Annotated in this window: 40 protein-coding genes and 1 tRNA gene (2 of these 41 cut by a window edge); 18 read left to right on the top strand and 23 right to left on the bottom strand. The window is 52.1% G+C overall.

Translation table 11 applies throughout. From position 1 onward, the window contains the following. Positions 1-765 carry the 3' portion of a cache domain-containing protein gene (locus D777_RS15815; RefSeq protein WP_150112661.1) on the top strand. 324 nt of this gene lie to the left of the window's left edge, so only the last 765 of its 1089 coding nucleotides appear in the window; the start codon falls outside the window, past its left edge; it ends in the stop codon at positions 763-765. Between the two features lies 1 nt (position 766). On the opposite strand, the gene D777_RS15810 is transcribed toward D777_RS15815, so the two are convergent. Both D777_RS15810 and D777_RS15805 read right to left on the bottom strand, forming a co-directional pair. Then, positions 767-1495, bottom strand: a complete 729-nt coding sequence (locus D777_RS15810; RefSeq protein WP_036134115.1) for an LrgB family protein — start codon at positions 1493-1495, stop codon at positions 767-769. Beyond that, entirely contained in the window at positions 1488-1847 is a 360-nt protein-coding gene (locus tag D777_RS15805) for a CidA/LrgA family protein (protein WP_036134113.1), read from the bottom strand. Before D777_RS15805 ends, D777_RS15810 begins: the two co-directional genes overlap by 8 nt. Positions 1848-1918: 71 nt before the next feature. On the opposite strand from D777_RS15805, the gene D777_RS15800 reads away from it, so the two are divergent. The 7 genes from D777_RS15800 (at position 1919) to D777_RS15770 (ending at position 10834) form a co-directional block, all read left to right on the top strand. Next, complete coding sequence (locus D777_RS15800) at positions 1919-2464, top strand: YaeQ family protein (protein ID WP_036134111.1); 546 nt, start codon at positions 1919-1921, stop codon at positions 2462-2464. 194 nt (positions 2465-2658) lie between these two features. Further along, positions 2659-2735: transfer RNA gene (locus D777_RS15795), tRNA-Arg, on the top strand. A gap of 445 nt (positions 2736-3180) precedes the next feature. Continuing rightward, on the top strand, positions 3181-5763 hold the full coding sequence (locus tag D777_RS15790) for a DNA phosphorothioation-associated putative methyltransferase (RefSeq protein WP_051669151.1): 2583 nt from the start codon (positions 3181-3183) through the stop codon (positions 5761-5763). 89 nt (positions 5764-5852) lie between these two features. Further along, positions 5853-6932: a DNA sulfur modification protein DndB gene (gene dndB / locus D777_RS15785; protein ID WP_036134109.1), complete on the top strand. Its 1080-nt coding sequence runs from the start codon at positions 5853-5855 to the stop codon at positions 6930-6932. Beyond that, positions 6929-8449, top strand: a complete 1521-nt coding sequence (gene dndC, locus D777_RS15780; protein ID WP_036134106.1) for a DNA phosphorothioation system sulfurtransferase DndC — start codon at positions 6929-6931, stop codon at positions 8447-8449. The genes dndB and dndC overlap by 4 nt, the downstream gene beginning before the upstream one ends. Continuing rightward, positions 8449-10443 carry a DNA sulfur modification protein DndD gene (gene dndD / locus D777_RS15775; RefSeq protein WP_036134104.1) on the top strand — a complete coding sequence of 665 codons (1995 nt, stop codon included), beginning with the start codon at positions 8449-8451 and terminating at the stop codon, positions 10441-10443. Before dndC ends, dndD begins: the two co-directional genes overlap by 1 nt. 1 nt (position 10444) lies before the next feature. Beyond that, the gene (locus tag D777_RS15770; RefSeq protein WP_036134102.1) at positions 10445-10834 is read left to right on the top strand and encodes a DndE family protein; all 390 of its coding nucleotides are present in this window, start codon (positions 10445-10447) and stop codon (positions 10832-10834) included. 94 nt (positions 10835-10928) lie between these two features. Here the strand turns inward: D777_RS15770 and D777_RS15765 are convergent, their stop codons facing one another. The 5 genes from D777_RS15765 to D777_RS15745 all read right to left on the bottom strand — a co-directional run bounded on the left by D777_RS15765 (position 10929) and on the right by D777_RS15745 (position 21259). Further along, complete coding sequence (locus D777_RS15765; protein ID WP_036134100.1) at positions 10929-12719, bottom strand: DUF262 domain-containing protein; 1791 nt, start codon at positions 12717-12719, stop codon at positions 10929-10931. Between the two features lies 1 nt (position 12720). Then, entirely contained in the window at positions 12721-17844 is a 5124-nt protein-coding gene (gene dptH / locus D777_RS15760) for a DNA phosphorothioation-dependent restriction protein DptH (protein ID WP_036134098.1), read from the bottom strand. Next, complete coding sequence (dptG, locus tag D777_RS15755) at positions 17825-19159, bottom strand: DNA phosphorothioation-dependent restriction protein DptG (protein ID WP_036134096.1); 1335 nt, start codon at positions 19157-19159, stop codon at positions 17825-17827. Before dptG ends, dptH begins: the two co-directional genes overlap by 20 nt. Then, positions 19156-20751 (bottom strand): DNA phosphorothioation-dependent restriction protein DptF, encoded by a 1596-nt coding sequence (gene dptF, locus D777_RS15750; protein WP_036134094.1) that lies wholly within the window; start codon positions 20749-20751, stop codon positions 19156-19158. The genes dptG and dptF overlap by 4 nt, the downstream gene beginning before the upstream one ends. A 271-nt stretch (positions 20752-21022) precedes the next feature. Beyond that, entirely contained in the window at positions 21023-21259 is a 237-nt protein-coding gene (locus D777_RS15745) for a helix-turn-helix domain-containing protein (protein WP_022993304.1), read from the bottom strand. Between the two features lie 150 nt (positions 21260-21409). Here D777_RS15745 and D777_RS15740 point away from each other — a divergent pair, with 150 nt between their 5' ends. Genes D777_RS15740 through D777_RS15725 form a run of 4 tightly spaced genes read left to right on the top strand, consistent with a single transcriptional unit; the run spans position 21410 to position 23973 of the window. Further along, positions 21410-21649, top strand: coding sequence for a hypothetical protein (locus D777_RS15740; protein WP_022993305.1), 240 nt, complete (start codon positions 21410-21412; stop codon positions 21647-21649). Beyond that, entirely contained in the window at positions 21642-22841 is a 1200-nt protein-coding gene (locus tag D777_RS15735) for an Arm DNA-binding domain-containing protein (protein WP_036134089.1), read from the top strand. The genes D777_RS15740 and D777_RS15735 overlap by 8 nt, the downstream gene beginning before the upstream one ends. Next, positions 22838-23107, top strand: coding sequence for a hypothetical protein (locus D777_RS15730; RefSeq protein WP_051669149.1), 270 nt, complete (start codon positions 22838-22840; stop codon positions 23105-23107). Before D777_RS15735 ends, D777_RS15730 begins: the two co-directional genes overlap by 4 nt. Next, positions 23104-23973, top strand: a complete 870-nt coding sequence (locus tag D777_RS15725) for a hypothetical protein (protein ID WP_036134087.1) — start codon at positions 23104-23106, stop codon at positions 23971-23973. Before D777_RS15730 ends, D777_RS15725 begins: the two co-directional genes overlap by 4 nt. Here D777_RS15725 and D777_RS15720 read toward each other — a convergent pair. From D777_RS15720 to D777_RS15710, 3 genes are read right to left on the bottom strand one after another with little or no spacing between them, the layout of a single operon-like run. Then, entirely contained in the window at positions 23970-27245 is a 3276-nt protein-coding gene (locus tag D777_RS15720; RefSeq protein ID WP_036134085.1) for a site-specific integrase, read from the bottom strand. The two genes, D777_RS15725 and D777_RS15720, sit on opposite strands and share 4 nt — an antisense overlap. Next, positions 27218-29587: a site-specific integrase gene (locus D777_RS15715; RefSeq protein ID WP_036134083.1), complete on the bottom strand. Its 2370-nt coding sequence runs from the start codon at positions 29585-29587 to the stop codon at positions 27218-27220. Before D777_RS15715 ends, D777_RS15720 begins: the two co-directional genes overlap by 28 nt. A gap of 43 nt (positions 29588-29630) precedes the next feature. Continuing rightward, complete coding sequence (locus tag D777_RS15710; protein WP_150112660.1) at positions 29631-30131, bottom strand: 2-(3-amino-3-carboxypropyl)histidine synthase; 501 nt, start codon at positions 30129-30131, stop codon at positions 29631-29633. 197 nt (positions 30132-30328) lie between these two features. Here D777_RS15710 and D777_RS15705 point away from each other — a divergent pair, with 197 nt between their 5' ends. Further along, the gene (locus D777_RS15705) at positions 30329-30544 is read left to right on the top strand and encodes an MbcA/ParS/Xre antitoxin family protein (protein WP_036134079.1); all 216 of its coding nucleotides are present in this window, start codon (positions 30329-30331) and stop codon (positions 30542-30544) included. Between the two features lie 627 nt (positions 30545-31171). Here the strand turns inward: D777_RS15705 and D777_RS15700 are convergent. Continuing rightward, positions 31172-32575, bottom strand: a complete 1404-nt coding sequence (locus D777_RS15700; RefSeq protein ID WP_036134077.1) for a hypothetical protein — start codon at positions 32573-32575, stop codon at positions 31172-31174. After that, on the bottom strand, positions 32575-37626 hold the full coding sequence (locus D777_RS15695; RefSeq protein ID WP_051669148.1) for an AAA domain-containing protein: 5052 nt from the start codon (positions 37624-37626) through the stop codon (positions 32575-32577). Before D777_RS15695 ends, D777_RS15700 begins: the two co-directional genes overlap by 1 nt. Positions 37627-38137: 511 nt before the next feature. Between D777_RS15695 and D777_RS18340 the strand changes: the two genes are divergently transcribed. Next, a complete protein-coding gene (locus tag D777_RS18340) occupies positions 38138-38524 on the top strand; it encodes a hypothetical protein (RefSeq protein ID WP_160171441.1) in 387 nt (128 codons plus the stop codon). Between the two features lie 1011 nt (positions 38525-39535). On the opposite strand, the gene D777_RS15685 is transcribed toward D777_RS18340, so the two are convergent. The 11 genes from D777_RS15685 to D777_RS15635 form a co-directional block, all read right to left on the bottom strand. Further along, entirely contained in the window at positions 39536-40354 is an 819-nt protein-coding gene (locus tag D777_RS15685) for an ABC transporter ATP-binding protein (protein ID WP_051669147.1), read from the bottom strand. Between the two features lie 14 nt (positions 40355-40368). Further along, entirely contained in the window at positions 40369-41445 is a 1077-nt protein-coding gene (locus D777_RS15680; protein ID WP_036134074.1) for a FecCD family ABC transporter permease, read from the bottom strand. A 1-nt stretch (position 41446) separates the two neighbouring features. Continuing rightward, positions 41447-42448: an iron ABC transporter permease gene (locus D777_RS15675; RefSeq protein ID WP_051669146.1), complete on the bottom strand. Its 1002-nt coding sequence runs from the start codon at positions 42446-42448 to the stop codon at positions 41447-41449. Positions 42449-42450: 2 nt separating this feature from the next. Beyond that, positions 42451-43377, bottom strand: coding sequence for an ABC transporter substrate-binding protein (locus D777_RS15670; protein WP_227501800.1), 927 nt, complete (start codon positions 43375-43377; stop codon positions 42451-42453). Next, the gene (locus tag D777_RS15665) at positions 43377-45488 is read right to left on the bottom strand and encodes a TonB-dependent receptor family protein (protein WP_036134072.1); all 2112 of its coding nucleotides are present in this window, start codon (positions 45486-45488) and stop codon (positions 43377-43379) included. Before D777_RS15665 ends, D777_RS15670 begins: the two co-directional genes overlap by 1 nt. A 100-nt stretch (positions 45489-45588) precedes the next feature. Next, positions 45589-46785, bottom strand: a complete 1197-nt coding sequence (locus D777_RS15660; RefSeq protein ID WP_036134071.1) for a type III PLP-dependent enzyme — start codon at positions 46783-46785, stop codon at positions 45589-45591. After that, on the bottom strand, positions 46778-48628 hold the full coding sequence (locus D777_RS15655; protein WP_051669145.1) for an IucA/IucC family protein: 1851 nt from the start codon (positions 48626-48628) through the stop codon (positions 46778-46780). Before D777_RS15655 ends, D777_RS15660 begins: the two co-directional genes overlap by 8 nt. Positions 48629-48660: 32 nt before the next feature. Continuing rightward, positions 48661-49815, bottom strand: coding sequence for an MFS transporter (locus D777_RS15650; RefSeq protein WP_036134069.1), 1155 nt, complete (start codon positions 49813-49815; stop codon positions 48661-48663). After that, on the bottom strand, positions 49812-51608 hold the full coding sequence (locus tag D777_RS15645) for an IucA/IucC family protein (RefSeq protein ID WP_051669166.1): 1797 nt from the start codon (positions 51606-51608) through the stop codon (positions 49812-49814). The genes D777_RS15650 and D777_RS15645 overlap by 4 nt, the downstream gene beginning before the upstream one ends. Further along, the gene (locus D777_RS15640; RefSeq protein WP_036134067.1) at positions 51608-52819 is read right to left on the bottom strand and encodes an ATP-grasp domain-containing protein; all 1212 of its coding nucleotides are present in this window, start codon (positions 52817-52819) and stop codon (positions 51608-51610) included. Before D777_RS15640 ends, D777_RS15645 begins: the two co-directional genes overlap by 1 nt. A gap of 13 nt (positions 52820-52832) precedes the next feature. Beyond that, positions 52833-53648 carry an HpcH/HpaI aldolase family protein gene (locus D777_RS15635; RefSeq protein ID WP_051669144.1) on the bottom strand — a complete coding sequence of 272 codons (816 nt, stop codon included), beginning with the start codon at positions 53646-53648 and terminating at the stop codon, positions 52833-52835. Between the two features lie 230 nt (positions 53649-53878). On the opposite strand from D777_RS15635, the gene mqo reads away from it, so the two are divergent. The 4 genes in view from mqo to D777_RS15615 are tightly spaced (at most 2 nt apart) and all read left to right on the top strand, a layout consistent with a single transcriptional unit that may run on beyond the window. After that, positions 53879-55396 carry a malate dehydrogenase (quinone) gene (gene mqo, locus D777_RS15630; RefSeq protein WP_036134065.1) on the top strand — a complete coding sequence of 506 codons (1518 nt, stop codon included), beginning with the start codon at positions 53879-53881 and terminating at the stop codon, positions 55394-55396. Next, positions 55393-56562: a Re/Si-specific NAD(P)(+) transhydrogenase subunit alpha gene (locus tag D777_RS15625; RefSeq protein WP_036134063.1), complete on the top strand. Its 1170-nt coding sequence runs from the start codon at positions 55393-55395 to the stop codon at positions 56560-56562. Before mqo ends, D777_RS15625 begins: the two co-directional genes overlap by 4 nt. Further along, positions 56562-56849 carry an NAD(P) transhydrogenase subunit alpha gene (locus D777_RS15620; RefSeq protein ID WP_036134061.1) on the top strand — a complete coding sequence of 96 codons (288 nt, stop codon included), beginning with the start codon at positions 56562-56564 and terminating at the stop codon, positions 56847-56849. Before D777_RS15625 ends, D777_RS15620 begins: the two co-directional genes overlap by 1 nt. Positions 56850-56851: 2 nt before the next feature. Further along, positions 56852-57671 carry the 5' portion of an NAD(P)(+) transhydrogenase (Re/Si-specific) subunit beta gene (locus tag D777_RS15615; RefSeq protein ID WP_036134059.1) on the top strand. 578 nt of this gene lie beyond the right edge of the window, so only the first 820 of its 1398 coding nucleotides appear in the window; it begins with the start codon at positions 56852-56854; the stop codon falls past the right edge of the window.

The raw sequence follows: 57671 nt of genomic DNA, 5'->3' as shown, positions 1-57671 counted from the left end.
GTCGAGCTCAATCCCGCGTATGACCAGGTGCGACTGCTGCGGACAGATGGCCAGGAGATACTGAGGGCTGACCGAGCGAATGAGGGTGCCAGGCTGGTGCCCGCATCGGAACTTCAGAACAAGCTTCTTCGGTATTACGTCACCGCAGCCGCCCGAACCCCAACCGGACAGGTGTACTTCTCACCACTGGACCTTAATATCGAACACGGTGAAATCGAACGCCCACTTAAGCCTGTGATCCGGGTGGCCGTTAAAGTACTCACGGATACACCGGATTCGGACCTGATACTCGTGATCAACTACAGCGCCAACGCACTGTTGAGCCAGATCCGGGGTTTATTCGCTGCCGGCCCGAGCCAGAAATCGATGCTGGTCAGCCAGGATGGCTACTGGATCGTAGCGCCTGACCCGAAGTGGGAATGGGGAGCCCAGCTCGGTAACGAGGCTCATCGCCTGCAAAACTACGATCCGGATCTGTGGCGGACCATGCTCAACGCCCGCTCTGGAAAAATGGAGTCCCCTGAGAAGATCTACACCTTCCGACAAGTCTTTCCCTTCCACCAGGTTCCGGAACTTGGCGGGGAAAACGGAGGCGCTAGTCAGACATACTGGTACATCATTAGCGAAATTGACCAGTCAGCGTGGCATGGCAAATCCTTTGTGGAAGGCCGGGCCGGGCAGCTCACTGTTCTCGTTCTGATAGCGCTTTCTGCGGTCGTCTCCCTTGCCTTCACGCTTTTAATCGCGGAACGTCGTGAGGACTGACCTAGCGGGCGAAGGACAGCAACAACGGCAACAGCAACGCGGTGAATATCCCGGTCAGCCCCATCCCAAGGGATGAGAAGGCCCCGGCCGTGGGGCTGATTTCAAAGGCGCGGGCGGTACCCACTGCATGGCCATTCAGGCCCAGCGCAAAACCGATGATCCGCTCATCTTTCACGCGCAACCACCTGGTGCCCCATTCAACAAACAATGAGGCCAGAACACCGGTTATCAGCAAGGCACCCAGCGTCAGTGGCACCGATCCGCCTAACTGCTCTGCAATCCCCATGGCGATGGGCGCGGTGACGGACTTGGGGGCGAGAGATGCCATCACCATAGGCGATGCGCCCATTGACCAGGCAATTACCAATGCGTAGCCCGCGGCAAGCGTAGCAGCGATAGGCAGCGTCACCAGAATCGGTTTCCAGAGCGCACGGATATGATGCATTTGCTGGTATAGCGGCACACCCAGCGCCACGGTTGCGGGCCCCAGAAGAACGGTCAGCCAGCGTGCGCCCTGCTGGTATTTTTCGAAACCAATGCCACTGGCGGCAACCACTGCTGTCAGCAGAACGGCTGCGATAAGCACCGGGGGCATCCAGAGCGGCCTGCGGATTTTCCCGAAGATCCACTGAGCCGCCAGAAAGGCCGCGAGAGTCATCGCGATGGAAAGCATTGGTCCGGCTGTCCATACAGCCATCAGCTCACCAATGCTGCCGGATCCATCAATCATCGCCCCCTCCCTCAACACCCGCCACTTTTTTCATGACCCACAAGGTGGTGAGCACACTGAGCATCGTGCCCACAGACAAGGCCACAAGCACGGTAAGCCAGTGGTCAGAGAACCGGTCAGCAATGAAAAACACGCCAACCACACCGGGGGAAATCAGCATAACCAAAACGGCGATGAGGCCCTGACTGGCCGCAGCGAGTTCATCACTGACCCGCCCCCGAACCATCAAGGTGAAGGTCACCATGATCATCCCCAGCACGCCCCCGCTGATTGGCAACCCCGCCAGAACCCGAACGGCCTCGCCCAGCAGGAAAAAAATCACCAGCGTCAAAAAACCACGCAACAACACCATGCCGTAATGTCCCGCCACTTCTATTTTGCACTACACTTAGGCACCCGGATCCAAACAAGGACATGCCCTGAATGGCACTGAAAGCCACCATATTCAAAGCCACCCTCCATATCGCTGATATGGACAGGCACTATTATGCAGATCACCACCTGACCGTGGCTCGCCATCCCTCGGAAACCGATGAACGAATGATGATCCGACTGCTTGCATTCGCATTGAACGCCAGCGATGACCTGGAATTCACCAAGGGTTTGAGTACGGACGACGAACCGGAACTCTGGCAGAAAACCCTGACCGATGACATCGAACAATGGATAGACCTGGGCCTGCCGGACGAGGACCGACTGCGAAAGGCCTGCAACCGCTCGCAACATGTCATCCTTTACACCTACGGCGGCCGGGCCGTGCCAGTGTGGTGGGAAAAACACCATAACAAGCTGGAGCGATTTAGCAACCTTACTATTGTCGACCTGGCTGCGGAAGAGACCGACACCCTGGCAGGTCTCGCCGAGCGCTCAATGGACATTCAGATCAGCGTACAGGATGGCGACGTCACCCTCAGTACGGATCAGAATCTGGTCACCGTTTCCCCCAAGCAACTGCTGCCCAAAGCATAATGTCTATCAACACCGGAGGGGCTGGACAGACGCCCCCTGCACACGTAAGATTGCGCACTCGAAATTGACGCGATGCGCGAACAGTTTCATCCGCCCGTAGCTCAGCTGGATAGAGCGCTGCCCTCCGGAGGCAAGGGTCAGAGAAAAAATCCGGAACCGAAGGCAACGGTCAAACATGCCAAACTTGTTGAAATCCGCCCGTAGCTCAGCTGGATAGAGCGTCGCCCTCCGGAGGCGAAGGTCTCAGGTTCGAATCCTGACGGGCGGGCCATTTAATTGGCAAATCAATGAGTTACCGGGAAGTCAACTTCCTAATCGATATCACCCCCACTTTAGTATTCCTTAACTCTCCGCTTTGATCGCTGACCTTTGCACGGCCAGACTAAAAGCACGTATTTCCCTCTATTTTTTCGCCTGTGCCCAAATGGTGCCCTCGCAGTGCCCCGCTATTCTGCACGGCTGAATCACCACTCGCTATCAAGACCATTGCACCGATTACCCCCTGCGAACCCGGTGACACAGCCTCCCCGAGCAGAAGCCGCAACCATCGCAAGAACCGATTCTCGCTGGCTTAGACAATGAAGCGCTAATCTCAAAATGCATTACCCAGACCAATACCAGCTATTCTTCCGACCGACTTGGCTCCAGATTCGCCACCCTCTGGTGTACGCTAGTCCATTAATAGAACAGGTGTCGGCACATTCGGTTCAGTCCCCGTGGAAAAATCAAACAGGTTTATTGGCAAGAAGATCGCTGATTACAGGTATCTACATACCTCCGCGCTTTCTGAACTTGACGAAGAAAGCCGCAACGCTGTGCGCAAAGCCGAGGCCAGGATTACTCCAGGAGCCCACTACAACGTCATTAAGCTCCGAGAAAGTGCTCCCGAAATATCTTTCCTGAACTATCCATCTTTTTTTGAGGAAGCTTTCCCGATTCTCGAACAATCATGGAAGGTTAATCTCGATACAGGGCAGTGCCGATACAGAGTTTATTCAGAGTCGAATAATCCCCCCATCCTTCACCGCAAAGAACTTCTGCTGCCATCCTCTCACCCAGATTCTCAACGGTTTTTGGAGCTGACCAAAGAGGCTGAGAGTATCGGTTTATTCGACGATACGACCAGAATAGGGTTCCTACAGGACTGGAATCGTCTCTTGAAGCTAAAGGGTTATGAGGTTTCCGAGCACGCCCTCGTACCTCTAGCCAATGAAACTACAGAGAACCTGTCAGCCATCGAAAGCGGGTCAGAAATTCACCGACATTTAACTGCCCTCACTCGAACGCAACTATCGGCACCTATGCAAAGCCTTGCGCGATATGGCTACCTTGATCAGACGAGGTCAGTCTTTGACTACGGGTGCGGCAAGGGCAACGATGTTCAGCTCCTAAAAGATAGCAATATAAACGTAGCTGGATGGGATCCTTATTATTCTCCCAGTGCAGAAAAGAAAACAGCAGACATCGTCAACCTAGGGTTCGTCATCAATGTTATTGAAGTGCCTGAGGAACGCCACCTCGTCCTGACCAGCGCCTATGAACTTGCGTCAGAAATCTTAGTCGTATCTGCGATGCTGGAAAACGCAAATGCTCGGGGTGGACTCCCTTTCATGGATGGTGTGCGCACCTCGCGAAACACTTTCCAAAAGTATTTTTCACAAGGCGAACTGGCAACTTACATTGAATCAGTGCTCAGAACAGAGCCTGTTCCGATAGCTCCGGGAATTTTTTACGCTTTCAAAACGGATGCAGCGAAGACTGACTTCCTGGCTAGAAAAAGCGTTAAACGAAGCCACCCTCGACTACTTCGAGCGAAAAGACCGCTCAACAGCCAGAAACCTGAGCGCCGGACACCGCCTAGTCTACGGAAGTATGAAAACAACAAGGATATTTTCGAAAAGTTGTGGAGCACTTGGCTAGATTTTGGCAGAAAACCCAAGCCAAGCGAGATCGAAAACCTCAATGACATTCGGAGATTTCTGGGCTCCTACCCAGCCGCATTGAGAATTCTTGAGACCGTCAAGAATGAGGAGGGAGCGTTAGCATTAGCGAGGGCTGAACAGGCTCGCAAGGACGATCTGATTGTTCAGTTTGCCGAACTACGATTCTTCCGGAGCGCTCCCCCACGCCCTATGCCTGACAAGCTCAAGGAAGATGTCAGACATTTTTTTGGGACCCTAGCGAATGCCCAAACAATCGGAGAAGATCATCTCGTTCAAGTATTAGATAAGAGTGCGATCCTGTCTGCTTGTATCGAAGCCGCTGAACAGGGCTTGGGGTGGCTGCATGACGATCACTCACTGCAACTACACACTGAGTTAATACCAAGATTGCCCCCAGTCCTCCGAATTTACATCACATGTGCATCTAGCCTATTCGGAGACCCAAGTTCTGCCGATCTAGTCAAAATCCACATCCGTTCCGGGAAGCTTTCCCTCATGAGTTACGACGACTTCTTCGGAAAGGCCATTCCGAAAATGCTCGTTCGCACCAAGATTAATTTGAGAAATCAGCGGATCGATGTTTACCAATACGGTGATGAGTTTGCCCCTCCCAACCTCTACCTGAAGAGCAGGTATATGCATGAGGATCAAGAAAACTATGCCGAACAATTGCGTTTTGATGAAGCGCTTGAACAACTGGGAGTTGGCGATTTTAGCGGCTTCGGCCCTCCTGACAGAGATTTTCAGAACGCGCTGCGCGACAAGAGATGGGCAATAGAAGGACACAGCCTGACAAGGAGTACCGAAATTCCGAACCTCGATCATCCCTGCGGCCAATACTTCAAATATCGCGACCTAATTGAATGCGGCGAAACGCAGAAGTCGCTTAAAATCGAGAATCACCCGCTCCAACCAGAGAGTTACACCGCCCTCCTCGACCTAGCCAATATTCTTATCGATCCTATCGTGGACTATTTCGGCATGATCAAGCTCACTTATGGCTTTTGCTCGTCAGAACTGAGCAAAAATATACGGCGTAGGATCGCTCCGAAACTAGATCAGCACGCATCCCATGAACTGAACAGGTTAGGCAACCCCATCTGCATGCGCGGGGGCGCCGCAGTAGACTTTATCGTCGAAGATGAGGACATGTTCGAGGTCAGTCAATGGATCGCGGAAAACCTCGAATTCGATAGGATGTATTTCTATGGCCAAGACCGGCCAATTCACGTAAGTTTCAGCGAGACACCGGCCAAGCAGGTAACGGTGATGAAGCGAAGCTCTGCTAACGAACGACTAATCCCAAGATCTTACTCTCTCAACGATTTCATTAACTTAGATAACTCTCCAATCTGAAACCTCGCCCTGGCCACGTTGACCCGGAAGTTTATTTTAGGTAAATTAACTTCCGCTCCAACTTTTAACTTCCATTCCCGGAGACCCTCATGGCCGAGTTCTCCCACACCTTCCCGGCAGCGAGAGGCGTTCAGTCCGGACGGCCTTGCTACGTGGCCATGTGCCCGTTACGACTAATACCAAAAATTTTCATCTTCGATGGGCAGGAGGTTCCTCCAGAACTGAGAGCTCAACGAGTATTGAATCGAACCCGAATACCAGACATTGTCAGCTATTTGGTCGACAATCCAACGGACTATACGCTTTCGGGAATCACAGCGTCTGTAGATGGTCAGGTCTCGTTTGAACCCAGTACCGACACAGGTATCGCTCAAAACCTGGGGCTACTGTCGATCCCCATGGATGCAAAAATCCTGATCAACGACGGCCAACACCGCCGTGAAGCCATCGTTCAGGCAATCGAACAAAATCCAGAACTCGGTTACGACAACGTCCCTGTGTTGTTCTTTATTGACGAAGGTCTGAAGCGCAGCCAGCAAATGTTCGCGGATCTCAACAAGCACGCTGTCCGGCCAAGCGACTCTATCAGCACGCTCTATGACCACCGAGATCACTTATCCGAACTCGCCCGAGTTGTTGCTCGTGAGGTGAAGGTATTCTCCCGGCTGACGGAAATGGAGAGATCCAGCATATCCAACCGAAGCAGCAAACTTTTTACGTTGTCGGCTATCAAGAACGCCTCAAAGGCTCTGCTGATGAAAGGGAAGAGTGACCTAGTTAGCGAGGACGAGCAGCAGTTGGCAATTGAATACTGGAATGAAGTAGCGGCTAACATGAGAGACTGGCAACTCGCTCTGGAAAAGAAAGTAGCGACCTGCGAGCTCCGTGAGCAATACGTTCATGCCCATGGCGTCATGCTGCAGGCCATGGGCCAAATAGGCGCCGACCTTTTGTTCAAGCCAAAATCTCAGTGGAGCCGGATACTGCAAGGTCTTCAAGACATTGATTGGGCACGAGCTAACAATGAGTGGGAAGGTCGAGCAATGCACCACGGTCGCATTAGCAAGGCTCGCAGTAGCGTCGTCCTCACGGGCAACTACATCAAACAGCAATTAAGTGTTCCTCTCACCCCTTCCGAGCAGGAATACGAGGAGTCGCTTAAGCCATGACTGCGCAGGAACAGTTCGTTTTCCCGGATCATCTGTCCATGATTCAGGAGTTTTCTCTTGGCAATCGCCCTCTAGTGGACCTAGTGCGCGAAATTCAGAACATATATTGCTCTGACGACCGGCCCTGGATTATTGGCTTCAGTGGAGGAAAAGACTCTACTTGCGTTCTTTCCTTGATCTACATGGCACTACTGCAGCTTCCTGCCGAAAAGCGAACCAAACATGTTTATGTGGTCTCGTCTGACACCTTGGTTGAGACCCCTGTCGTGGTCGACATGATCAAGAGAGTAATAAAGCTGATTAATGAGGCAGCGCCGAAAGAGGGCCTACCTATCAGTGCATACAGTGTTGTGCCAAAGACAGATCAAACCTTTTGGGTGAATTTGCTCGGTCGTGGTTATCCTGCGCCAAATCAGACGTTCCGCTGGTGTACAGAGCGAATGAAAATAGACCCTGTGAGTGAGTTTATTCTCGATAAGGTCGCCAAATTTGGTGAGGCCGTTGTAGTGTTGGGCTCTCGCAGCCAAGAGAGTGCGTCTCGCGCCCAGGTTATCGCGAAACATAAAATCGATGGTTCTGCCCTTAGCCGCCACAGCTCTCTTCCAAACGCCTACACGTATATGCCCATCGAAAGCTGGTCCGCAGACGAAGTGTGGATGTACCTAATGAGTGCCCCATGCCCATGGGGAGGATCAAACCAAGAGTTGCTCGAATTGTACAAAGGGTCGAACCAAGGCGAGTGCCCGCTGGTAATCGATAAAAGTACGCCCTCGTGTGGGAACAGCCGTTTCGGGTGCTGGACGTGCACCGTTGTGACTGACGATAAAGCGCTGCATGGCCTTATCGAGTCGGGTGCCAATTGGATGAAGCCTTTGTTGGCGTTCAGAAACAAACTATACATGTCCCGCCAACCAGAAAACTCTGAGGAGTATCGCAACTTCCGGCGAAGAACAGGAAGGGTCTCTTACAACTCGGGCGACATCAGTGATGACAGTGTGCGAGAAGTACGCCATATTCCGGGCCCCTATTGGCTGTCCAAGCGCCAAGAATTCCTCCGTGAATTGCTCACTATTGAGAAGGGGATTAACGAGAGTGGTGAGTCTATCGAACTGATTACTCGCCCCGAGTTACACATGATAAGAAGAGAATGGCTACGCGACCCAAATGAACCGGACTGGGAAGACTCCCTGCCGCGGATTTATCGCGAGGTCTATGGAGAGGACCTTGACTGGGTAGAGGACGATGCTGGCGCATTTACACGAGCAGATTCCGAAACACTTGAGAGGCTCGCAGAAAAATACGGTGTTCCATCAGCGCTTGTTCGCAAGATGCTGGAAGCAGAACTTCAAGTATCGGGTCTAGGCAATCGAAGGGGCATACTGAACAGCCTGGAGAGTATCCTCCAAAGAGATTGGGAGGATCTCGACGCAATCAATGAGCGCAACCATTCCTTTCGTAAGCGTGGCAAATCGTACGTTGAGGAAGTGAAAGACGAATTTTCAGAGTTTTTGAACTAATGCTGATTAAAGAGCTTACGCTTACCGACTTTCGAGTCTACGAAGGGAAAAACTCCTTCAACCTTACGCCCGAAAAGCGTGCGGGCAAAACATGCCCCATCATTCTTTTTGGCGGTTTAAATGGCGCGGGTAAAACAAGCATCCTTTTGGGCGTAAGGTTGGCGCTCTACGGACGTTTGTGTCTGGGCAGTGCAGTTTCCCAAAAGCGCTATGATGAGTTTCTGCTCGACGCCATCCATCACTCAAGAGAGACTGGTCGCTCTGCCAACTCTTCGTCTGTTGAGCTCAAATTCACTTACGCAAAGCTCGGAACGGAAAGCCAGTACCACGTTAAGCGTGAATGGGAACGAAAGGGCAAAGGCGTTAAGGAAACACTCACTGTCTTGGAGAATGATACGCCTATTAAAGGTCTGAGCTACGAGCAAGCTCAGAATTTTCTGAATGAACTGATACCTGCAGGTGTATCCGACTTATTCTTTTTTGATGGTGAGAAAATCGCCCAACTAGCTGATGATTCCGGAGGAATAGCCCTCGAACAGTCTATCAAGAAATTACTCGGGCTCGACGTCGTGGAACGGCTCTCCGGCGATCTCACTGTTCTTAATCGGAACCTGGCTAAACGATCGTCAGCTCAGGAAATGCAGTCACAAATCGATGCTGAACAGTCCAAACTGACGCACTGTCGGAAGCAAGCTGAGATCGTCCGTCAAGAGATCTCAACCATCCTCGCTCAGCGCGCTGAGTTACAAGACCGCGCGAACAGACTCCAAAAAGACATCGATGATCGGGGGGGGCATTTCTCCACATCTCGGGCTCAGCTAGAAGCCAGGTTGAGTCAGCTCCAAAGCGAGCGAGATAACTTAATATCCGACATCAATGGCCTTATATCCGACGCCGCACCCATTGCCTTGGCAGAGGACTTTTGCCGAAGAACTAAAGAGCAGATTGAGCAAGACCTCCAGCTTCAGGGGCTTTTGCAGGAACACAGAATCCACAACGAATACCGAACACACCTGGAAGACGCTCTCGATTCAAAGCTGGCACCCGATTCTTTGGCTATCGTGCTCGCTGAGATGGATAAACTGGGCAACTCCCATCAAGACCTCGAATCCCAGACTTTGGTTCACGACTTAACGCCCTCTCAAGCAGGGAAAATATACTCAGCATTCGAGGACGCCAGTAAACAACGGCAGGACGTGATTAAGTTGTTTGATGCTCTGGAGTGCATCGAAGCGGAACTCGATGAAATTGGCGCATCTCTGGCCCGCGCTCCGGACGATTCTTTGATTGCCTCTGATTTCGAAAACTTGCAGCAGCTACAGCAAAAACTTGGCAGGTTAGATGCTGAAATCGAGTCAGCGCGGGCGAAAGGAAGAGACGCAGCTAATGAAGCCGTCGAAATAGCCCGCCGGCTTGACCGACTGTACGAAACTGCTGCGAAGCTGAGCGACCAAAAGAGAGTTATCGACTACGTCAACAACGCCAATGGCTTGCTCGCGGACTATGTCGATCAGACAGCGACCGCCAAGGTTCGAGACCTTGAAGTCCAGTTCACCGAGTGCTTTGCCAAACTTGCTCGGAAAGAGGACATGGATCTACAAATTCGGATCAACCCAAAGACCTTCCACGTAGAACTATTGACCGGTAACGGGCGGACGATAGCGAAAGACGAGCTTTCAGCTGGTGAAAAACAGATATTTGCAATTGCTGTTCTTGAGGCGCTTGCAAAAACCTCCGGACGTCAGCTGCCTATGATCGTCGATACTCCATTAGGGAGGCTAGACTCCGAGCACAGAACCAAGCTGATAGAAGGCTATTTCCCTATCGCAAGCCACCAGATGATTGTGCTCTCAACAGACACTGAGGTGGATGAATCATTCTATGCTGATCTCGCACCCGACATATCCCGGGCCTATAAGCTCGAATATAATTCAAAAGCCGGAGCGACTCGCATCCGTGAAGGTTATTTTTGGCACCAAAAGGAGGCGAGCTGAAATGTTTCCCACCCGCATTCAGTTGAGTAAAAAGACCTGGGACAGGCTGCAGTTCTTGCAAACAAAAACACGCCTCACTCCTAATGTGCTTGCACGCACAGCTATTTCACTTGCGCTGCGCGATACGCATACTGCGACGATCAATCAGAGCAAACCCGAGCAAATTCACGTAATCAATCGAGACGTACTATTCGGCGATCAAGAAGGAGCATTCGAAGCTTTAATTCGACAGTTTTGTTTCGAAAAAAACGTTAATGCTGACCCTCAAACCATTATTCGCTCGTTGATAGATAGCGGGCTACACAAAATGGGGCATATCAAATCCCCTATAGATCTGAGCACATTCTTTTACAAATCAAAATCTACTACCTACTCTCAAAAAAGAGAATAGCTCTTCGAGCTTTAGCTATTCCGTCTTTAAGCGGCTTTAACTAAGTAAAACCGCCAACACCTGAGTATGCTCGCAATCTAGTTGCATTAAAAAATCAACAAAAATAGAAGCATCGTTTAATCAGCAACTCTAGAAGATCCCGCCTCTCCTTCATAGCGTCTAGATTCCAGGCTTCATTCTTAGAGACCATTTTTGTGATATTCAACCTAGACTCTGAATACATTTTTCTTTTACTAACATACGGGTCATCTCCTAACTTCGAGTTATCAACATCAAAGAGCAAGGTAAGGTTCCAAATGCTGTGCTTTAAATCTTCCATCTCTTCCACAGGTGAGACGACGGATTTTGGTAATATATGCTCTAAGGAGTAGGCCTCAATTTCTGCTGGAAGATTTTTGTCTAAATTTCCTGCCAATCCAAGAACCCCGCCTTTAAAGCCCATCTGCTTCCATGACCATGCCTCTTCACATGTCATTAAAAGAAACTTCAGCGCTCTCCGGTCATTATCCTTCTCATAATCAAGACTATTTACGTATCCCAAGAATTCTTGATCGGAAACATGATTGCTGATAATTCTAGAAAGCCTATCTGCCAGCTTCAGAGGCTGGAAGTTATTTGGACTTTTATTTATTTCTTGAATTGTATCTGTATAACATTTTGTAATCGGAGAGACAGATTTCTTTAATGCTAACTTATATGCAAAGAAAAACTTTTCAATCAGGTAAACGACATGAAAAAATTTCTTTTCACTGAGAGACGATGCCGCCATAAGCAGAGGAAGCGAGTGCGTATGCTTGAATTTTACAATGAGGTTATATAATTTATTCTTTTGGTATGCGGTGCACTTAGGTTCTTTATATGGCCATACACCTTCTGAAAGGTCATTATACCGAGCAACATCCTGCCCTAATCTGTAAACCTCTTTTGATATTTCTTCCTTTGTCTTTCCGGAAAAATAATCGTTCTGATATGTATCAAAAAGATTGGATCTTTTCGGTCTTTTCGAGGTGCGACTTGCATATATTGAAATCAAACGGTCATCAGTGGCTTTTTGACCACCAATGGTAATCTCGTCCCACAACTTCTCCAGTTCTAGAAGCTCCTTCTCGTTAGCGTCCTGTTCGTCAACTAAACCAAGGGATGAAGCACGAAGCAAGTCTCCTGCAGTCAAGGATCGGCCACGGTCATTCATGACTTGGAATAGCCTGTAAGCGTCGCTAACGTCTGACATCCGAATAACTAGAACTTTACAACCAACCCTTATCACATTATATAGTTTGTCTATATTCACCAAAGAGTGGTTAGCATTATTTGAATCAGTAAATTTTCTCAGCCATTTATCTATTGTTCGGACTGCCTTCTCCATCAGCTTATGTGAATTAAAATCACTTTTAGACGCGTCAAAATCTCCCTTATGGATGATTTTTTTAAAAAACACCTCATCCCTTCTTGACAAGGTCAGCCTATCAAACTCCTCCCCTTCAGCTTCAGCCAAATATACTATGAATTTTTTGCGGTATGAACTAATTGTTGCAGACAACTTGGCCTCATCTTTTATACCCTTCAGATCTTCCAGTAGAGCAATCATTCGAGAGACGATTAGAACAAGAGTGGTCAGACGCTGTTGACCGTCAACCAACTGGTATATTGCTTTTGTATCAAGTTTAGACTGATTTGGAACCTTTACACACACAATCCCGCCCAAGAAATGATCTGGAAGATCGCGATCTTTTTCATGGGCATTATATAGTAGCTCAATATCTTGGCAGAGCTGACTTACATTCTCACCATCCCAAGAGTAGGATCTCTGAAACTTTGGAACTTTGTAAAGGTTAACCTCTGAAAAGACCGCGCCCAGCTCCAAGTAATCCGGCTTCACTTCCATTTTAATTACACCCCAACTCAATAAGTTTCCAAAAAGCTAGATCATCGATCTTTCTTACAGTCTTTTTTCCATCCACGTATAAACTTTTATGCTTAGACAGCGTCTTAACACTATTAACAATTGCATCTTCCTCTAACTTTGAGTAAGCATTGAAAATAGATCGAACATCGCCATACTTTATGCTCGGTACCTGATGAATAATCCAAGAAAGAACCATTTTAGAGTAGTCATTTTCACCTGTCTTAAAATGAGTCAACTCTTGCGTAGACAAGATAATACCAACACCAAATTCACGACCTTCTTTCATTATTTTCTTTAAACTTGGGAAATCTTGAGACATGAAATTATCCGCCTCATCGACCAGGATCATTTTAGAGATCTGTCGAAAATTCCCTTCGATTTTCGAGCTACCCTGCTGGTGCATCTGTGTATAAAAAAGATCTAACGTTAGTGCGACGACGAGGTTCTGAATAGTACGATCGTAGCCGGAAAGGTTGATTACTGTGACACCACCTATTAGGTCATAGAGTGATTGAGTTTTATTCGTGTCTGGTTCAAAGATTTCATAGGCGGTTAATACTTCGAGCGCTGCGTATAAGGAGTCATGGTCAATCTTCTCCTGCTCCTGAAACGCTGCCCAGACATCTTCCAACGTTGGAGCAGGCCTACTCCAAGTGCTTTCATCATTCGAATAAATACCAGCAGCTTCATAGGCATCCCGAATAACAGTTCGTAATTTGCTTTGCTGCTTTACGCCAAGGTTATAAGACTTTGTCATTGACGAAATGAACTGGCCTGCAACATGCACTGGTAGCTTTTTCTTGTTTCCAAACAAGGCAAACGGATTGAAAGGCAAGCAGTCGAGTTCGAAAACTTTGGCATTAGTCGCTTGTACAAAATCGTCCTTAACGTAGTCAGCCTTGTAATCAAAGATCAGTATCCCTATTGGGGCTCCGTCGACGTTATGACGTTGTTTGCGAACAATCTGAGTAATTAACGACTTAGTGAACTGGGTCTTCCCTGTACCCATCGTGCCAATAATTCCTGTGTTCGTATTGAAGAGCTTTTCGGTATTCGTAGGCTCCCAATAAATCACCTCACCGCTTTGCACGTCTTTGCCAAACTCCACCCTGAGTGGCCCGTCAGGTGTCGCCGGTTTAGAATTGCCCACGATCAGTTCGGAAGGATCATCAGCCGCGGCGAGGAAGGCACCACTATCATGTTTTGAAACCGGGTATGTCGCCGTTTCCGGCTGATTGGAGCCAGGCTCCGTTGCTGCATCCTCTTTCGCATCTACAACCTCTTGCTCAGTGAAAGGCTGCAGAAAATACTTCTTGGGCACGTGAAGTAGTGAGGAATTATCAATTTTTTCTTTAAGTTCTTGGTAGGGGGTCCTTACGAGCTCATCGAGCAACCCCATCGGTATTTCAGCCTGAAGAACCTCTTCAGCTACCTCATACTTCTCTTCAAAACAGGACTCACTGTTGATGTGAGCTACTACCATCGCACCAGGATAATTCGGGAGCTGACCGATTCCATACTCGCCCTTTAGCCACTCTTCGCGATGGTTTAGGAAGTCCTTGAAATGGCGGTCCTCGAACACTCGATATAGCTGATACTTCTCGATTTGCAGAAGCACCTGACGAATGAATAGTCCGCGATAGAGGCGGGACGCAAGCGTGTCCGGCCCCAGGAGGTCCTCTTCCATATATCGCTTCAACTCAAGCGCCTGCTCCCTCGCCTTGGAGAAATCAGGGCGCCCCCCAGCTTTTACCTCCACAGGTAGGAGATAGAGTCGGCCCTCCTTGAAACCTGCGAACAAGATATCATCAGAGATTGCACCTTTTTTGATCTTGCGATTGTGGCGCGAGAAATCACTATCGGTCATCGCAAGGCCAATATTGCCAGCAACTCTGATCATTTCAGCGACTGAGATAGGAATCCAGGTGATATCTGACTGGGCCAAAAGGGTACTAACGATTTTATAGGCACCGATAATGCCTTCTTTCGCAATCTTTTCTTTCGAGTGGTCGGTAATCAGTCTGAGCAGCCATTCACCATTAAACGCATTGAACTCTCGAATCAATTCGTTGCCAGCATTGCCCAAGACGCTCTTATAAAGGTCAACTTGCTTGGTTACGGTGATCGCGTCATAACCCGACGAGCTTGTGTATTGGTCGGAGTAGTGGATGAGAATCACGCCTTCGGTGGCTTCAAAGAATTTCAGCGTGACCTTTGGATCTATGATGGTCGTCCAGACTGAACTATCGTATGAGCGCTCCAGCAAGGACATAAACTCCTGACTCACTGCGAGGCTCGTGGCCGAATGATCATGATAGACATCGTTCTTGGACTGAGAGGGGCGCCAAAGCGTTCCTATTAACTTAGCCAGCTTCAAGTGCGGTGAAGAGCCGTAATCGACACCTTTCAGGCCAAACGCCGTGAAGTATCGGTCGCCCTCGCTCCTCGAAGACTCACCTGACAACAGTCCAGCGCAGGCAACACCCGAAACGTGCTCATCAATGTTGTTGTCCACAGCTTCCACTTTCTGATCATTCTTGAAGAATGTCAGGTGAGCATAAGCTTGCTGTTCCACGTGGTTGTGCTGAAACTTGCTGAACGTTAGCCTAGTCCGCAGTAGATCGATTACCGCGTCGGCATTGCGACGTGCAGCTCCCTTATCGAGCCCGTACCGTTCTTTGATTTCGTCATACATCCCCATCTCAGCGAAAACATCAAACTCAGTCTCGACTAACTTCTCGTCGTAGAGATTGACGTGTATGTGACGGCCGCCGAGCAAGTTCGCCTGATAGTAGGACACCAGCCCTCTGAATAACTCTGAGTTTTCTGCGTTGTTGACAGAGTTTATTAACAGAGGGGCGTCATCGACCTGGCGGAATAGCTGCTCAAATGTAGACGTGAACTCCTCGATTTTGTGCTTTACAAGATTTATCACAAAATCAAAGCTTGTATCCTGATGTGGCACTATCTCCAACCAGAGGGGGTTCTCTGGCACAGCCTGTGTATAACTGTAACGATTGTCTCTGTCGAAAAGGTGAGGGAGTAATCCCCGTGCGTTTAATCGGCCTTTCGTAACCTCTGGTAATTCGCGAAAGCTACGCGCTTCACCATCTTCAACGATTTCTTCAACTAAACTCAGATAGTAGGCCATGACCAGCGGATGGAACGGAGTAAAAAATCGACGCTCCTCCACTGTTGCCAGCCCAATGCGAATCACCAGCCGTTCAGAGCTATCGAGCGGCTTCCCCTTCTTAATTTTTTCCAAGTACTCAACGGAAGCCAGAACATACTCTTTACCTAGGGCAACAAGTTCAGGCCCCCAGCTAGCCAGCGAGGGCAACGTCTTACGCTCTTGAAAGTAAGAAACAAGGGCGGCATAGGCTTGATATATTCTGTCGTCGGCGAGCGAAAGGTTTGAAAGTGGAATTCCTTTGCGTCGATCATTGTCCCATTCGATGCACTCTTCATTAACGAAGGCAGACTCTGCCTGGAGCAAGGCTTTTCGGAAGAACACTGGCTCCGATTCTTGGCTATCGAAGACGACGGTCTCTTTCCCTGGCCGATACACACCATTGAAGTTATCGTCTTTAAAAAGCCTGGCAAACCGACTTGGATCAAAAATCACTGGTAGCCGCAGTGCTTCTTTGCTCGGTTCTCCTTCAACGAGTACAAAGAGAGATCGGTCCCCATTCGTCAGGGTGAAATTAACTTCGTCAGACTCATCGTAGAGCTGCTCGAAATCGATCTTTCCCACTGAATTTACGTCAATTGTTTCACCGCTGTCGGATAACACGGTCTCAGGGGTGACGTCAGGATTAACGTCAAGGCAATGTTGGTCTGCCTGGAGTACGAGTGCTCTTCTCCTTCTATCGATGAGAAAGCGATTCTCAAAGGCCGAAAGATAAAAGACCCCCTGTTGCACTACTAGACAATGAAAGCTGTATTTTTCGTTCGAAGAATCTCGATTGAGTCTCAGACTAAAAAACTCTGGTTCACCACTACATGGTCCGGAGATAGTGAAGGTCGACTTGTCACCTCTAAAAGAGAAATCAATGTCAATGACGTCAGACATAGCTCTTGGCGTAACCAAAAGCTCCTTTTTTTCTAATCGCTGACCAACGAACTTGATCTTGAAGCTGAACAGGTCCTGACCACTCGGAACCTCAATAATCAGATGCTTATCTCGCCTACCCGCCGAGGTGTCTTTCTTATCTCTTACGTCGATTTGGCAGCCATTAACCTCGATTCCTTCATAATCGAGAGTCAGCTTTTTCTGAAGCTCCTCTTCGTCTCGAAACTCTTGGTAGTTGAGCTCGGTCCAGGGAACTTCGGCTCCTTCTCCAAAATGTTCTTGTATAAATTTTGATCCAAACTTTGTCAGCTTGTCTTCCAAGTCATTCGGGAAATGCTCAACGGCAAACTCAATCTCTTCCCTCAGCTGGCGATTCGACTCCAGTCGGCGCGCTACCTGCTTCTCGTTCGAATTGCTTAACACCTGCGGGTCGTTGAACAGCCCTAGCTCTTGGAATCGCAGGTCTCCGTCTAGCAATGCATCATGGAGGTGTCGAAATCCGAATACACTGGAGCCTTCTTCCGTGATTATCCGGGCTTGGTGCTCTAAGAGACACCGGGAAGCAACTTGATTCTGAAGCCCACCAGATATCATGAGATCCAGCTCTTTTTGTGTTTGATTAGGCGACCAAACAGCGTCGCCCTGGGCCAGGTCGAACGCACTATTAATCAAAGTATCAAGAAGGCTGTTATGTACGATTAGCAAAGCGCACCCCTCGAAAGGGGACATCTCAGCTGCCACAGTATCCCGAAGATTTGATATGTAGTTTTCCGTGTAGCAACCATTCTGAATATCAGGCTGCTCCAAATGCCCGGTCACCAACAAACGCACATCACTAATCTGGAGATATGAAAGTTCGTGCTCGCCATAACGTAGTCGACCATCACACTGTTCTAACAACTCCGAAACAAGACGTATTGTGTTGTCTGGGTCTGGTGATTTGAACTGATACCGGGCGCCCGCTTCTATCCGGGACTGAAGCCAACCACGTAGATTACTTACCAAGAAGGCTTCAAAGTGTTTTTCGGACATAAACCGCATCTCCGCTATCGCTCATTCGCTCGACGTTACCAATTCGCTCCAAAAACCTGATGATCGCTTGCTCTGACTGTCTGTCGAACCAGACCCCACGTTTTCTAAACTCCTGAAGCAGCTCTTGGAACTGAATCTGCTTTCTACTGCCGATAGCCAGGTTTGTGAGAAGGAGTAGATAATCTTGAGAAATTGTCAGCACTCTTCCTGAGCGCCCCCTCACCTGGACAAAGTGTGGAGCAATTTCATTCTCAAATGCGTTCACAAATTTATTGTTTACAGCGTGTTGGTTCGTACCTTTTTTCCCAAAAATTTCCTTGGCAGTTCTACTGAGTATCTCAATCAGTTCTTTCGTTGATTGAGGATATTCTTCAAGAGGTGGAAATTTTCTTTTTTCTCGATACTTTTCGCAGAACCTTATCAGCGAGCTATTAATGCTATTACGCTGTAACGTATCCATCTCGTTTATATCTAAAAAAATCTTCCAAAGAGGAAACTTTATCGCTTTCCTATTCTTCGGTTGATTCAGATATTCAAGCATAGAAAGAACCGGGAATAGATCGAAAGCTTTCGTCCTCAGGTGACGAAAAGCTTCTCTAACCTTATTCCGCTCTAAGCTAGCCTTCTCGGTATCAAGAATGAAAAAAAGTGGTTTACTAGCAGGCTGCTCCGTCCAACCATTGATGTTCAATGCCAACTGGGAGCTATATAAAAAGGTATAAAGGCTAAAAAATGCTCTAAGGTTGTCTAAGAAATATCCGGGGTGCTCCAAAAGAAAGCCAAGATCCTGGGAAAAGAGCTCTGACATAAATGGCAAATAAGGCCTCTCAACGGGATCCTCTTTACAATAAGTCAATTGCTGTTGGAACGCTTCAACAAGCTCTTGCTCTAAGAAATTCACTTCACTGCTGAGTTTTGGAAATCTTCGATTCGAGTCACGAATGAAGCCGATAAAAACTTGCGCAACATGTTTATTAGTAGATGCCTCAGCCTGAGCGGCTTTGGCAATTAGAAATTCCGGAGAAACTTTAAACAAACCTACCGCTTCATTATCGAAATACATTTTTTCAATAAGAGGGAAAATTTCTTGGTCCGTCAGCTTATACTGTAAGCGACTATAAACTGAGGACTTAAAACTCTCTAACGTTGAGCCTTTCTCAAGCCGCTTTTGAAAAGCCACCGTCAAAATGCTTCCAGCTATTGCTTCGAAATCAAGGCCAGACGACTGAGACCGAAATGGCAGAAAATGGTTAACGAAGTTTTTGTTCTGAATTTCTTGTTCATCCAGCGCAAACAAGTTATCGGAAATACTCACTCGACACCTCCGACAACGATCTCACTGTCTTCAACTTCATTCGTAAGATAAACGTGTTGTCTACCATCCGAAAGCATCAGCTTGTTTGAACGAATGACGACTTTTATTACGTCGTCGACGATCTCCTCCAAAATCACAATCGTATTCTTGTCGTGCTTGTTCGGCCTGTACCCATCGTTTATTTTAGAAACCAATTCAAGAAAACTAAGGTTTACATTAAACGTTTGAAGTGGTTCATCACCAACCTTAAGGCAAACCGGAAACTCGTGGATATTTGCCATCTCTTCATTTTCAATTCTTTTGAGGTCAGGCTTAATATCGGCTACTGCCGAAATAAAGACGCCGTTTCTGGAGCACAAAAATAAATGCTGTTTTGCAGTTAATGACGGATCCAACCTGTTTCCGAATCGAACCAATGCATATACAAGCTCATCCTTATAGAAACTTCTCAGCTTTTGACGCTCCTCAGCGCTTCCATCATAGCTTTTATGTAAACGCCAAATTTCAATATATCTGTCGTAAAGTGGTTGTTCAAAATCCTTTTTGAAACGTTGATGAAAGTTATTCCCAATGGCGATATCCTGAAACAGATAGAAAAATCGCAACCAACCAGCCGACTCAATGTCGACTATGCCAAGGGTTTCCTGCACTGAATTCTGGAACTCATCGAAAGCCTCTTCTCTGATACCTAGAGGATGCTGAATGAGGAACTGATCAATATTCCGAGACCTAATCGTGCATGGGTCAAAATGGCTGATAACATCACTCAAGTCATTGTGACCAGCCACAAATAGATTGTTGAAAAGCAAGCTGGGGCCGCAAATCAAATGGTGAACGAAATCGAGCAGAGCACGCGCAGAAAGAAATTGATCAAATTTCAATCTAGCAGAGAGAAGCAAATGGACTATCCGATCACGCACCTGCTCGTGTTTGAGCAACTCATAGTTCAGAGTCAGTGTGCTGGGATTCGTTCGCACCGCATCCAGATATGCCAGATGTAGCGGATTACTTTCAGTGGAGGCAACTACGCGCGAAAACAGTTCACTGATAAAGCTCGATCCGGTCTTTCCGTCCTCAATACTGAATTTCGGATACTGTTCAAAGTTCAGGAACTTGTATGAGACTGAAATTTCGTCCCCAGTTTGGAGGTAGGATTCAATGGCACTCCTGATGTTTTCGTGGCGGGGATGTCCTTGGGATGCAAAGTTAAATAGCATCCCGACATTTATTCCAATGACCAGCGGCTTGTCCGACTCACGGTGCTCGTCAAAGAGCTGATCTAACGCCTCAATTGCATCTTGGTCGGGTTTAAACGCATGAGTAGCATCTAGGTGAAACCTGATTCTGTCCGAGTAGGTCTCGTAATAGCGCTTTAGAATTTCAGACTTTCCGTCACCGGAAGAGCCACACAAGAAGATGACACTTTCTGATGAAAGGTTCGAATTCAGAAGATCTCTGAAGTCTTTCTCAATACTCGTTTCGACGTAGAGGTAGTCTTTTAGCTCGTCTTGCTCTTTTTGTCCCGCCCCCAGCGTTGTAACCGCTTGAGCTGACGACCGAGCCAGAGTGTCAAGCAACCGTTTGAACTGCACGCTATGTCCTTAACCGTCCGGTGGTACCGCGAGTGATTATAATTTTTAGAAAAACGACCAAAGGTCATTGAGGCTACCATAGCGAGATTTCACGAGGGAAGCTAGAACCTCACCCCCTGGAGGGGAGGTATAGAAAGGTGGGAAAAGTTAATAAACTCAACAATTAAACGTTTGTTCCGATGTACCCGCAGCTTTGGCTGGCGTCGAACATCCGGCTCTTGGTGACTCTTGCACCAATGGTGAAATTTACAAGGTTTCCTTCCGATGGTTCTCAATCACCATCTTCTGGCTCTTCAACATGCTGTGCCACTTCCTGCAGCTCCACTCCAAAATAGATGCAAAGCTTGTCCAGGATTTCTGTCGTCGTGTTGTAGCCACGCTGGTTAGCTATTTTGGACAGGGTCGTCCTATGGATCCCAGTCTCTTTCGAAACCTCATCCAGTGTAACCCTACGATTTTCTTGAAATCCTTTCTCGGCGATCAGCTCTTTTAGGCGGAATCTAATCATTGGGGCATCCTCGGCTAAGACTTTGATTCTACCGAATGAGCAGCCCACTTTCATCCAACGTTGAACAAAATCTACAAAAGATGCTTGACAGCGCCGACCTTTCGCATATTATGTAGCGTATACGCATCATAAAGCGCAAAGGAGCTACATATGAAAAGTACAGAATACCTTACAACCGAAGAGCTTGCGGAACGCATTCGTTACGACGCTCGGACCATCCGGGAGCGTCTGAAAGATGCGGTCTTGCTTGAGGGTGTGCACTACATCAGGCCGTTCGGCGGCCGGAAGATTTTGTATCTGTGGGAGCCGATTGAGAGGGACATGTTCGAACACTCTGGCCACCACTCCCTTGCAATTCCTATGGCTAACGGAGGGCGCATGAATGGGTAGCGTTCGAGTGCGTGAATCCACGCAAAAGTTGTTTTTCGATTTCAAGTACCGCGGAAAGCGTTGCCGAGAGCAGACCGCCCTCGACAACACACCTGCTAACCGGAAGAGGCTTCAAGCGATTCTGAAACGCATCGAAGCGGAAATCACTTTGGGAACTTTCGAGTACCACAAGTATTTCCCCGACAGCCCCAGGGCGCAGGAAATTACCCGGCAAGCTGAGTTGCAGCGCGCTCGGGCAGCTCATGACACGCCGCTGTTCAGTGAGTTTTCACAAACATGGCTGGATGAAATGATGATTCAGTGGCGCCGTTCCTACATCGCAACGATTGAGGGAACGCTGGAGAACTATCTGATTCCGGAATTTGGAGAGTCGGAGGTTGGCCACATCACCAGGCAGGAAATTCTTTCGTTCCGGGCGTCCCTCGCCAAAGTTCAGACCCGGAGCAAAAAGCCACTTTCCGCCAGCCGTATCAACCGCATCATGACGCCATTGCGCATGATTCTGGGAGAGGCAGCCAACCGGTATGAGTTTACCTCACCCTATCAGGGGATCAAATCACTGAAGGTGCCCCGCTCGGATGTGGAACCGTTCTCTCTGGAAGAAGTTCGGCTGATTCTGGATACAGTTCGAGAAGATTTCAGGAATTACTACACCGTTCGCTTCTTTACCGGTCTCCGGACCGGCGAGATCGATGGCTTGCCCTGGGATTGTATCGATTTCAAGCGCCGGCAGATTCTGGTTCGCCAGGCCCTAGTGAAGGGTGAAATCGAACAGACGAAAACCGATGGCAGCTACCGTCACGTTGAGATGTCTCAACTGGTCGTCGACGCGCTTGAGGATCAGAAAAAGGCTACTGGCGGAAATGAATTCGTCTTTTGTACCAGAGCAGGTGGGCCGCTTAACCATAACAACGTCACGAAAAGGGTTTGGTACCCGCTGCTCCGCCATCTTGAGTTGCGTAAACGCCGGCCTTATCAGACCCGCCACACCGCAGCGACCCTATGGCTAGCCGCCGGTGAGAACCCAGAATGGATCGCAAGGCAAATGGGCCATACCACAACGGAAATGCTTTTCCGCGTGTATAGCCGCTACGTGCCAAACCTGACCCGCCGCGATGGCAGTGCGTTCGAGCGCCTGCTCATCAACGAATTCAACGCCAAAACTGATCCCAAGAAGGAAGCTGACTCATGAACTATTCTCAACCGTTTTCTATCAGCCGAAAGTCTTTCGCGACACGCCTGGCCAGTGCATTGGCCTTTTCCATGCAAATTCCTGACGGAACTCACCTCGTCGCCGTGCTGGGAGCAGGCGACGAAAGCTCCAATCTCGCAGCTCTCACCCACTGGGTGGAGAACGAGCTTTGGTTGATGGACGACGAGGCCCTTCAGGACCCGCTGCCGCAGCTGCTCAACAACCTGGAACGTCTTCTGCTTTCTGCACAGGAGGACTTCGCATGAGCATTGTCGTCAACACCACCTGGAAGACCGAGCCGGAAATCTTCATGGGGACCATTACCCACCTGACGGAAATCCCGAACGGGGAGGGCCTGCCGGTGTTGGAACTGACCATTGAAAATTCTTTCGAGCAGTATCAGGTCGTGATGTTCCAACCTCACCGGGATCTTCAGCTCACAAAAATCCCAGACTGCGCTGTTCAGCTCGTGCTCTGGGAGGGTGAGCGGGGGCATGCCGTGTCGCGCTCAGACACCGTCATTCTGCTGGACACGCCTGACACGCTGCTGCATCTGCCTGAGTCGAAACTGGTCTGCCCAGATCTGGTGGTCGATATTGAACTGTTCATCGACGCGTGCCCAGTACAATCATTGGCCGACTTTGTTCGACGGGTGCTAGGTCGACCATCAGTTGGGTTATGCTTTTTGAATGGCGTAATGCAAGAGGACGGACTCCAACAGCCGGGCTGTTTGGCCCGGCATAGCCTAGAAGTGGCTGCACGATCATTCGATGCCTGCCGCGGGTACCCTGATGAAGAACGATGGGTCGCCGCTGTCGCGGGACTTCTGCACGGGGTCGGGCGGATTGAGTTATCTGACTCTAAACCTGTCGATTACCTAAAGGTCGCTTTGAAGGGGCTGGGCTTGTTGGCGGAAGACCTAAAACGACTAGCGCAAGAACTTCCTGAGGCGGCGCGAACCATTCAGTTTATTATCGCCTCGATGTACCGCATCGGAAGCCCTACACAGCCAGACCCAAAGGCTATGGTTGTGCAGTCATCTCACCTGCTTGCCGCGCAACTCCAGTCAGAACTGATGCACACAGCGTCAACGCACCTGGCTAGCGCCTCTACACGTCTCACCTCATCTTAAAAAGGACTATATTCAGTGCCATGGATGGCCCTCTCCTTCTCCATTTCATCATCAACATACACTCGTCCACCGAACCCAATCAGCGCGACGAATACCACAAATCGAAGGGCGGACATGTAATGCTGACGCGGCCGTTCACCAAAACCTTTACGCGGCGGATCAACTATTATATGAGCGACACCCATTACATTTGTGGGACCCGCAGGCTCATCCCAACGCGCTCGAACGAGTGTTTTGGGCATAGAGAGCTCTTTACTCCAGTAATTCTTCAATTGATGTTCATCAGGCCCGGTTTCAGGCGCCCTCACATCCACCCAAGCGTGTGGGAGAAAACCTATGACGTCTAAGAATTGGAGATATAGTACCTGTCCCGGCGTATCACGGAATTTTAACTGGGTATGACTTTTCTGTGCAGCCTGTACAACGTTTTCCACAAGGGTTCGGAACCGATCAGCGTCTATTTGAGCAAGTTTTACTAGGCGTTGATACATCTTATCGACTGTTGGATGTGATGCCTCCAACTTGGGTGGAGCCGGGCACGTCCGGAGGATAGGATAGTTCACTCCGCCCACTCCATTTTTGTGAGCAACGCTGTCAACATCAGGTCTCTCACTCGGAGAAAATGCGTTGCGCTGACCGGGGTGCTCTTCTTTGAAATTCCGCGCATGTTGATCCATCAACCACTCGCCTCGGCTATGGCAGCGAGTCAAACAGGGCTCAGACAGACCAAACAAGTCTGCGGTCCCATCAATTGCCTTTTCCAATGTTGCGCCGTTCTTTGTGAGCTGAGAGACATGATCGAGTGCACGGTAAACCAAAAAAGCCGATGCTGGCATCTGAGAGCTCTCGGACACAGCTCCAGCAACTGAGCCTGACATCTCAAAACTGGTAAACGACTTGTCTACGGCTACCTCTCCGCCTTTTTTAAAGCGGCCCAATACAGCGGCCAGTTGGGCTGGCGTAGACTCCTTGTTCTTACTTAGCCCCCGCCGGTTACGAAACTGCTGCAAATTGTCTGCAGTGAAACCCAGCAGCTCAGCCTGGCACAGATTTGACAAGGTGCCCATCGGTACCGACCAGCGCATTAAACCCACTGCGTAGTCTAATAGGTGGGTGTAGGTTCGAATCGTTTGCCCGGGGGAAGCATGGCCCATCATAAAGGTCAGGTATTGGAGCTTTTCGAACGCAGGTAAATACCGATCTTCGCCACACAAAACCGCATACCAGTCCTCTCCCCAGTGAGGCATGATGACAGCTCCATCATCACTGCAGGCCCATTCAACCGGAAAAAGCTCACCGGGATACGATTCCATCAATCGAAGAGCATTAAACGTCGAACAGGAATGCCGCAGGTGATGGAAGCGCAGAATCGGAGTACCCGAGGCGGATCGCATGGCATCCTGAATTGGGTTAATCAAGATTCCAGCGGGCATCAAAGAGTCCGGCTGGTGCAACTCGCAAAAAAATAATTGGTTTCGTTTTATCGATGTTTGTTCCAAAACTCGTCGACGATACCAACGCCTGACCAAGTCCAGTTCGGAATCGGTTAGTAGGGCCCACAACGGCAATACTCGATTAGCGTTGACGGTCTTGGTGGAGCCAAACCTATTCCCCCTAACAATTAAAGTCGGAAATGATAAGGCCGGCTCATACAACCCCTGCAAATCCCGTAGAAGTAGCCGCCGTATTTCCCCTCGTCGTACGCCACACCGATAGCCCAGTATCAACGCAACTTGCCTTGCTTCAGACAGCCTTCGATCTGGCTCATCGTCGAGCATAGACAGTGTCCGCCCGTATTCCGCGGGCGTTAATATCTCTGCATCCACCTGACCGTTACTGCTCACGCCCTCAATATAGGTATCTGGCAAACCGTGTTGAGTGACCAAGTAATGGTGAAATCGTCTGAGTACCCCAGAACGGTATGCTCGCTGTTGAATCGATGAGCTGGCTGTCAGGAGCTCTGCGTAAAGCCCCTCCCAGTCATCCTCATCCAGATCATTCAGATCCTCCTCATCAATTAACTCAGCGATAAGTGGCTCAGCAAACTCGGAGAGGTACCGCCGTATGGAACTGGCTGTTAAAGACAGCCTGGAGAAGGCACACCATCTAGCAACGATTCTGACAATTGGTGACAAAGTGGATGACTCAGCAATAAGCTTGAGTGCCTGATAACTCGCACTTTTTACGGATGCGCTCTTTTTATCTTCATCTAGCGCCAAGGCCCGAAGTATTGACGCGATGGCGTCTTTGGCGTTTCCTCGTGTCGGTCCATAAAGGGGACAAGATGGCTTATTTACAGCCAGCTCCGGGGGAGATTTTGGCGTATCGCAACGCCCCCTCGGAGGAACCAGACCAGTAATCAATCTAACCCACGAGCTAGCCCCCATAGAGACGGAGACACCTGGTGCGTTTTGTTCAAAACCAGCACATCCCATGATATCCAGTGATGCCACGGTCGAGGCTGCATCCATCAGACCACGGACAAAGTTTCTGTCCGCAGAGACTACGCTCTTCGTAGAGGTAATTCGTGAAACAAACCCTGCTAAAAGCGACGGCGCATTGGCAGGAAACGCTTTTAAACCGTGCTCGCGATTAAACCGATGCAAGAGCAACAGCGTGACAGGATCAGGAAACCAACGGGAGCCTTCCGAGCTGTCGGCACTCTCCACCCAATAAAGTTGCCTGCCGCCTCGGTACCTCTTGGCTGTTTGAAGACCACCAGTGATGGCGCCGCAGGTGGTCTTGAGAGCTTTCTGGGAGTGCAGACCTCCAAACCAAATCATGGAATACACAAGTCGGCCAGCGTCGTGCTTTAAGCGCAGAGTACCTTTCAAACCCTCACTTCGAAGGTTGATCCAGAAGTCGGCTTCAATTACCTCGTAAACCGATTTATGCGCAAAACTGCGCGGGGTCATCGGCGGCGTATCCATCCGCACAACTATCATTAGGTCTCGGTTCGGGATTTCGATGCCATGTTCCCCAGCGATCTCATCGAGGCGCCTCACAAGATGATTGTGACGGATACGTAGCGCGTGCCCCGTCACTCCGGCACAGGCTGTCTCGAAAATAAAAGTGACCACCCCCTCAGAGACCGGGCTAGAAACGTCTCCAGTGACTAGCCTTGAAAACGCTTCGTCGAGAATGCGGTCCACGGCGTTTCGCTCAGACTTTGCAATTTGTTGGCGCTTTTCCTCGCGCAGCTCATCACCGTGAAGGTTTTTGTTTCTGGCCCCAGTGTCTCCCATTAGCCCAGCCCCCTCACCGGCGTCCAACCAAGCTCCACTTGGATTTCCTCCAGCACCGGCACCAGAATCTCTTTGTACTCAACCGGAGATAAAGTCGAAAACCGTCCCATCGGCTCTCTCCCAGCCACCCAGTGCCCCATCAAGGTATCAACCAATAGTGCCGGGACTCTCCTGTGTAAAAGCTCACTACGCAGGAGGTGCCGCCCGACGTTTAACGGCAAACTCGAAAATGACGACAGGTGCTCATCGATCTGATCAGGCGTCACGGCAATCGGCTTGGCCATTCGCCTATTCGGTGTTGAAAGAAAAAAGAGGGTATGGTCAGGAGCCGGCTCACCTAGATACGTCTCGACCATCCGCATCACATGGCGCCGATGGCTCAGATAATAGTCCCAGTGACTAAAGAAATTTTCGGTCAAAGGCACAATGCGCGAGTGGCTCCAATGGTCGCTCTCCTTGTCCGCGATCACCGCATACCTGCGATTGAGATCTACATCTGTAATCCGAGATAGGGGCGCCTGAACGCTTCGGTACCCAGTGCACAAGAAAAGTAGAAGGACTGTGTATAACGTATATGCATTATGAATATCGGGAAGTGTCGATTTCCCAATTGGCTGGCGCAAAGTTTCCTGGAAATGCGTTTTCAAATCCGTCGCCAGCTGCCTCAGCACGTGGGGCTTAGGACAATAAGGGGAACCGATACGCCGATCAGACTGCACCAATGCTACCGGATGCAACGTGTTACGAGATTCGGGTACTAGCTGTGAGATAGCCTGCAAGTAACTTTCTTGCAGAGCTGATTCATAGGCACAGTAGTAGTGGATTCCAGCATGTCTGCTGATGTCATCGTGGTCACCGGCAATGAGAATTGACGCAACCATGTCACCGGCACCGTCAGACAAACGGTGGAACAACGCTCGTTGAACTCGCCTGAGGGTCAGCCTGACGTCGCTTTCTTTTTTGATCCGATCAAAAAAGTCTGCCGCTCGTTCCGCAACACGCTCTTTTTCGTGGTTCTTGAAAAGCGCTCCACGCCAGTCACGAGGATCAGAGCCAACGTGACGTTCCAGCAAGTTCCAAAGAGGTCCTACAATGGGCATCTGCACCGACGGCACGGTCTGAACCAATTGGTGCCGCAGTTCTGCTTCAAGCTGCGTCTTCCGTAATGGTTGCGGGGCTGCACTTTGCCAAACGGCAGACTCGTAGCAAATGTATATTCGCCCGTTTTCTCCACGTTCCGGCATATCATCCAACCGGGATTTCAGTTGCGTCTCTAGAACCAAATCTAGCTCTCGCCCTGTTAAAAGAACCAAAAGGAGTGCCAATGCAGCTGAGAGATCGGCATCCACGGGCTCAATAACCGCTTTCCAGTATACGTAGAGTTCGTACTCCGTCGGCCGCTCCCAACGGTTTGTCAGCGTTTGATTAGAACGTCGAAGTTGATCGGATTTTACGCGGTCTCTAGCAACCCCATTTTTCCCCACCCAAGGCTTGCGATGCTTTGAGGATCCTTGGCTTGTTACAACTATGGGCCGGTGAACAAGGTCGTCTGATGGGAGCGCATTTCGCTCTGCTGTTTGGAATAGTTTGTCCTGGTCAACACTGATCCTAGTAGGGAAAGAGAGCGCCTCAATCAACGCAGCGGAATCGATCTCATCATTCTCTTCGGTATCAAGCTGAACTCGCTCCATCTCAAAGTCGCTGCCGGCGCGATTCTCGTACTCACCTGTACCTGCTGAGACTCCGATTTCAGCTCGTGCTCTTCGCTCAATGAGAGATTCTTTTTGCAACGACAGTCCTAGTAGTCGACGGATAGGCGACAAATGCGCGGCTCGCACGTCACCACATTCCCGAAGACGCTGTTCCAACTGATCAAGCGTGGTATAGCAATTTTCCGGCTCCGTGGTATCAATGCCCTCAAGTCCATCCATCCAAAGATGAGCCCGCCGGAACTCCAGAAAGACTTTTTGCAGGTTCGAGAGCGGAACTTTCCCATCAGGCGCTTCGGGAACACCAACCCAGATAGCGATAAACGCATGAGCCAGAATCGACGCTAGCTCGCTGCTTAAAGAGGCCTGGTCGCCTATTTTCAGCAATGCGGCATAGACAGGATACGGAGTGATTTTTGCCCGTTCCTCAGAGGTCGGATGCCAAAATTCGTCAACGTAGAAACCATCGATAATATCCCGACAAAGCTCAATAATTTCCGGCAATACCCTGCGCAGCTCATCCATATTAAGATGATTCTTTTTCTCAAGAATCGACAACATTCGATCCGCAATTGGCAAAAAAATCGTAGCGACAGTCTGGATTTGGGCGCGTGTTTCAGGCGGCTGAATAAGCCGCTCAAGTGCAGCGTTCGGGGTCATAATGTATTCCCTATACTATGGACAAAGATCAGATCCTCCTGGCTCAAATCTCTCTTCGATTCACGCCAGAGATAACAGCCAACCTGCTCTTCGTAGGAAAAAGCGAACTGGTAGTGCCATGCTTACCCATGAGGGAAAACAGAGCGGAGACGGCTTTAGAATGACCTCCTGTTTGCATTGCCATCAGGCAGAGGTTCAACAGCTCTCTCTCGATCACTTCGGTAAGAAAGATATCGATTGGAATTGCAGGAGCTTCCACGAGGACGGGAATCCGAGTTTTTGGACTCAAACAGGAAAGTAAGGCGGCAGAGCGAAGATTGCCGGTTACGACATAGACTCTTTTTTCACTCTTTTTCTGTGCCTGAACCACAATCGGGTGGCGATAGAGATAGTCAAGAATGGCCGCCTCAGGTAACTCATCCAAAGCGTTCGTTCGGAATGGCAGTGCTGCGAACTGCTCAAGAAAGTGTTTTCCCCGCAGTACTGAGGATTCCTGAAGCTTATCGAGCGATATCTTTTTCAGGGTGTACGTGTGGTCAGTCATGCTGCTCTCCTCAAAAGTGATGAGAGTCATTCTGGCGACCTGTAGGCGATCATTTTCTTGGCTAATTTCCGTAAAAATGTAATTTGACTCAGATTACAAACATGTAATTTAAGCCTGGAGATGCCTTGCATCGATCGAAAAGTGTGGAATGCTGGGATGGTGTTTCTGACAAACTGAGCTAACGGAGTGCCGGACCAATGACCGAAACAAAAACTACAGAAGAACTGCGTGAGCTCGCCATAGAAGAGGCTATAGCCCTATTTGAAGGCGATGAACTTGCTGCCATGAAATGGATGAGAACGGCTCAGAGAGGGCTTGGCAACCGACCTCCTCAGGGACTCATGAGCACACCGAAAGGTATAGAAAAGGTCCGAACGTTAATCGGCCGGCTGGAGCATGGAGTCATTACGTAGGAGTGATCGCAGGCACCCCTGCGATACCACCTGAACGACTACCACCCAACAAGAGTTCCCCAATAGCTTTTCCGTCAGGCGAAGCCCGCATGTTGCGGCAGAATTTCTCCTGGAGAGCGTTATAAGAGGATGATGGGGAAACATCGTCGCCAAAATTCCTGCATCCCGAAGCCCTGGGTCTCGATACAGTGATTCCGCGAAATCGCAATCACCAAAAGGAGACCCATATGTCAAAGTCAAAATCCGCTCAACGCTCCACCCAAGACGCCAATCATCATGCAAATTAGCTGAACCCAAACTATGGCACCAATGGAACAAATCCTGCGAATGGCCATGTGCATGGCAACCGGAGCAAGCAAATAAGCCAACGTAAAAAGTGATTCGCAACAGCCCACACTCCCTGTGGGGACAATCTTTAAAAGAGATCCTATGTCAGAGAATCCATGCTTTCCGACCCAGGGCGAACTCGTTCAGTTCACGTTCAATTACTTCGAGCTGATGTAACGAACCCCGACAACCCATTTGTGAAGCTCAAGCGCAACCAGACCTATAAACTATAGCCTTTAGAATACGGCAAACATAGCTTACTGAGCACCCGATTCATTAATTGGAAAAGTGAAAGCCTCGTTATCTATTCTCTTCTTGGCTATACTGTCTTACCAACGGGCCGTAATTTCTTTTTTCCATATGCGTGTCATAGCGTTGCAGGTATGACTCGAATTCTTGATGGATACGATCTATATCTGATTCATCTGTCGTGATGAACCCAAAAGGGATAGATACTGACTCACCTGGATTTTGTAAGTAAAAGCAGAGCATAGAAACTACTCCTGGCACTGAAATAACTTCTACTGATCCACCCAGAAAACCTTCAGAAACCTTTATGGCCTTGTCCTTCATAGGGCCGAGTGCTTTTTTCCATAACAATTCCTGATGCTTATCCTTGCTACCCGCAACGGGTACATAAAGTTGGGTTCGAAAACCTTTGGTGGAGTTAATTAATTCCGCAACTCGGCTAAAGGATTGATTGCTCATTAGCCAGAAACGATCAGAAGGCGCCAACCAGGTACACGAGACAGTAGATTTACTATCTTTGAGGAACTTGTTAAGGATAGTTGATAGCTTGTTCCAGTTAGCGCTATATGTAGGTGAGCCTAAAAAGTATGATCGACCAGATGAAGGGTCAATTCTTTTGATCGCCAATACGGCTAGTGCAGTAAGGTCAACGCCATCCGGTGTAAAACAACCTAGTAATTCGTTTTCCTCTAGCGAATCTAACGCAGAAATAATATCCTGAACATTTGAGGCACTAAATGAATTAAGGAGCACTTCGTTAAAATTCTTTTGAATTTCATCGATTTCGAAAAAACGGCTATCTGAATGCCGTTCGATTGAGTTACGCTCAGTATCCAGTGAAAATGTGATAGAAAACTTGACATTATAGTCCTTGTTTTTTCTGACATCGGACAACTTGTAGAGCTCTACTTTTCGAATATCATTAACGCCTTCAAAGTTTATCGATTCTTCCTCAAAAATATCAATGTAGTTTCGCAGGAATGCCGATTTAGCATAGCTGACACTATTGCTGAGCTTTTCCGTTTCTGGAGAAAGACGTATGGCATTGAGAGGAGTGCTTATCTTGTCATCGGATCGAATTAGACCAAATGACAATAGATCAAATTTGAAGGTACTGGTGCCTTCGAACAATTTAGTGATTTTCGGGCGACTGTCAGAAGGCCCATCAAAATAATTATGAGCCTCAGATGTCAGCTGAATATTGCCTTCGTTGTCCAAAGAGATTTCGTTCAGGCTGACCAATTGTGACACAGCTATGCTAATCTCTTTTTCAGTGAGACCAAGAAACTTCGCCAACTGGGTAGATGACATATTCCCCACTTTCAACAGGCGCAAGATAAACTCGCGGATGAAGGATAGGTCACTTCTCCCCACCAGCGTGTATTCAAACCGAAAGGCCTGAATAGGTAGTGCAATATCTATCGTCATCAGCGGAATCAAAGTGTGATTTGCCATTATCGCTTCCTTCCCTTTTTCACCATCTGTTTCGCTGGCACGATGCGATACTCATCGTTTTGATGATTTTGGATATACGAGGTGACTTGTCCAAGTGGCAAGGAGGCGTTTTCACGGTTCCACATTTGCATGGAGCCAACAATCAACAAACGATCCATAGCGCGGGACATGGCAACATTGATCCGGTTAGGTTCTTTCAAAAACTTAGGTTTTCGATCTTTGCCATTGCGGGTGATAGACACAATGATGATGCGATTCTCTTTTCCTTGATAACTATCAACGGTATCAATTTTGATCAGGGTTCTGAACTCTGGTCTCCAGGCTAATTCGTTGAACTTTCTTCGTAAGAGTCGTTTTTGAGCGCCATACATACAGATAATGCCAATAGCGGGTTCGTCTGAAGAAACCAAGGAGGCAAGCTTCTCAACATAGTCGGCATTAGCTTCAATTTCTTTTAAAACGGATAGAATTTGATTGATTTCTTCAAGATTGACTAGGCTCGTACCATCTTCACTGTCGAAGCCGAACTTACATTCTGACGTATCCAACCAGGTCACAGGTGCTTTCAAAACATCGATGCCGTCATTATAAAAATCGGGGATTTCTCGATCACCGGTGATCAAGGGTTGTTCATAGAAAGTATCTGAAACCAGTCGACTGATCGGTTCGGCCATACGGTATTGGGTTAGAAGGCTCTTTCCGACGGCTTTGCCATATGGAGAGAGAAACGCCTTTTCAAAATCACTCTTGAAAACTTCCTTTTGGAATGGCTCCACTCTTGGAACACCCAGTTTTCTCAATATGGCGTTTTTATGCTCTTCTTGAAATAGAGGCGGCAATTGTTTGTGATCCCCAACCAGTAAAATACGATTGGCAGATTGCATTGCAATAGCAAGCTCTGAAGATATAGAACGTGCCGCCTCGTCGATAATCACCCAGTCATATTGGATCTGATTTAAACCTAGATGCCCTAGCCCCATCCCTACGCAAGTACCACACACCAAAGTTCTGGACCTGGCCAGAAACTCTTCATAGCTACCAGGATTTGAGGAAAGCCGATCTCTGTAATCATTTACCAGCTCTAACAGGGCGCTTACGCGTCTATATTCATGAGGCCCAATACCATAAAGCGAATTAAGGTGTTTATCGACCTTCTCAGCGATACTCCCAAGCTCAAGCTGCCTGACCTCAATTGAGTAAGATTCGTTGAGTTCAGATATGATTTGATCACAAAGCGCTTCCAGGCTGGACGACAAGCTGGCGGACAGTTGCTCGTCCGAAGAGTCAACAAGATCGGCCTGCAAACGAAGTGCATTTTTGACTTTCCTCTTGATACCAAGCTCGGCATTGAGAACGGCATCAATGTACTCTGGCTCTAACTTCAGTGACGGCTGAATAAAATGAATCCGCTCCCTAAGCTCTGCGATAAATGACTGTATTCTTGATTCGATCAAATTGCGCGAATAAACATCTTTAAGCCCCTGGGAAACTGATGCTTCGGAGTTGCTAAACCGAACAATATCGATCGGCGATTCCAGTCGGGTACAGTGTTTCCGGATACGCTCAACAGCCGTATTGACGGCTTCATGCGATTGACTAACAAGCAGTATGTGCTGCGCATTACCTTCAGTCAGTAAGTAATGCACAAACGCGGAGATAAACTCCGTTTTACCGGTACCTGGCGGCCCTTGTAGAAGTGACAAAGGTCCTTTGCTAAACAGAGTTTTGAAAGCATCCCTTTGCGCTTCGTTCAGACTGACTGTTAAGTTGCCCTCTTCGTCGTATTGATCATAGCGATCTAACTGCTCGTCAGTGGGAATATTTTTATAATCGGTAAAAGGCTTATCTATATAGGGTTCAAAATAGGACGCCAGATCGGGTATGACAGAATTTTTATTGAGTACCCTCTCCATCGCTTTTTTACGGCGATTGTAGGAGGCTCGGTCTCGTTTCGTGCGGAGGTACAAAACTTCGCCAGTCTTAGGGTAATTCTTACCAGAGCTCAGCGGGATTCGCATCTCTGAGCTGGTGGACTGGTCAATGTTGACCTTTCCAACGACAAACTCCTTGTCATCGACCTTTTTGATGGCGATAACAGCGTCTTCTTTAGAAAAACGATCAAGCACTTCGTTGTCTGAATCATAGGGAATAACCAGTTCATTCTTTCGAAGATCAGGCTTCGGCTCATCAGCGACTTCAATGCTTGGAAGCGCTTCAGTTTCTGTTTCTAAAATGGCCTTCCATATGTTCTTTGTTGCAATCTTTTCATTCTTTATTGAAGCAGTAGATTCTTCATCATACTCGGCATCAGCAAGCAGCTTTTTGAGCTGCTCATCAATATCTTTGCTAAGTTTCTCATCGACCTCTCTGTTATTAGTGCTTTCCTTGATAGCCGCTTTACTGTCAATAAGAAATGTTTCGTGAGCCAAAAGATAAGACTGAAGTGCTGAGGTATCCGTATGATAGTCGGAGGGTTCGATGTTGATCTTGATGGGGAGTGCTAACTGGCTTTTATCCCGAACCCAAGGTGGAATATCATCGGTTTTTCGAGGCACCAGTCCGCCTTCGATGGCTTCGTTTATGGGGTTAAAGAAAATCGTCCAGGATGAGTCCACGCCAGACAGCAATACCTTGACCGAATCTGAGTTTTTCGTGGAGGGTTCATAAAACAGAAACAGCTCACCGTTATCAGGTAAAAGACTAATAGCCTCGTGGAAGTCCTGGCGAGATAGTTGGACGTTCAGCTCTTCGATGGACTCAGAGGAGGATTGATATATCTCTTTGAGTGACTGACTAAACCTCTCTAACGAGATAAACCCAGAGCTATCAGATTTCTCTGCCTTGATGATTTCAAGTAACTGCGGATGCGAATTTTCTTCATCGAGCTTATCCCAGTTGAGCCCAAGGAGTTCACAAGCCATTCGAATAACCGCATAGTTATCGCGAACAACCGCCGATGCGTTATGGATCGCTTCGGGGCTATATCGATGATTTTTGCCTTCTGTTGCCCCAAGCTTAAAGTCGGGTAAGTCAATGATATAGACGTTTAGTTCATCACCTTCGGCCAGTACCAGTATATTGCCTGGATGGATATCACCATGAGTAATTTCACTTTCATGTAAGAAGCTAACGTGACTAATTAACGCTCTTATGGCTTCGAGTTTTGTTTCGTCTAAAACATTGCAAGTTGCCCATTCATCCCATGTAGGTGCGTCAATAAAATCTTGGATCAGATAAAGCTCGGACTTATGAGTAATGCCCTTGCCTCGAATACTTGGGATAAAATCGATCCCAAGCCATTGAATTTTTTCTACCTTCTCAAAAAAAGCTTTGCATGAAAAGATGCTTCTGGAATCATCGTTTTCGAGAGCATTGTTCCAGATTTTTACAAGTAACTGACCTGATCGATAGACCTCTTTAGCATCGTTAGAAGATATTTCCTCATCTTCGACGTAGGTTTTATAGAGTTTAACCTCAGTTTTGTACTGCTCAACAATAGAGCTATCAAATAGCTCAATGACCTCGGTCTCTGGCTGCGAATCGGAAAAAGCTATTAAAAATTCTTGGGCATTGCTGTAACGATCCTGCGGATCATGACTGATAGCTTTTCGTATGGCAGAAGCATACCATTCACTGGAATCTGGAATATTTTTTATAGCATCATCAATTGATGCGAGATTGAGGCGCTTGCCCTGCATTATCAGCCAAGTCAAAATACCCAGAGAATATATGTCACGATCATATTCGGTGCCATTATATTCCGAATTCTTTTCCTCAGGGATTGATATAATCCCTGAGCTAATTGCCTTACGCCTTTCCCCGACCGTTCCTGCTGGCTTATGGTAGGCCGACATGAAGCTGGACATGGCCATTTTCATGCCAGGAGAAAGCCATAGACTGTGATCCCCAATATCTCGATGAGCAATTTTTATATCATGTAGAGAGGCAAAATTATTCAGTATAATTTTGACAAGTGTCGCTCGCTCTTCTTCGTTGTATTTGGCAACAAAAGAGGAAACGAATTCGTTCAGACGAGAGTAGTTATGAGGGAGCTCAAAAAGCTCATAGAACTCCTCGGTAATATTATTTGGATCAACATTGGTCAGAGATCGAAGACAGGCGTTGTATAGATCCCCATCGTTTGAGCGTATGAATGACAAAACCTCTTTCTCGTGGCTGACAATCTTATAGCGTTCGTCTCTTGTTTTGCTTCCAATATCATTTAGTTCAGAGAAGTCCCATCTTCTAAGGAGCGCAAAGTCGTTTTTATTGTTCTTATTTTTAGATAAGAACTCCGTGTATATCGAATCGGTACTCTCAGGCGGGAATATTTTTTCAATGGCTTCGTAGCCATCCACAATTAAGCTTTTTGGCTTGGTCTCACCTTCGGAGAATATTTGATCAAAAACTAGTATGTCTTGGTTTAAGCTTTTATTTGCTTGCGGATGTGGTCGAAAGCGTTTGTTGTAAGCACCTTCGTTCGCAAGCTGGAGAAATTCACTGAGTGTGAGGACGTGTTCCTGTTCTCTAGGCGGTAGTTTGGAGGCATCAGCAGTACCTGTTAACACAACTAGAAAGTCTACCTTGGGACGGTCAAACTTGTGCCCTTCGAAGCTAGGAAAAGCCCTTCCACACTTAGCAAGTTTCGAGGTGAGTAGATGTACCTTGTCTTGTGTTTTGCTGACAGCTGATCGCTCTCTGAGCTCTCCATTTTGATACCAATTATCACCAGACGCAGTAAGCTCGCCATTCCAATGCTTCAACTCAACGATGATGACGTTATAGTGCGTTACGATGACAAGATCGAACTCTCCTTCGCCGCCAGCACCTGCAAGGCGAAACCCGGCATAGCCTTTCCAGGGGAACATAGCATTCCCTCCGGGCTTTAAAACCTTAAGGTCACTCAAAGAGCCGAGTTTTGCCGGTTTGGATTCTTGTGTCTGATTAGCACCTGAAAAAGTTTGAGCGATTTTTTCTATGGCTCGAACTTCGTGAAGCGTTAATCCACCTTCCCAGTATTTAACTTCCATTTTCTTCTTGTCATGCGACATTGATTAATATTCCAATGCAATTCAATTTAATACCTACGCCACCCTAAAACGTGTTAGAGGTGCTCTTCTAATCCATCCCAAGAGCCTTAAGCACAGGATCGGCGCGAAAACTCTTCTAGAATTTGGTGAACAGCTAAACCGGTATCGTCGAGATGTCCGCTGCATTGCTCATAGCCAACGCCGCTTTATTAGCCCCTGCATCAAAAGAAACTTGCTGGTACTTAGCGCGGTTTTCTACCGGCGTAACGCCCCCCCAGACTCATATCACCACCTGGTTTTAAAGAGGCTATGTGCCGTTGCGATACTTCCAACCGGTAGAGCCCGACAAACTAAACAAACCAGCCCGCACCACTATTCGTGAATTCAGATAATAACTGCCGCACTTTGGCGTAACCAGGTAGAAGCGGGCGGGCCGTCGCCGGTACCTTCACTGGCTTAACGACCAAAGTGAAGCAGTGATGAAGTATCGACAACTAACCAGACACAACGATACCAGATTTCAGCCCTACGCGTGGCCGGCAAAAGCCAACGGCAGATCGCAGCAATCCTTTGCTGCTACAACAGCAAGATCAGCCGCGAGTTGCGCCGGAACAGAATTCACGGCTACCAGCCCGAGATGGCTCAACATTCGCCGACCATCCGGCGCAGAGCCGCCTTCAAACGCCACAAACGATCGCAGTGGCTGAGGGATTGGGTGGCTGAGCGGCTGAAAGAACATTGGAGCCCAGAGCGGATTGCAGGCTTTATGCGGCGTATGAACATTCCGGTGCAAGTCAGTCACCAGTGGGTCTATGACTTTATTCATCGTGATCGCCTCCTGGGTGGTCATCTATGGTCCTTCTGTCGGCATTGGAATCACCGGGGGCGGGGGGCGCAAACGCAGAGCGAAGGAAGCTAGCCTCGGTAAAATCCTGAGTCGGGTCGAAATTGCGTGTCGCCCAAAAGAGATTGAGCATCGTGCCACGCTCGGCCACTGGGAGGGCGACACGGTGTTCCAGGGCCACAAACAATCGGACGTGGCGACTTCGTGGAGCGTCGCAGCGACTAATTGCTCGCAGGCCGCCTGAAGCGGTTTACGGCCAACCCGAAAACGCGCACGTTGATCAGGCTTTTGAAGCCAATCCGAGGTGCTTCTAGAACGCTGACGCTGGACAACGGCAGCAAGTCTGCAGAACACGAACGGCTTGCCAGTTAAGCGAAAGGGGCCAACTGTATCAAACACATCAACCGCGTGGTTGAGCAATTGAATAACCGGCCCTGAAAACGACTGGGCTACCAAGCATCGGCTGAGGTGCTCTTGGGTAAATATTTCGGGGCACTATAAATGAGCGGTGCTGCGGTTATTGGTTGAATCCACGATCTAAGGTGAAAACGATCAAATCGTGGTCGAACGATTTGATCGAAACATGATGGCAGGAATGCTAATGTTTATTTAATTCAACGATCTAGTTTTCTCCGGACCCTAAAGCGTGTCCGATTTCCGGACACTGAAATCCTGACAATTCTGCACTCCCCGACCCGACAAAATCGGATCCAAATATCCATTTAGAGTGCCTGGAGGGCACCGATCAAATGTCCTGTTTCCGGACATCGGTTACCTGACAGAGGTGTGCCACACTTCGGTGTTAATTGGCTTAAAATGCTGATATATCGGGGTTTTGGAGGCTGGTGTTTTTTGCTTTAGGTATTTGATCTTTGAGACTTTTCACCGATTTAGACCGGTTGCTGCCTACCTTCGAAGGCGCACTCCGGAGGCAGAGGTCTCAGGTTCGAATCCTGACGGGCGGGCCATTATTTTCAAAGGCTTGCGTGAAAACGCAGGCCTTTTTTGTTTGGCTGTGTCCAAATTGTGTTCATAGTGTGTCCGCAGTAACAGGATAGAACCCGAGTGGCGGCTGTGGGTTCCGGATTATGAGGTAGCGATACAACGGGGACGTTGCCTGGAGCGGCTTTGTGCCGATTCCGCAAATCCGCTGCAAAACGGGCGACCTTCCCACCCCGCAGTGATGCTTGTATGCACCCGAAATACCCGGTTGACGAGGGATTCAGTCATCACTTCCGCAGGGCTGCCGATGGTGTCGAGTTGGCCGTCAGCCAGCACCGCAATCCGGTCCGCAAATTGCGCGGCCTGGTTGAGGTCATGAAGTGACATGACCACGGTCAGTCCGTGTTGCCGGTTCAACGTGGACAAGAGCTCCAATACTTCCAACTGGTAACCCCAATCCAGAAACGTGGTTGGCTCGTCCAGCAACAGGATATCGGTCTCCTGGGCCAGTGCCATGGCGATCCAGACCCGCTGTTGCTGCCCTCCGGAGAGCGCTTCCACCGGTCGTTCCGCAAGGTCTGATACCCCGGTCATTGCCATGGCGTCGATGGTGGCGTTGTCGTCGGTAGTGAGGTTCCTTTGCCACCATTTCCGGTGGGGAAAGCGACCCAGTGCAATCAAGTCCCGAACCCGGATACCATCCGGCACAACCGGTTTCTGGGGCAACATGGCGAGCCTGAGCGCCAGCCGGCGCCGGTCCCATTGCGCAACCGGCCGGTTGTCCAGGAACACCTGGCCCGACCGGGGTGGCAGCAGGCCGGCAAAACTTTTCAGCAATGTGCTCTTACCAGACCCATTGGGCCCTAGCAGACAGGTGATTCCACCCTCGGGAATGGCAAGCGAGACGTTGTCGACAACCTGTTTGTCGCCGTAGGCCAATGAAAGGTGCTCGGTTCGTAACATGGAGAATTCCGGCCTCAGGGTTGACGCGATAGCAGATACAGGAAAAACGGGACGCCGAGGACAGCGGAGACCACGCCCACGGGTACTTCGTAGGGAGAAAACAGCGTTCGGCCGAGCAAATCTGCCAGCACAGCCAGCACCGCCCCCAACAGTACACACAACACCAGCTGGACCGGTAGATTGGCCCCGGCCAGTCTACGGCTGATGTGTGGGATCAGCAGGCCGATAAAGCCCACCGGCCCAACCACGCCGACGGCACTGGCCGCCAGTAGCGTGGCAATCAGCAGCGCAAAGGCACGCCAGCGGTTCAGGACCAGCCCCAGAGTGCGGACGTGCTCATCGTCCAGCTGCATGACTTCCAGAGGTCGCACGAGCAACGCGACACCGGCCAATCCGATGAACGTCCAGGGTAACAGCGTACGCAGATGCTCCCATTCGGCGCCATAAAGAGAGCCCGCCAGCCACTGAGCAACCAGTTCGGTATGAGCGTGGCCCCAGAAGGCCAGCGCGCCGGTGGTGAGCGCGTGCAACATACCGGCAAGCACCGCGCCGGTCAGGGTCATTTTGACAGGCGACAGGTGGCCACGTCGCATGCCCAGGAAATATACCGCCAACGCAGTTACCAGCCCGCCCGCCATGGCAAACAGCGGCAGGTACTGCAAGGCAAACGACGTGTTGTTATAGGGGTTGGCACTGGACACCAGCCAGTCCCCGACGATAAACGCAGCAACCGCCACCAGGCTGGCGCCGGCGGAAATGCCCAGAATGCCGGCTTCTGCCAGGGGGTTTCGGCTCAGCAACTGCAACAGCCAGCCTGACAGGGCGAAGTGAATGCCAATCAGGACGCCGGTCAGGGTACGAGGCAACCGTAATTCGAAGACCACTCGCTGAACGTGTTGAGAGCTTTCGCCGGCCAGTCCGGCCCAAACCTGAGCCCAGGTCAGGTCTATGGCTCCTAGCTGGACGCCCGCAACCAGGACCATGGCCAGGCTGAGCGCGCCGGCCAGAACCAGTCGGGCAATGGGGCTGGTGCAGAATTTGCGAAGACTGCGTTGGTCTGCCCGTGGCGTTGTCGTAGCCGGTTGGGTCACGTTAAGCGCTCCGGGGTGAGGTTCGCGAGTTGAGAAGATAAATCAGCCAGGGAGCCCCGATCAGGGCGGTCAGCATGCCAACAGGTAACTCCTGGGGAAAGGCCAGCTGTCGGGCCAGGATATCGGCGGCCAACAAGAGCAGCCCGCCAAGAAGAGCGCTCAGGGGCAACCAGTGTTGGATCTGGTTGCCGATCATCCGCCTGGCAATGTGCGGTGCCACCAGGCCGATAAAAACGATGGGGCCGGTGAAAGCGACCAGCGACGCTGCCAGCAACAGGGCCAGCAGCAGAAAAACCAGGCGCCACCGGCCGACGGCCAGCCCCATGGCCTGGGCGAGGTCATCATCCAGTTGCAACAATCGGAACGGCCGCTGCATGACCAGCAGGGCAAACAGCGGCGCCAGCAGCCAGGGCAGTACCATCTGTAGCTGTAACCAACCCCGGCCCATCAGGCTGCCGGCCAGCCAGTAGTACAGCTCGGACGCTTCCGCCCCGGACACCAGCAAAAGCCCGGTGGTCAGTGCGGTGGCCAGCGATGTGATCGCTATGCCGGCGAGCACCACGCGCTCGGGTTGGAGCTGCCGGCGACCGGCAATGGCAAAGGTCAGCGCGCCACCCAGCAGCCCTCCCCCAAGGGCCATCAAGGGTAACCACATCGCGCCCGGTGAGCTCAGGGTTCGAAGCGACACCACTGCCAGTGCGGCGGATGCGATCACACCGGTCAGACCAGGGGACGCCAGGGAATTCCGGGTAACACCCTGCATGACGGCGCCGGCAACGCCAAGGGCCGCACCGCCGAGAAGACCGAGCAAGTTGCGCGGAAGCCGCAGTTCCACCACAGAGATGCGCGTCAGCAGATCGCTACTGCCGTCCAGGGCCGCCAGCAACTGGCTCGGCGCGATCCAGCGCGAGCCCATCATGAGGCCCGCGACGAAAAGCAACGCCAGGAACGAGACGGTTGCGCCGTAGAGGACCGCCGGGCGAAGAGTGGCATCGTTAGCCATGGTTATTCCGGTTCCGGCGTCAGCAACAGACGCTGTATGTCGTCCAGGATTCGCGATCGTGCAATCGGTCCGGCACCCTCTTTCCAATACTGCGGCACTTCATAGACCTGGTCGGTGCGAACCGCCTTGAGATAGGGCCATATCGGGTTCATCGTGAATGCCCGTTGACGACTCGTCGGCAACAGTAGAATGGCATCCGGGTTGAGCTCCAACAGGGCTTCAAGACTGATTCGGTAGCCCAGCGGGATGCCACTGTCGGGATTCGGCGGCTCGCCACCGACATTGTCGAAGCCCAGACGCTCCAGCAGCGCCGTCGGCAGGAAATGATCGTAATAGATGAAGGGCGTTTCACTGCCACTGGTCAGCAGCGCCACGGTCTTGGTCTTGGTTGAGCGATGCTTGTTGCGCTCGGCAAGTGATGGAAAACGGCCCAGAAAGCGAGTGTTGAGCGCTGCGGCTTTTTCGGGCTTGCCCAGCGCCTGTCCCGCCAAATCCACCGCCCTCAGGCTGTCCTGAATAGTGATCAGATCCAGGGCCAGGAGCGGGGCAATGGTTTCGATCTGGTCACCGTCTTTCTCGGTATACCGGCGAATGGCGATGACAAGATCCGGCTGGACAGACGACAAAACCTCCAGATTGGGCTGGTGTCTCGGCCCGAGGCCACGAACACCGTTTAAGTGCGGCGCCAGGTACTCAGGCACCCCCTGCAGGCCATAGTCGGTGACCGCAACCGGCACGGTACCCAGTGCCAGCGCAACATCGGCCCCGAAGGTCGAAATCGCCGCCGGCCGGGTTGCCGCAGCGGACAACCGCAGGGTTTCCCCACGGTCATCCGTCAGCCGGATGGTGTGGTTGTCCGCCCAGCCTGATCCAGCCGAGAGCAGGACAACCAGAAGGCCCGTTGCAATCCGTTTCCGTAGGGAGACCATCAGAAATCCAGTTGGGCCTCCAGGATAAAGCTCCGGCCCGGCTGAGGTACGCGACCGACCGGGCTGACGTCCACACCCCGGAAGTAGTAATCCTCATCCAGCAAGTTGTTGACCGCCAGGCCAAGATTCAGGACACGATCACCCCCCACCGCGAAATCGCGACCGACCCGGGCAGTCACCAGGTTGTAATCCGGCAACTCGCCGGCGCTGCCATTGCTGGTTTCCTCTTCAGTATTGGCGGCATCGCTGTAGCTTTCGCTCACGTACACCCAGTTCACGCTGGCGTCCCAGGCCTGGTAGGTGTAGACCGCCTCGGCACTGACTTTATGGGTAGGCGCATTGGGAAGTTCGTTGCCCTCGTTGTCACCGGAAAGCTGTTCGGTATCCAGGAACGTGTAGCCCAGGCCCAGTTCCCACTGATTGTTGAGGCTCCAGCGATTCGCCAGTTCGATACCCTGATGGCGGGTCTCTCCGAGGTTCTCGAAACGACTGGTTGAGCGGTTGAACTGAATCTGATCCTCGTAGTCGATGCGGAACAGTGTGGCGGAAGAGAACAGGTCCGGGGTCACCTGCAGGCGAGCGCCCAGTTCGTGGTTCCAGGCGGTTTCATTTGCGACCGCGCCTTCACGGGTGGTCTGGGCGATCTGGACCGGCACCAGGGAACGCTGGCTATTGGCAAAGACAAACAGATCATCAGACGCCTGGTAGCCCACGGTCAGGCCCGGCAGCAGCTCCTCGGCGTTGTTGTCTTCCGTGTTGCCACTGAGGTTGTCACGGAAATCCATGTCGACGTCTTCGTAACGCAGTCCTGGCGTCACATTCAGACGGTCATTCAGGAAGGACACGGTATCGCTGACGTAGAACGCCATGGCCCGGGTGTCCAGATGCCAGTCACGTGCCACGGAGCGGTTACCAGAGGAGAGCTCCAGTCGATTGACATCGAACTCCACATCCTCGCTGACGAATCGCGCGCCCAGGGTAATGTCATGGCGGCCATGGCGAATCGCGAGCCGGGGCTCCGTGCCCAAAACGGTGAACAGGCGCGGTGAATCCGCGATGTGAGTTGAATCCAGCCCCGGGTCCGCCCAATGGCCATTGCCGCTGAGGTTCTGACCGAAGAAAAAGGTGCGGTCGGCGTCGTGCACGAAATTGCGCCACTGGAATTCCACGTTATCGGCTGGCGTATACGTCCAGGTGAAGGTGGCACGGCTCATGTCTGCCTCGTAGCCATCGTACGGGCGCTGACTCTGGGTGCGATCCTGCTCGTAGGCTTCAGGCGTCAAGGCGCCGGGAAGCTCGGCATCGACGCGGTAGTACTGCAGCTGTGAGGCCAGTTCATGCTGGTCGTTCAGGTAGTAACGGGCATCCAGGATCAGGTTGTCCACTTTGGTATCGGAGTGATCGCGAAAGCCGTCACCGCGCTGGACGTTGGCCTGGAACTGCAGGTCGAGCTTGTCTGTAGCCTGGCCTCCGACCCGGTAATAGGTGTCGGTAAAAACGTTGCCGGTTTCTTCAGCAATGGTTACCCGCTCACGAAGGGTCTGTGAGGTTTCCGCTGGAATCGGCTTGGTAACGAAGTTCACCACGCCACCCACGTTGTTGGGGCCGTAATGAACCGAGGCACCGCCCCGAACAATATCCACCGCTTGCAGGCTTGGAAGAGTAACCGGGAAGAGTGAAACACCCACGTTGCTGTAGGGGCCGATGGCGATGGGGTAACCGTCCACCAGAATCTGAAGCCGCTCACTGCGCAAAGGGTTCAGACCACGCACGCCGATATTGGGCAGAACGCCCGTGCCGGTTTCATCAAGCACTGTAACACCGGGTACCGGGCGAAGGGCGTCCTCCAGGTTCAGAGCGCCGGCATCCTGAAGCTCCTCTTCCTCCACCACCGTGCGGGCCCCCGTGTAGGTTCTTTCGGACGCTTCCGTCGGTGGCCCCAGCCAGTCTGCGGTAACGTTCAGGCCCGGAAGCAGGGCTGCAGCCTCAGCCTGCTCCTGTGCCTGGGCGCCGGGTGCAGTGCCCATGGCCAGCAGTGAGACCGGGAGCATGGCAATGGCTGCGGACAAAGGATGGCGCTTAAGTGGCGTTGAAACTTCAGACTTCGACATTGTGTTCTCCAGCACGCGTTAATTTTTATCGCGCATTGTACTGATAATAATTCGTATTACAATTGACGCAAGATATTTCATCGGACAACCCGCGGTCCGGTTACTCGATGAAAACCTCGTTTGGGTGAGGATGCATCAGAAAGGCCTGATGGGAGATATTCCAGGCGTAGGCCCCGGCGTAGTGAAAGACCACCTGATCGCCAACCCCGAGCGAGTCGACGTGAACCCGGCGGGCAAACACATCCTTGGGCGTGCAGAGCTGGCCAACCAGGGTGACAGGGTTGCCTTCGACGCCGGGTGATTCGGTGGTGGTCCCGGCGGCAGGCAGTACCTCAAATGGATGGTTATGTGCTTGCGCCGCAGGGGTCCGGAAGTGGTGTGTCCCGCCCCGGCACACCGCAAACCATTCCTCGCCACAGCGTTTGACATCCAGGACTTCGCTAACATAGAAACCACAGGGTGCGGTTATGAAACGGCCACATTCGAACCGTATGTTCCAGGCCCGATCCGAGTGAGTTTGAAGCAGCTCGTCCAGACCGGCACAAAATCCGGGCCAGTCAAATTGACGATCAGGCTGTATGTAATTAATCCCGATACCGCCACCGACATTTATCTCGGCAAGATCCAGGCTGTACGTCGTTTCCCAGGCGCGCACCGACTCCAGGTAGTGTCTTATCAAGGCAATATGACATTTCTCGTCGAGCTGGTGTGACATCAGGTGAAAGTGAAATCCGCGCAGCCTGACCCGGTTCTGCCTCGCCAGCAATGCCAGTGCGTCTGGAATACAGGCCTCCTCCATACCAAACGGCGTGGGTACGCCGCCCATGGTAAGCCGTGTGGAGGGTGTGTCGGGCAGCTCCAGATTGATGCGTAGCAGGATGTCCTGGTGAATCTGTTTACGGTCGGCGATGTCACACAGGTGCCGTAATTCGAGCAGGCTTTCAACGTGGATCCGTTCAACGTTCTGATCGATCGCAGCTTCGAGGTCGGAGACCAGCTTGCCGGGACCACCGAAGATGACAGGCGTTTCGGGAAAATGTCGGCGAACCCAGTTCAACTCGCCGCCAGATGCCACTTCAAAGCCTCGCACAAAGGGGGCCAAGGCGCCGAGCACCGGCAATGCAGGATTCGCTTTGGCGGCATAGAACATCTCACAACCGGCCGGCAAGCACTCGACAATGCCCCGTATCCGGTCACGGAGTCCGGGCAGATCATACACATAGGCGCACAAGGGGTCGCTTTCCCGGCGTTTGAGTGTGTGAATGGCTTGCTGAACGGAAACAGGTACGTCAGGCATGGCACAGCTCCTCCTTGGTCTCCACGGCGCAAAACATCGTCGGGGTGAGCGGGTTGGGTGCCCGGGTGTACTGTGACTCACGGTCCGGGCGCTTGAACAGGCGGGTCATCAGGTTGCTTTTGTTGGGAATCGGATCGCCCGCCAGAAGCCTGCCGAGTACATCCGTGGCCCAGGGGTCATCGGTGTCTTTCAGCCAATTGCGCACGACGCCCGCGAGCGCCTGCCATAACCGACGTTCGATGCGTTCTTCTCCCCCACTGAGGCAGGCCACGGCCTGGAACAGGTGATTGACCAACAGGCAGTAGGCGATTCGCTTCCAGGCTTTGTCCTGACTGTAATGAACCGATGCCAGTGTTTGTTCATCGAGGCTATCGGGCAGTTCTCCCGACCATCGCCCGGGCACGAGCTTGGTTCCCTCCAGGTCACGAACAAACACCTGGACGGGATGCCCCTCCCGCATGCCCACAACAACGTTCTGGAGGTGGGGTTCAAAGACTACGCCATGGCGGAACAGCGACTCGAAGATCGGTGGGATTAGCAAGGCGAGGTACTGCTCGAACCACGCCAGTCTGGCCTCCAACACGTTGAGCCGTCCGGCAGCGCCCAGGCTATCGGCAGCTTCGATGACCGGGCTGCGACCGAAACGGTCTTCGCTGAAGAGCGCTGCGGCCAGCACCGGTGTAACGCCAGGTTCCAGGTAAGGTTCAATACTGTCCCGAATAATGACACCAAATCCCTCTGCTACGGTACGGCGGTCAGGCTCTGGGTGATCGGCAAAATCAACCGTCTGGTAGCCAGGCTCATATAGCAGCCTGAACCCGCGCCAACGGGTCAATGATGGGGCAAGGTGGGTCTTGAGTGCGGCGGAGAGGGCCACAGCACTTTCCAATTCGTAGACCGCGTTTTTCCGGATGCAGTTGGTCAGTCGGACATGGGTCGAAAACTTGAGGAAGTAGGGGTTGCCGGGCTGGTACAGCGTGCGAACTGATGCCGTCGGGTAGAAGCGTTGACCGGCCTGGCCCAAGGGCAGGATGCGTCCGGAACGGATAGCACCGCGGATGACGGGCAGGCGCATAAGGTAGCGTGCCTGCCAGGGATGCACAGGAACTGCGACCCAGCCATCGGGCACATCCAGCCCGATATCCGGGCCGGAACCGGATACCGGCGAGGCAATGTCACCCCGGGTGCGTAGATCGTCCGGATGAACCGCGAAGTACGAAAGCGCGAACCCCGCGCCCATTTCCGGTGAATACTGAAGGATGTCTTCCGGATCGAACCCTTCCCTGGACTTTGGTGCCGGGTGGAAGCGGTGTCCGAAACTCAGGGATTGTTCAGACCAGCGGAATGCCTCCAGCCCCTGCCCCCAATCGGCGGGAACACGACTGTAAGCAAGGATGCTGCGCATGACGTTGCGGCTGAGAAGAATCTGTCGGTAGAGCTCGCCGTTGAAGGGTTCATCGAAGCGCCGAGCCATTTGATGGAGCAGGATCCGGCCCAGTTGCTCAAGCCCCAGGACTCGCCATCCCCGGAGGGCGGATTTGTGATACGGCGCCGACAGGTAGCGGTAGTTGCAGGTCTGCGAGTTTCCCGCCACCAGAACCAGCAGGAGATCTTCGGATTCCGGGAAGGTGATCTGCAGCGCGCTCACCGATTCCAGAGCCAGGCGGACCCGAAGTCCCTGTGGCCAGGACCGGCCACCGTCACCGCGATGCACCGCCAGCTCTCCGGAGGGGTGGGCCAGGTCCCGACAATAGCAGTTCAGCAGGGCCTCCATACTGGCTTGGTCGGCCTGATAGTCGCCGTGCTGATCCCTGAAATACTGGTGCGAGGCTGTCATCACCATGGCTTTACTCCTTATTCAAGTGTTCTTGATGGTCAGTGGTGGGAGCGGTTGGGCCGGTAAACGCTCAGCGTGATGGTGAGAAGCGTCACACCGGCGCCGAGCCAGAATGGCGCCGTCTGGCTGCTCATGCCCGTGGCAACACCGGCGAGAACCCCGGCCGCGACACCGGCCCATTTACCAGCGCTGTCGAGGACGCCAAAGCTTTGGCCCGCGTTTTCCATCCGTGTGAGGCTTGCGGTTTCCGCATTGAGGGCAAAAAGGCAGGTCGTCATGCCCAGCCCCATGATCCATCGACCGGCGAGAACGGTGGACGTTGTCCCTGCCGTCGCCTGAATAACATAGGACAGGGCGAACAGTGCGAGGCCGACGGGCAGGCCCCACGGTTTACCGAAACACTGGCTTCGTCGCAGCGGGCTGACCAGAATCAACAGGTAGAGGGCATGGGGGAGGCTGTAGAGAACTCCGGCCATGGCGGCGGTCATGCCGGTTCGTGCCTGGGTCCAGGGAATGAAGTAGGGAAAGCTGGCCACCAGCGCGAAGTTGAAACCGAAGTAAAGCAGCCTCAGTCGCAACCAGCCGGCGGATGCCGAAGCCTTTTCACGGGCATGTTTCTGGTCATCAGGCCTACCCAAAACAGGATCTCGCGGGGCAAGCTTCCATACCAGCAGCGCCGATATAAGAGGCAGAATGGCCATGTAGAGATACAGATGCTGGGCCGGGACCCGGGTAATGAAAAAGCCGAGAAGAATGGGGGCCAATATCATCGCTGATCTGGCCGAGCCCTGCATCCAGTTCAGTGACTCAGCCAGGTTTTGACCGCGAGCAACGGTGGAAAGGTACGCACTCGATGCGGCAAAGGTTCCACCCAGAAAGCCCTGGGCCATCAAAGCCACCGCAAAGGTGATGACATCGGGAGCCAAGCCGGCCACGATGAACGCCACCGAGAGCCCCACTTGGGCCCGCAGGAGCGACCAGCGGCGGCCAAAGCGATCCGCCATTCTCCCCCAGAACGGTGCCGCCACCGCAGTGCAAACCGTCGGGATGACATAGAACCACCCCACCCAAAGGGTGTGCTCAACCGCAAATGTGTCCGTCAGAATCAGCCCAAAAAACGGCGGCATCCCCAGTGCCACCAGGGCTGCGATAAAATGGCTGAGCAGGATCACTGGCAGAACAGATTGGCTCATAATCCGTTCCTGAGAAAGTTCGGGGCCAGTTTTCCGTAGAACTTATTGATGTCCGTGGCGCCCGTGCGGGACTTGCTTTCCAGGCTTCCGGCCCGGAGCAGGTATTTGGTGTATAGCTGGCTATCCTCCAGCAGCACCTCACGCGCCGGTCTGGTGTTGACGCCCTTGCGGTCGAGCTGCTCAAGTCCGTGGGTCACCTCCTCGCGAAGCAACTCATACCAGAAGCTTCTGGATCCGAGCTGACGTTCGGCCAGGCCCTCGAGGATGACGGCCAGGTTGAGCTGCAGCGTAATAGTGGTGAACATCTGCGCCAGGGGTGTTTCATCGTTGACCAGGATGCGTTGATCCCGCAATTGCGCCACGTTTGACGTGACGGACGGGACCTGGCCGCATAGCCTGTCCGGCCACAACCTGGGCGCGTCGTTATCCTTGAACAGCAGTTGCATGGGCCGTCCCGGCGTCAGCAGCACCATGGAGTTCTGCTGATTGGACTCCAGAGCAACACCGTAGAGCAGCCAGAGTCGCAGGTGCACCCTCAGCGTCAAGGCGACGTACTGGCGCACCCACTCGGCCAGGTTGCCACCACTGAACTCGTCCGCCATCAACTGGATCACGCAGCGACCGTCCGGGCTGTCGGCTAACAACGAGGCCACGGGAACAATCTGCCGTTGCCCGGAAACGCCCGGATACCGGCGCACAATGCAGCCAAGCCAGGGTTTGTCGCCAACATGCAGGCCTGTGGATTCGTCGGTAACCGTAAAAGCCCCTTCAAGGACCGGATCCTTGCTGGCTATCTGCTCCAGAATTTGCTGAACCGTGTGGCCATCATAAAGCGTGCTCGGTTTGACGGTTCGAATGTTCCGATTGCCCAGGGTGCGAATGGTCAAAGGCAGCTTCACATGAACCTGAGGGTCTGCCTCAAGCTGGAGGGTCCGCACGGATAACGTTGGCTGAACCCAAAGCGCAGGTTCTGGCGCACGAAGGGCCGCGTTGCCAATGCCGGCATCCGCCAGATAATCGCCCAGAGCGGTATCCCACAGGTGCGGATGTACGGGTAACAGGTGGTGGTCGGCGGCAAGCCGGTTGTCCAGCCCGACATCGCTGAAAGCGGGCCAGCAGGCAGGGAGCCGCCCCAGGGCGGTGACCTCCGATGTCGGGACCGCTAGCCAGCGCAAACGAAAGCGAGGGGCAAATTCAGGGGCATACGCCACCAGCGCCGTTTCATCAAAGCCGCTTTTGGCACGGGCGCTGGGGTAAAACGGGTGATCGAGGAAGGCCGCCAGACGCTCAAAGTGGAGCAGCCGCTCGGACGGCCGGGTGAGGTCCTTCCAGCTTTGACCCTGACGGCGGATCTCGTTGAACCACCGGGATTGTTCCACATGGCAAAGGTCGTGGTGAGCCTCGGCGGTTCGACACTCATCAATGTAGACATCCAGACCGTGTTCCCGGTTGTCCTGTTCGTTCGAAGCCAGACATCGCAGAATCTCCCCGTAATGAACCATCGCCGACAGGTTTCCGGGTTGGTCCGCTGGTTGCCAGAGCAGTGGGTCGCCACTCCACTGCCAGGTCTGCATGAAGACCGCCTCACGTACAGGCAACCACAGAGTGCCGCGCGCCAGTTCCCACCGTAACCATGTGGCCGGTTGTTCCGGGCAGCCTGGCACCCGGTCCGAACTGACCGCCCGGGAACCGCTTTGGCAGCCTGCCACGTCCTCCCGGATCAGGGCATTGATCAACCTCTGGGTCAGATAGTGCCCGGTCTGTGTTGACGTTTGCATGGAGTCTTTTTTCATCAGCTGATCTCCCATTCCGCTTCGAGATCTGTGGCCCATTCGGCCAGGGTATCCCTGACGTTGGCGGCGTCACTCGAGAACAGTCGCAACACGCCCAGGTAGTCTTTGTTTGAATGAGTCAGCCGGATGTCATCGCCCACTTCCTTCAGCGGCTCGAACTCCGCGATGCCATCACCGCATGGCGCCCTGCGCTTGGGCGCTGAACGGCGGACCCGGCCACTGGTTGGAGCATTGAGATAACGTATTCGGGCTGACTGCGTGGGCGGAGACAGCGCCAGCGGGCGGCCGAGGTGGGCCTCGAGGATGGCACGAAACAATCCTTGCTTCATCATGCGGTCAAGCAGAAACTCCCGGCCATCGCCCACGGTTCGATAGTTGATCTCGATCAGTCGTGGCCCTTTTTCGGTTATCACAAATTCGGAATGACAGGCGCCGAGGCCCACTCCGAAATGCCGGACCTGCTCAAGCATGTCTCCCAGGTGAGGGCTACCGGCGCAGCTGGGCACCCAGGCCGCCTCAAGCTCAACAAAATGTGGGGGTTCGGAAAGCGACACGGCAAACCCGCCCAGCGCGTTCAACCCGCTCCCATCCCCTATGGTTTCGAGGGTGTGGACAGGACCTTGCAGAAACTCCTCCAGCAGCAAGGGCTGCCCGGGCTGCTCTTGCCAGAACTGCTCGCAGAACGACCGCAGTTGCGTGGTGTTTTCCAGGCGCCTGACGTTGAGGCTGGCAACACCCTCCCGAGGCTTGGCAATGCAGGGGAATGGAACCTCGTCTATCACTTTGGTCAGCGATGCCTCGTCATGCACGGTTCGGAACCAGCATGCGTTGACATCGAGGTTCTGCAGATGTCGGCGCATGGCCGCTTTGTTCTTGGCCCGGTAACAGGTGCGCCAGTCTTTGCCGGGTAAGCCCAGGAAGGCTGCGGTCAGGGCCGTCACCGTCTGCAAATGGTCGCTGTTGGAAAACACGCCCACCGGCGTCGGGATATCCGAGAGAAGATCGAGTACTGATAGGGGGTTGAATACATCACACTGGAGAATCTGTGCCGGATAGGCGGGCAGCTCCGGTTGGCTGAAATAGCGGTGGTGAGTCGCCACCTGGTCGGTTAGCAGGATGACGTCCAGCCCCATGGCCTCGGCCGCCGGCAGGAAGCCCAGGTTAAGAGCTTGGGTGGGTACGTGGGCAAGAAACAATACGGTGTCGCGCATAGAAAGACTCTCGTCAGGCTTGAGGAAGAACGGTGGTCAAAGAACGATGGCGGGGCTCCGGCTCCCCGGCGCGGCAGGCCCCGAGGTGGGACTTGAGGTGTTTGAAAAGCAGGCTGCGATCTTCGCCCAGGAGAAAGGCTCTCGCACCCCATGCCCGCCATTCCGTAAGTTGCTCAGGGCTTCGGGGCAAGGCGCAGAACTCCACCGCTCGCCCACGGCAACTCGTTGCCAGAGCCCTGATGGCGGCATTAACCGACGGATGGAACGGATCACCGGGACAACCCAGGGATTGCGACAGATCGACTGCGCCCGGAAGTACCCAGTCCACGCCTTGAACGCCCAGAATGGCTTCCCGGTTATCGAGGCCGTCCTGATCCTCAATCATGAGCACGATGAGGACTTCCCGGTTTGCCTGGCTGAGGTACTCTTTCAGCGGAAGGGTTCCGAAACCGGTCGTCCGTCCTCCGGTGATACCACGTTGCCCTGCTGGCGCGTAACGCGCCATCTGGACAACGTTGTATGCTTCTTCGGCGTTACGGATACGGGGTACGACTATCCCCTGGGCACCACTGTCCAGAGCCCGGGTTATAGCAGCACGATCAACCCCCGGCACGCGCACCAGGGGTGTGATGGAGGCGCACTCGGCTGCGCGGATCATGTGTTCCAGGGACTCCGGATTGGTGGACATGTGTTCCGTGTCCAGGATGACGAAGTCATAGCCAGCATGGCCGATCATCTCGACCATCCATGGCGTGGGCACTGCGTTCAGCAGTCCAAAGGCGGGAAAGCCATCCGTGATCAATTGACGTGTGCGGTTAATCGTAAGCATTGGCGGCAACTTTTATTAAACGATAATGATTCGCAACCGCATTAGACATTATTTTACATTTCCCATCAAGGGTAAATCTGCGTCCACGATTGGATGCAGGCCCTTTTCTTCCCCAAAACCTCCAAGATCGACAATATCGATCAATTAGTCTGCAAAAATCAGTTTTTATCGATCAGATATTAGACTAAGGTATGCCCCCCTCATTCAGGCACCATTGAGAAGGTCCGACAATGAACGGTCAGCATACCGACATTCTTTTGATTGGCGGCGGGATCATGAGCACCACCCTCGCCACCTTGGTCGCACATCTGGACAACTCGCGATCAGTGACGTTAATTGAGCAATCGGAAAGGCTCGGCGAGGAAAGCTCGGACGCATGGAACAACGCCGGCACAGGTCACGCCGGCTACTGTGAACTCAACTACACGCCACAGAGTGCGGATGGCGCCATCGCCGTGGATCGGGCTCTGCAAATCAACGAGCAGTTCGAGATCTCCCTGCAGTTCTGGAGTTCACTGGTCGAAAAAGGCGCTCTACCCCAGGCAGATTCGTTCATACGGAATGTGCCCCATCTCAGTTGGGTTCAGGGTAAGGAAGCCTGCCAGTTCCTGAAGAAAAGGCACGCGGCTCTGGAACGTCACCCTCTGTTTCAGGAGATGGCGTTTTCTGACCAGCCATCGCAAGTGTCGGACTGGCTGCCATTGATCATGGGAGGTCGCTCCTCCATCGCACCGACAGCCGCGACGAGGGTCGGTCATGGCAGTGATGTAAACTTTGGTACGCTGACCCGCTCCCTGGGCAACTCACTTTCCCTTCGCGACAACGCAGACGTACGCCTCAGTACCCGTGTCGTCGATATCAAGCGCACGTCAAAAGGATGGATAGTTTCCCTCAAGAATGTGGTAACGGGCGAGAAATCGTCGCTGTCGGCGAAATTTGTCTTCGTGGGCGCCGGCGGTGCTGCACTCCATCTTCTTCAGAAAGCCCGCATCCCCGAAGCTCGGGGCTATGGTGGCTTCCCGGTGTCCGGGCTCTGGTTGGCCTGTAAGGATCAAACCCTCGCAAGCAATCACTTCGCCAAGGTCTATAGCCAGGCTCCCGTCGGTGCACCGCCTATGTCGGTCCCGCACCTGGACACTCGATTCATTGACGGTAAACCGGCCCTGCTGTTTGGCCCGTTTGCCGGATTCACGACCAAGTTTTTGAAATCAGGCAGTCCGTCTGACCTGATGAAATCCGTGCGGGCCCACAACCTCCGCAACCTGGCGGATGTCGCTACCGCCAACTGGCCATTGACCCAATACCTGATCAAAGAAGCCCTGAGTTCGAAAAGCGCCCGAATCCGGCAACTTCAGGGCTTTCTTCCGGACGCGGATCCGGAGCAATGGCATATCCACCGCGCAGGCCAAAGGGTTCAGATCATAAAACCGGATCACCGAAACCGGGGCAAACTGGAATTCGGCACCGAGGTGCTTGCCACAGCCGATCGTTCCATGGCTGCGTTACTGGGAGCCTCGCCAGGCGCCTCTACCTGCGTGTCAGCCATGCTCGACGTGATCGAGCGGTGTCTACCGGACCTGCTTGATGGCGAAGGACGCCAGAAAATTCAAGCGTTGATCCCAAGTTACGGTCAGTCTCTACGAAACGACTCTCAGCTTCTTGAAGGCGTCCGGCGCTATACCTCTGAAACATTGGGGTTGGCACCGACGTCCTCACAATCCCCCTCTGAACGGAGCATTTACGCATGATGATTGGAATTCCGCGGGAGAAAGCCCCCGGCGAGAACCGGGTCGCGATCATCCCCTCAGGCGTGACGCAACTGATTGAATCCGGCTTTGAAGTCGTCGTCGAGAGTGGTGCCGGCCTGGCCGCGCATTTCTCAGACGAAGAGTACCGCCACAGCGGTGCCATCATTGCCGATGACGCGGAGGCACTCTATCGCCAGTCCGAGATTGTTCTCAAGGTGCGCGCGCCCGAGCCCGGCGAAGCTGACCTCATCCGCCCCGAGGCCACTCTGATCTGCCTTATGGATCCGTGGTCCAACGAGCCACTGATGCAACAGCTGGCAAGCCAATCCGTCGAGACATTCGCACTGGATCTGGTGCCAAGAACAACCCGCGCTCAGGCAATGGACGTGCTGAGCGCCATGGCCGGCATTTCCGGATACCGGGCGGTCTTGAGCGGTGCTATGGCTCTGCCCCGGTACTTCCCGATGCTGATGACTGCAGCCGGCACCATCCACCCAGCCCGCGTACTGGTCATTGGTGCTGGCGTTGCGGGACTGATGGCCATTGCTACCGCACGTCGTTTGGGTGCTGTCGTCGAAGCTTATGATCTCCGCCCTGAGGTCAAGGAACAGGTGAACAGCCTCGGTGCCGATTTCATTGAGATCGAGGTTCCCAAGGCTGACACCTCTGGCGATAACGGTTACGCCAAAGCACAAGACGCCGAGTTCTATGCAGCACAAAGAAAGCAGCTTGCCGATTGCGTAGCACGGGCAGACCTCGTGATTACAACGGCGGCTGTTCCAGGCAAGCCAGCGCCACAGCTGATCGACAAGGAGATGATTCACCGCATGAAGAGCGGTTCAGTGATTGTCGATCTGGCAGCCGATAAAGGCGGCAACGTTGAGGGCACGGTCCTGAACGAGAAGGTTGATCAGGACGGCGTCACCATCGTTGGCCACGCGAACCACCCGGCCAGGGTTCCCGTTCACGCCTCTCAGCTTTTGACTCGCAACATTACTGCCTTCCTTCTCAACATGAGCGCGGATGGCGTGCTGTCGCCGGACGCCTCCGATGACATCGTTGCAGCAACCCGGGTTGTACACGAAGGCAACGTCCTTCATGGGAAGGAAGCCGCCGCTGAAGCCGACACAGAAAATTCACAATCGAATGCCGAGGAAACCGCGTGATGGAGATGTTTGCCCTTAGCTTCACCATTTTTATTCTCGCCCTGTTTATTGGTGTCGAGCTGATCAATAAGGTCCCGCCCACCTTGCACACCCCGCTGATGAGTGGCACCAACGCCATCTCCGGCATTGTCATCGTGGGCGCCATCATCAGCGCTGGCAGCTCAGACCTGTCACCGACGGTCGCCGGCGTGCTCGGCTTTATTGCCGTAACCCTCGCGAGCATCAACATCGTTGCCGGATTTCTGGTGACTGATCGCATGCTGAATATGTTCAAGCGGAAGGGATAACCATGTTTGCACTGATCAATTTTTCCTACCTTGCTGCTGCGGTTTGTTTCATTCTCGGCATCAAAGGCATGACCAAACCGAACACGGCGGTGCGCGGCAATCAGATCGCCGCCATCGGTATGCTGATCGCTATCGTTGCGGCCCTGCTGCATAAAGACATCATCAGCTACGCCACCATCATCGCGGGTATGCTGCTCGGCGGCGGGATCGGTGTCTGGCTGGCCAAACGCACGGCCATGACCCAGATGCCGGAACTGGTCGCCAGCCTTAACGGCATCGGCGGTGCCGCCTCTGTGACCGTAGGCGCGAGCACCTGGCTCTTTGCCCATTCAAGCGCAAACCTTGGGGCAGCGGGTTGGACCATCGCGATCCTGCTATCCATCGTCATTGGTTCCGTCACCATCGCAGGTTCGTTGGTCGCTGTGCTGAAACTGCACGGAACCATTGGCGACTCCCGCAAGAAAGCGCTCTGGCAGAGTGTCACGCTTCTGGCTCTGCTTTCCGTGATCACCATTGGCGCCTTCTTTGTCGCCGGTCAGGGCGCTCACCCACTGGTCCTTGCCGGGCTGGTCGGGCTTTGCCTGCTGCTTGGCGTCGGGCTGGTCCAACCGATTGGCGGAGCTGATATGCCCGTGGTCGTCGCGCTGCTGAACGCCTACTCCGGGCTGGCTGGCGCCGCTACCGGCTTTGTGCTGGATAACCAGGGGCTGATCATCACCGGCTCACTGGTCGGTGCCTCGGGCCTGATCCTGACCGCCGTAATGTGCAAAGCCATGAACCGCTCCCTGCCTAACGTGCTGTTCGGCGGAGCCTTTGGACAGG

The sequence above is a fragment of the Marinobacter nitratireducens genome, from assembly GCF_000708045.1.
GTDB classification, from domain to species: Bacteria; Pseudomonadota; Gammaproteobacteria; order Pseudomonadales; family Oleiphilaceae; genus Marinobacter; species Marinobacter nitratireducens.
This window is presented reverse-complemented; position numbering and strand designations above follow the sequence as displayed.

Coding starts and splice junctions, on each gene's coding strand:
- D777_RS15810 (WP_036134115.1), bottom strand. CDS start 1,495: ATGATTGATGGATCCGGCAGCATTGGTGAGCTGATGGCTGTATGGACA.
- D777_RS15805 (WP_036134113.1), bottom strand. CDS start 1,847: ATGGTGTTGTTGCGTGGTTTTTTGACGCTGGTGATTTTTTTCCTGCTG.
- D777_RS15800 (WP_036134111.1), top strand. CDS start 1,919: ATGGCACTGAAAGCCACCATATTCAAAGCCACCCTCCATATCGCTGAT.
- dndB (WP_036134109.1), top strand. CDS start 5,853: ATGGCCGAGTTCTCCCACACCTTCCCGGCAGCGAGAGGCGTTCAGTCC.
- dndC (WP_036134106.1), top strand. CDS start 6,929: ATGACTGCGCAGGAACAGTTCGTTTTCCCGGATCATCTGTCCATGATT.
- dndD (WP_036134104.1), top strand. CDS start 8,449: ATGCTGATTAAAGAGCTTACGCTTACCGACTTTCGAGTCTACGAAGGG.
- D777_RS15770 (WP_036134102.1), top strand. CDS start 10,445: ATGTTTCCCACCCGCATTCAGTTGAGTAAAAAGACCTGGGACAGGCTG.
- D777_RS15765 (WP_036134100.1), bottom strand. CDS start 12,719: ATGGAAGTGAAGCCGGATTACTTGGAGCTGGGCGCGGTCTTTTCAGAG.
- dptH (WP_036134098.1), bottom strand. CDS start 17,844: ATGTCCGAAAAACACTTTGAAGCCTTCTTGGTAAGTAATCTACGTGGT.
- D777_RS15745 (WP_022993304.1), bottom strand. CDS start 21,259: ATGATTAGATTCCGCCTAAAAGAGCTGATCGCCGAGAAAGGATTTCAA.
- D777_RS15740 (WP_022993305.1), top strand. CDS start 21,410: ATGAAAAGTACAGAATACCTTACAACCGAAGAGCTTGCGGAACGCATT.
- D777_RS15735 (WP_036134089.1), top strand. CDS start 21,642: ATGGGTAGCGTTCGAGTGCGTGAATCCACGCAAAAGTTGTTTTTCGAT.
- D777_RS15730 (WP_051669149.1), top strand. CDS start 22,838: ATGAACTATTCTCAACCGTTTTCTATCAGCCGAAAGTCTTTCGCGACA.
- D777_RS15725 (WP_036134087.1), top strand. CDS start 23,104: ATGAGCATTGTCGTCAACACCACCTGGAAGACCGAGCCGGAAATCTTC.
- D777_RS15715 (WP_036134083.1), bottom strand. CDS start 29,587: ATGACCCCGAACGCTGCACTTGAGCGGCTTATTCAGCCGCCTGAAACA.
- D777_RS15710 (WP_150112660.1), bottom strand. CDS start 30,131: ATGACTGACCACACGTACACCCTGAAAAAGATATCGCTCGATAAGCTT.
- D777_RS15705 (WP_036134079.1), top strand. CDS start 30,329: ATGACCGAAACAAAAACTACAGAAGAACTGCGTGAGCTCGCCATAGAA.
- D777_RS15700 (WP_036134077.1), bottom strand. CDS start 32,575: ATGGCAAATCACACTTTGATTCCGCTGATGACGATAGATATTGCACTA.
- D777_RS15695 (WP_051669148.1), bottom strand. CDS start 37,626: ATGTCGCATGACAAGAAGAAAATGGAAGTTAAATACTGGGAAGGTGGA.
- D777_RS15685 (WP_051669147.1), bottom strand. CDS start 40,354: ATGTTACGAACCGAGCACCTTTCATTGGCCTACGGCGACAAACAGGTT.
- D777_RS15675 (WP_051669146.1), bottom strand. CDS start 42,448: ATGGCTAACGATGCCACTCTTCGCCCGGCGGTCCTCTACGGCGCAACC.
- D777_RS15670 (WP_227501800.1), bottom strand. CDS start 43,377: ATGGTCTCCCTACGGAAACGGATTGCAACGGGCCTTCTGGTTGTCCTG.
- D777_RS15665 (WP_036134072.1), bottom strand. CDS start 45,488: ATGTCGAAGTCTGAAGTTTCAACGCCACTTAAGCGCCATCCTTTGTCC.
- D777_RS15660 (WP_036134071.1), bottom strand. CDS start 46,785: ATGCCTGACGTACCTGTTTCCGTTCAGCAAGCCATTCACACACTCAAA.
- D777_RS15655 (WP_051669145.1), bottom strand. CDS start 48,628: ATGGTGATGACAGCCTCGCACCAGTATTTCAGGGATCAGCACGGCGAC.
- D777_RS15650 (WP_036134069.1), bottom strand. CDS start 49,815: ATGAGCCAATCTGTTCTGCCAGTGATCCTGCTCAGCCATTTTATCGCA.
- D777_RS15645 (WP_051669166.1), bottom strand. CDS start 51,608: ATGAAAAAAGACTCCATGCAAACGTCAACACAGACCGGGCACTATCTG.
- D777_RS15640 (WP_036134067.1), bottom strand. CDS start 52,819: ATGCGCGACACCGTATTGTTTCTTGCCCACGTACCCACCCAAGCTCTT.
- D777_RS15635 (WP_051669144.1), bottom strand. CDS start 53,648: ATGCTTACGATTAACCGCACACGTCAATTGATCACGGATGGCTTTCCC.
- mqo (WP_036134065.1), top strand. CDS start 53,879: ATGAACGGTCAGCATACCGACATTCTTTTGATTGGCGGCGGGATCATG.
- D777_RS15625 (WP_036134063.1), top strand. CDS start 55,393: ATGATGATTGGAATTCCGCGGGAGAAAGCCCCCGGCGAGAACCGGGTC.
- D777_RS15620 (WP_036134061.1), top strand. CDS start 56,562: ATGGAGATGTTTGCCCTTAGCTTCACCATTTTTATTCTCGCCCTGTTT.